Origin of the sequence: Rubrobacter aplysinae (assembly GCF_001029505.1) — a bacterium.
Classification (GTDB): domain Bacteria; phylum Actinomycetota; class Rubrobacteria; order Rubrobacterales; family Rubrobacteraceae; genus Rubrobacter_A; species Rubrobacter_A aplysinae.
Map to the genome: position 1 here is coordinate 1 of NZ_LEKH01000001.1, position 55914 is coordinate 55914.

At 64.8% G+C, this 55914-nt stretch carries 59 protein-coding genes, 1 tRNA gene and 1 pseudogene (1 of these 61 only partly in view); 39 read left to right on the forward strand and 22 right to left on the reverse strand.

The window, feature by feature from the left end; genetic code table 11:
* The 5 genes and pseudogenes from ABD53_RS17560 to ABD53_RS16290 form a co-directional block, all read left to right on the forward strand.
* A pseudogene (locus tag ABD53_RS17560) lies at positions 1–103 on the forward strand (IS5-like element ISNeu3 family transposase); the annotation flags it as partial.
* A 107-nt stretch (positions 104–210) separates the two neighbouring features.
* A complete protein-coding gene (locus ABD53_RS00010; protein ID WP_047863723.1) occupies positions 211–456 on the forward strand; it encodes a ribbon-helix-helix domain-containing protein in 246 nt (81 codons plus the stop codon).
* Between the two features lie 3 nt (positions 457–459).
* Positions 460–855, forward strand: coding sequence for a type II toxin-antitoxin system VapC family toxin (locus ABD53_RS00015; RefSeq protein WP_047863724.1), 396 nt, complete (start codon positions 460–462; stop codon positions 853–855).
* 82 nt (positions 856–937) lie between these two features.
* Complete coding sequence (locus tag ABD53_RS00020; protein WP_047863725.1) at positions 938–1252, forward strand: DUF2442 domain-containing protein; 315 nt, start codon at positions 938–940, stop codon at positions 1250–1252.
* Between the two features lie 17 nt (positions 1253–1269).
* Positions 1270–2076: an HTH domain-containing protein gene (locus ABD53_RS16290; protein WP_084709103.1), complete on the forward strand. Its 807-nt coding sequence runs from the start codon at positions 1270–1272 to the stop codon at positions 2074–2076.
* Positions 2077–2272: 196 nt separating this feature from the next.
* On the opposite strand, the gene ABD53_RS00025 is transcribed toward ABD53_RS16290, so the two are convergent.
* Positions 2273–3526: an MFS transporter gene (locus ABD53_RS00025; protein ID WP_047863726.1), complete on the reverse strand. Its 1254-nt coding sequence runs from the start codon at positions 3524–3526 to the stop codon at positions 2273–2275.
* Positions 3527–3912: 386 nt separating this feature from the next.
* Here ABD53_RS00025 and ABD53_RS00030 point away from each other — a divergent pair, with 386 nt between their 5' ends.
* Complete coding sequence (locus ABD53_RS00030; RefSeq protein ID WP_047864060.1) at positions 3913–4290, forward strand: PH domain-containing protein; 378 nt, start codon at positions 3913–3915, stop codon at positions 4288–4290.
* Positions 4291–4306: 16 nt separating this feature from the next.
* Here the strand turns inward: ABD53_RS00030 and ABD53_RS15460 are convergent, their stop codons facing one another.
* Positions 4307–5005, reverse strand: a complete 699-nt coding sequence (locus ABD53_RS15460) for a TetR/AcrR family transcriptional regulator (protein WP_053057480.1) — start codon at positions 5003–5005, stop codon at positions 4307–4309.
* A 215-nt stretch (positions 5006–5220) separates the two neighbouring features.
* Here ABD53_RS15460 and ABD53_RS00040 point away from each other — a divergent pair, with 215 nt between their 5' ends.
* Entirely contained in the window at positions 5221–6201 is a 981-nt protein-coding gene (locus tag ABD53_RS00040; protein WP_047863727.1) for a quinone oxidoreductase family protein, read from the forward strand.
* 204 nt (positions 6202–6405) lie between these two features.
* Entirely contained in the window at positions 6406–7329 is a 924-nt protein-coding gene (locus ABD53_RS00045; protein WP_047863728.1) for an NADP-dependent oxidoreductase, read from the forward strand.
* A gap of 156 nt (positions 7330–7485) precedes the next feature.
* Here the strand turns inward: ABD53_RS00045 and ABD53_RS00050 are convergent, their stop codons facing one another.
* The gene (locus ABD53_RS00050) at positions 7486–7866 is read right to left on the reverse strand and encodes a hypothetical protein (protein ID WP_047863729.1); all 381 of its coding nucleotides are present in this window, start codon (positions 7864–7866) and stop codon (positions 7486–7488) included.
* 3 nt (positions 7867–7869) lie between these two features.
* Positions 7870–8190, reverse strand: a complete 321-nt coding sequence (locus ABD53_RS00055) for a cupin domain-containing protein (protein ID WP_047863730.1) — start codon at positions 8188–8190, stop codon at positions 7870–7872.
* 166 nt (positions 8191–8356) lie between these two features.
* Between ABD53_RS00055 and ABD53_RS00060 the strand changes: the two genes are divergently transcribed.
* Complete coding sequence (locus tag ABD53_RS00060; protein WP_047863731.1) at positions 8357–8941, forward strand: nucleoside deaminase; 585 nt, start codon at positions 8357–8359, stop codon at positions 8939–8941.
* A 277-nt stretch (positions 8942–9218) separates the two neighbouring features.
* Here the strand turns inward: ABD53_RS00060 and ABD53_RS00065 are convergent, their stop codons facing one another.
* Both ABD53_RS00065 and ABD53_RS00070 read right to left on the reverse strand, forming a co-directional pair.
* Complete coding sequence (locus ABD53_RS00065) at positions 9219–9734, reverse strand: hypothetical protein (protein WP_047863732.1); 516 nt, start codon at positions 9732–9734, stop codon at positions 9219–9221.
* 77 nt (positions 9735–9811) lie between these two features.
* Positions 9812–10972 carry a M24 family metallopeptidase gene (locus ABD53_RS00070; RefSeq protein WP_047863733.1) on the reverse strand — a complete coding sequence of 387 codons (1161 nt, stop codon included), beginning with the start codon at positions 10970–10972 and terminating at the stop codon, positions 9812–9814.
* A 152-nt stretch (positions 10973–11124) separates the two neighbouring features.
* Between ABD53_RS00070 and ABD53_RS00075 the strand changes: the two genes are divergently transcribed.
* Entirely contained in the window at positions 11125–11379 is a 255-nt protein-coding gene (locus ABD53_RS00075; RefSeq protein ID WP_047863734.1) for a NifU family protein, read from the forward strand.
* Between the two features lie 26 nt (positions 11380–11405).
* Here the strand turns inward: ABD53_RS00075 and ABD53_RS00080 are convergent, their stop codons facing one another.
* The gene (locus tag ABD53_RS00080; protein ID WP_047863735.1) at positions 11406–11939 is read right to left on the reverse strand and encodes a hypothetical protein; all 534 of its coding nucleotides are present in this window, start codon (positions 11937–11939) and stop codon (positions 11406–11408) included.
* Positions 11940–12139: 200 nt separating this feature from the next.
* Here ABD53_RS00080 and ABD53_RS00085 point away from each other — a divergent pair, with 200 nt between their 5' ends.
* Complete coding sequence (locus ABD53_RS00085) at positions 12140–12730, forward strand: YIP1 family protein (RefSeq protein ID WP_160309585.1); 591 nt, start codon at positions 12140–12142, stop codon at positions 12728–12730.
* Here the strand turns inward: ABD53_RS00085 and ABD53_RS00090 are convergent.
* The 7 genes from ABD53_RS00090 to ABD53_RS00120 form a co-directional block, all read right to left on the reverse strand.
* Entirely contained in the window at positions 12696–13592 is an 897-nt protein-coding gene (locus tag ABD53_RS00090) for a hypothetical protein (RefSeq protein WP_047863737.1), read from the reverse strand. The two genes, ABD53_RS00085 and ABD53_RS00090, sit on opposite strands and share 35 nt — an antisense overlap.
* 105 nt (positions 13593–13697) lie before the next feature.
* Positions 13698–13770 (reverse strand) — tRNA-Glu (locus tag ABD53_RS00095).
* 76 nt (positions 13771–13846) lie between these two features.
* Complete coding sequence (gltX, locus tag ABD53_RS00100) at positions 13847–15364, reverse strand: glutamate--tRNA ligase (RefSeq protein WP_047863738.1); 1518 nt, start codon at positions 15362–15364, stop codon at positions 13847–13849.
* A gap of 91 nt (positions 15365–15455) precedes the next feature.
* Complete coding sequence (locus ABD53_RS00105; RefSeq protein WP_047863739.1) at positions 15456–16109, reverse strand: LutC/YkgG family protein; 654 nt, start codon at positions 16107–16109, stop codon at positions 15456–15458.
* The gene (locus ABD53_RS00110; protein WP_084709108.1) at positions 16106–17617 is read right to left on the reverse strand and encodes a LutB/LldF family L-lactate oxidation iron-sulfur protein; all 1512 of its coding nucleotides are present in this window, start codon (positions 17615–17617) and stop codon (positions 16106–16108) included. Before ABD53_RS00110 ends, ABD53_RS00105 begins: the two co-directional genes overlap by 4 nt.
* Positions 17618–17642: 25 nt before the next feature.
* On the reverse strand, positions 17643–18389 hold the full coding sequence (locus ABD53_RS00115; RefSeq protein WP_047863740.1) for a (Fe-S)-binding protein: 747 nt from the start codon (positions 18387–18389) through the stop codon (positions 17643–17645).
* Between the two features lie 178 nt (positions 18390–18567).
* The gene (locus ABD53_RS00120; RefSeq protein WP_047863741.1) at positions 18568–20379 is read right to left on the reverse strand and encodes an L-lactate permease; all 1812 of its coding nucleotides are present in this window, start codon (positions 20377–20379) and stop codon (positions 18568–18570) included.
* Between the two features lie 402 nt (positions 20380–20781).
* Between ABD53_RS00120 and ABD53_RS00125 the strand changes: the two genes are divergently transcribed.
* The 18 genes from ABD53_RS00125 (at position 20782) to ABD53_RS00210 (ending at position 40825) form a co-directional block, all read left to right on the forward strand.
* Positions 20782–22233 (forward strand): FAD-linked oxidase C-terminal domain-containing protein, encoded by a 1452-nt coding sequence (locus tag ABD53_RS00125; protein WP_047863742.1) that lies wholly within the window; start codon positions 20782–20784, stop codon positions 22231–22233.
* Positions 22233–23522 (forward strand): FAD-binding oxidoreductase, encoded by a 1290-nt coding sequence (locus ABD53_RS00130; RefSeq protein ID WP_047863743.1) that lies wholly within the window; start codon positions 22233–22235, stop codon positions 23520–23522. Before ABD53_RS00125 ends, ABD53_RS00130 begins: the two co-directional genes overlap by 1 nt.
* Before the next feature lie 95 nt (positions 23523–23617).
* On the forward strand, positions 23618–25036 hold the full coding sequence (locus ABD53_RS00135) for a (Fe-S)-binding protein (protein ID WP_084709194.1): 1419 nt from the start codon (positions 23618–23620) through the stop codon (positions 25034–25036).
* 116 nt (positions 25037–25152) lie between these two features.
* On the forward strand, positions 25153–25980 hold the full coding sequence (locus ABD53_RS00140; protein WP_047863744.1) for an alpha/beta fold hydrolase: 828 nt from the start codon (positions 25153–25155) through the stop codon (positions 25978–25980).
* Positions 25981–26155: 175 nt separating this feature from the next.
* Complete coding sequence (locus tag ABD53_RS00145) at positions 26156–28639, forward strand: heavy metal translocating P-type ATPase (protein ID WP_235401191.1); 2484 nt, start codon at positions 26156–26158, stop codon at positions 28637–28639.
* Positions 28640–28706: 67 nt separating this feature from the next.
* Positions 28707–29000, forward strand: a complete 294-nt coding sequence (locus tag ABD53_RS00150; protein ID WP_152670497.1) for a metal-sensitive transcriptional regulator — start codon at positions 28707–28709, stop codon at positions 28998–29000.
* Between the two features lie 31 nt (positions 29001–29031).
* The gene (locus ABD53_RS00155; protein ID WP_200900232.1) at positions 29032–29334 is read left to right on the forward strand and encodes a heavy-metal-associated domain-containing protein; all 303 of its coding nucleotides are present in this window, start codon (positions 29032–29034) and stop codon (positions 29332–29334) included.
* A 98-nt stretch (positions 29335–29432) separates the two neighbouring features.
* The gene (locus ABD53_RS00160) at positions 29433–29834 is read left to right on the forward strand and encodes a four-helix bundle copper-binding protein (RefSeq protein ID WP_047863746.1); all 402 of its coding nucleotides are present in this window, start codon (positions 29433–29435) and stop codon (positions 29832–29834) included.
* A gap of 386 nt (positions 29835–30220) precedes the next feature.
* Positions 30221–30583 (forward strand): NADH-quinone oxidoreductase subunit A, encoded by a 363-nt coding sequence (locus ABD53_RS00165; protein ID WP_047863747.1) that lies wholly within the window; start codon positions 30221–30223, stop codon positions 30581–30583.
* The gene (locus ABD53_RS17110; protein WP_053057481.1) at positions 30580–32283 is read left to right on the forward strand and encodes an NADH-quinone oxidoreductase subunit D-related protein; all 1704 of its coding nucleotides are present in this window, start codon (positions 30580–30582) and stop codon (positions 32281–32283) included. The genes ABD53_RS00165 and ABD53_RS17110 overlap by 4 nt, the downstream gene beginning before the upstream one ends.
* A complete protein-coding gene (locus tag ABD53_RS00175; protein ID WP_047863748.1) occupies positions 32280–33173 on the forward strand; it encodes a complex I subunit 1/NuoH family protein in 894 nt (297 codons plus the stop codon). The genes ABD53_RS17110 and ABD53_RS00175 overlap by 4 nt, the downstream gene beginning before the upstream one ends.
* A 21-nt stretch (positions 33174–33194) precedes the next feature.
* Positions 33195–33737, forward strand: coding sequence for an NADH-quinone oxidoreductase subunit J family protein (locus ABD53_RS00180; RefSeq protein ID WP_047863749.1), 543 nt, complete (start codon positions 33195–33197; stop codon positions 33735–33737).
* Positions 33737–34042: an NADH-quinone oxidoreductase subunit NuoK gene (nuoK, locus tag ABD53_RS00185; protein ID WP_152670530.1), complete on the forward strand. Its 306-nt coding sequence runs from the start codon at positions 33737–33739 to the stop codon at positions 34040–34042. Before ABD53_RS00180 ends, nuoK begins: the two co-directional genes overlap by 1 nt.
* On the forward strand, positions 34039–35877 hold the full coding sequence (locus ABD53_RS00190) for an NADH-quinone oxidoreductase subunit 5 family protein (RefSeq protein ID WP_047863751.1): 1839 nt from the start codon (positions 34039–34041) through the stop codon (positions 35875–35877). The genes nuoK and ABD53_RS00190 overlap by 4 nt, the downstream gene beginning before the upstream one ends.
* Positions 35878–35887: 10 nt before the next feature.
* Positions 35888–37372, forward strand: a complete 1485-nt coding sequence (locus ABD53_RS00195) for a complex I subunit 4 family protein (protein WP_047863752.1) — start codon at positions 35888–35890, stop codon at positions 37370–37372.
* Between the two features lie 2 nt (positions 37373–37374).
* Positions 37375–38742: an NADH-quinone oxidoreductase subunit N gene (locus ABD53_RS00200; protein ID WP_200900252.1), complete on the forward strand. Its 1368-nt coding sequence runs from the start codon at positions 37375–37377 to the stop codon at positions 38740–38742.
* A gap of 161 nt (positions 38743–38903) precedes the next feature.
* Positions 38904–39653: a ThuA domain-containing protein gene (locus ABD53_RS00205; protein ID WP_047863753.1), complete on the forward strand. Its 750-nt coding sequence runs from the start codon at positions 38904–38906 to the stop codon at positions 39651–39653.
* 47 nt (positions 39654–39700) lie between these two features.
* Positions 39701–40825 carry a 5-methyltetrahydropteroyltriglutamate--homocysteine S-methyltransferase gene (locus ABD53_RS00210; protein WP_047864068.1) on the forward strand — a complete coding sequence of 375 codons (1125 nt, stop codon included), beginning with the start codon at positions 39701–39703 and terminating at the stop codon, positions 40823–40825.
* A 15-nt stretch (positions 40826–40840) separates the two neighbouring features.
* On the opposite strand, the gene ABD53_RS15470 is transcribed toward ABD53_RS00210, so the two are convergent.
* A complete protein-coding gene (locus ABD53_RS15470) occupies positions 40841–42109 on the reverse strand; it encodes an ABC transporter permease (RefSeq protein ID WP_053057482.1) in 1269 nt (422 codons plus the stop codon).
* On the reverse strand, positions 42102–43013 hold the full coding sequence (locus tag ABD53_RS00220) for an ABC transporter ATP-binding protein (protein ID WP_152670498.1): 912 nt from the start codon (positions 43011–43013) through the stop codon (positions 42102–42104). The genes ABD53_RS15470 and ABD53_RS00220 overlap by 8 nt, the downstream gene beginning before the upstream one ends.
* A gap of 156 nt (positions 43014–43169) precedes the next feature.
* On the opposite strand from ABD53_RS00220, the gene ABD53_RS00225 reads away from it, so the two are divergent.
* Positions 43170–44111 carry an HpcH/HpaI aldolase/citrate lyase family protein gene (locus ABD53_RS00225; RefSeq protein WP_235401193.1) on the forward strand — a complete coding sequence of 314 codons (942 nt, stop codon included), beginning with the start codon at positions 43170–43172 and terminating at the stop codon, positions 44109–44111.
* Between the two features lie 47 nt (positions 44112–44158).
* Here the strand turns inward: ABD53_RS00225 and ABD53_RS00230 are convergent, their stop codons facing one another.
* Entirely contained in the window at positions 44159–44572 is a 414-nt protein-coding gene (locus ABD53_RS00230; protein WP_047863755.1) for a hypothetical protein, read from the reverse strand.
* 207 nt (positions 44573–44779) lie between these two features.
* On the opposite strand from ABD53_RS00230, the gene ABD53_RS00235 reads away from it, so the two are divergent.
* Complete coding sequence (locus tag ABD53_RS00235; protein ID WP_160309586.1) at positions 44780–45214, forward strand: ATP-binding protein; 435 nt, start codon at positions 44780–44782, stop codon at positions 45212–45214.
* 93 nt (positions 45215–45307) lie between these two features.
* Positions 45308–45808 carry a beta-class carbonic anhydrase gene (locus tag ABD53_RS00240; protein WP_047863756.1) on the forward strand — a complete coding sequence of 167 codons (501 nt, stop codon included), beginning with the start codon at positions 45308–45310 and terminating at the stop codon, positions 45806–45808.
* Between the two features lie 22 nt (positions 45809–45830).
* Here the strand turns inward: ABD53_RS00240 and lspA are convergent, their stop codons facing one another.
* Together lspA and ABD53_RS00250 are read right to left on the reverse strand one after the other, a co-directional pair.
* Entirely contained in the window at positions 45831–46298 is a 468-nt protein-coding gene (gene lspA / locus ABD53_RS00245; protein ID WP_047863757.1) for a signal peptidase II, read from the reverse strand.
* Positions 46299–46380: 82 nt separating this feature from the next.
* The gene (locus ABD53_RS00250; RefSeq protein WP_327286577.1) at positions 46381–46959 is read right to left on the reverse strand and encodes a class I SAM-dependent methyltransferase; all 579 of its coding nucleotides are present in this window, start codon (positions 46957–46959) and stop codon (positions 46381–46383) included.
* 292 nt (positions 46960–47251) lie between these two features.
* Between ABD53_RS00250 and ABD53_RS00255 the strand changes: the two genes are divergently transcribed.
* The 6 genes from ABD53_RS00255 to sppA all read left to right on the forward strand — a co-directional run bounded on the left by ABD53_RS00255 (position 47252) and on the right by sppA (position 52648).
* A complete protein-coding gene (locus tag ABD53_RS00255; protein WP_047863758.1) occupies positions 47252–48028 on the forward strand; it encodes an aldo/keto reductase in 777 nt (258 codons plus the stop codon).
* 274 nt (positions 48029–48302) lie between these two features.
* Positions 48303–48617, forward strand: coding sequence for a hypothetical protein (locus ABD53_RS00260; RefSeq protein ID WP_152670499.1), 315 nt, complete (start codon positions 48303–48305; stop codon positions 48615–48617).
* Between the two features lie 191 nt (positions 48618–48808).
* On the forward strand, positions 48809–49756 hold the full coding sequence (locus ABD53_RS00265) for an LCP family protein (RefSeq protein WP_053057485.1): 948 nt from the start codon (positions 48809–48811) through the stop codon (positions 49754–49756).
* Between the two features lie 226 nt (positions 49757–49982).
* A complete protein-coding gene (locus tag ABD53_RS00270) occupies positions 49983–50771 on the forward strand; it encodes a TIGR00282 family metallophosphoesterase (RefSeq protein WP_047864074.1) in 789 nt (262 codons plus the stop codon).
* Positions 50772–50816: 45 nt separating this feature from the next.
* Positions 50817–51503: a YIP1 family protein gene (locus ABD53_RS00275; protein WP_047863760.1), complete on the forward strand. Its 687-nt coding sequence runs from the start codon at positions 50817–50819 to the stop codon at positions 51501–51503.
* Between the two features lie 56 nt (positions 51504–51559).
* Positions 51560–52648: a signal peptide peptidase SppA gene (gene sppA, locus ABD53_RS00280; RefSeq protein ID WP_152670500.1), complete on the forward strand. Its 1089-nt coding sequence runs from the start codon at positions 51560–51562 to the stop codon at positions 52646–52648.
* Between the two features lie 55 nt (positions 52649–52703).
* Here the strand turns inward: sppA and ABD53_RS00285 are convergent, their stop codons facing one another.
* The 3 genes from ABD53_RS00285 to ABD53_RS00295 form a co-directional block, all read right to left on the reverse strand.
* A complete protein-coding gene (locus ABD53_RS00285; protein WP_047863762.1) occupies positions 52704–53237 on the reverse strand; it encodes a hypothetical protein in 534 nt (177 codons plus the stop codon).
* Positions 53238–53262: 25 nt separating this feature from the next.
* On the reverse strand, positions 53263–54033 hold the full coding sequence (locus tag ABD53_RS00290; protein ID WP_047863763.1) for a hypothetical protein: 771 nt from the start codon (positions 54031–54033) through the stop codon (positions 53263–53265).
* Positions 54034–54214: 181 nt separating this feature from the next.
* The gene (locus ABD53_RS00295; protein WP_047863764.1) at positions 54215–55150 is read right to left on the reverse strand and encodes an IS1595 family transposase; all 936 of its coding nucleotides are present in this window, start codon (positions 55148–55150) and stop codon (positions 54215–54217) included.
* Positions 55151–55651: 501 nt separating this feature from the next.
* On the opposite strand from ABD53_RS00295, the gene ABD53_RS17370 reads away from it, so the two are divergent.
* Positions 55652–55914: the start of an excalibur calcium-binding domain-containing protein gene (locus tag ABD53_RS17370; protein WP_053057488.1), read on the forward strand. It continues 574 nt past the right edge of the window; the window shows 263 of its 837 coding nt (coding positions 1–263); its start codon is at positions 55652–55654; the stop codon falls past the right edge of the window.

Below are 55914 nucleotides of genomic sequence, written 5' to 3' on the forward strand. Positions count from 1 at the left end.
TGGTAAGCTCAAGTGCTTCCGGCGTATCGCCACTCGTTACGATAGGAAGGCCCTGTACTATAAGTCTTTCGTGTATCTGGCAGCTTCTCTAATGTGGCTATGATCCGCAAATGTCGATTCTGCCTAGCTCGATAACTGTCTGTGTTGTGCCATGAGTAGTGCGTGTATAATTTTGTACATCGCAGATATACATCGTCGAGGAAGTGACGCATGGTCCGCACTCAGATCTACTTGACGGAGGCAGAGCAAGAGGCGTTACGCTCTCTAGCACGAGTCACGGGGCGCTCCCAGAGCGAGCTTATCCGCGAGGCGATAGACGAGATGCTCGAACGGCAAGATCCGGTGGACCGTAAAGCTCTGATGCGTCAGGCACGCGGCATGTGGAGCGACCGCGACGACCTTCCCGACTTGAGAGAGCTAAGAGACGAGTTCGACCGCTTTTCGGAGGGCGCTTAGCCGTTGCCCGAGTCGCGCCTGCTGTTCGACACAGACGTCTTGATCGACTACCTGCGCGGCGAGCCACAAGCGATAGCGTATCTCGAAGAGCGTACAGAGATTCTGATGGTCTCCGCAGTCACCATAGCCGAGCTTTTCGCCGGAGTCCGGGAAGGAGAAGAGCGTCGGAGGCTCAACAGCTTCCTCCGAATCTTTGAGGTCGTAGATGTGAGCCAGCAGATTGCCGAGAGAGGTGGTCTGATCCGGCGTGGGTACAAGAGGAGTCACAATACCAGCCTGCCAGACGCCATCATCGCTGCCACCGCCGAGCTTGCGCCAGCAAGCCTGGTAACGCTCAACGACAAGCATTTCCCGATGTTGGAGGGCGTGATCGTTCCGTATCGGAAAAGCTCTGGCTAGTAGCGGTGGCTTCCGATGCCCGGAGCTTGGTAACATTCAGAGATTGGTTGAGGAAACCAGCAAGAGCTAATGGGGATCTGGGGTGAGTTCTTCAACGACTGAATCGTCCTCCGCCCGCGCGCAGGAAGTAACCGTTACGGAAGATACGCTTACCGTCGAACTGGCGGATGGGCGCTCGATCTCCGTCCCGCTTGCGTGGTACCCGCGCCTCGCACACGGCACACTTGAGGAGCGCGACAACTGGCGCTTGATGGGCGAGGGCATCGGTATCCGTTGGACGATACTCGATGAGGATATAAGCCTGGAGAATCCGCTTATGGGCCGAGCTTCGGGAGAGAGTCAGCGGTCGCTAAAGCGGTGGTTGGAGCAGCGTACCTACTATCCCGAGAGTGGTTGATATGAAAGGTTGTGGGTATGAGTGAGAGTACCTGGAAAGACGCCATAGTCGATGTACTGAAGGAAGAAGAATCCGCTATGCACTTTACGGAAATAGCGGAGAAAATCGTCGAGAGTGGTCTACGCAAAAACATGGGCGCTACCCCTGCAAACACCGTAAATGCTGTAATAACCACGGATATAACAAGTAACGGAGAGGACTCAAAATTTGCGAGAGTAAGACGTGGTGAGTATATGCTCAGGGAGCAACAAAAAGAAGACGTAAGCAAGATCGAAGCAGAGATTTCTAGTATTGAAGTGGATCAAGATTCCGACGTTCAAGCTGAAACAGGCATCATTCAGGCTTTTGGACTGTATTGGAGGCGAGATTTTGTACAGTGGAGCAACACACCCAGTCTCTTAGGACAACAAAACAGACGCTCTCAAACGGTAGACTTTGCTGAGCAAAAAGGGGTATATCTACTCCACGATGGCCGCAGCACAATTTACGTAGGACGCAGCGTAGATAGAACTATAGGTAGGCGTCTATACGAACATAATTATGATCGTTTAGGAGGACGCTGGGATAGATTCTCTTGGTTTGGTCTGCTAGAGGTCACAGAAGATGCACAACTCCGCGAACTGAGTCTGGCTGTAGATCAAGATGTTGTGATAGTAACTTTGGAAGCTCTTCTAATAGAAACATTAGAGCCTCCACAAAACCGCAAACGCGGAGATGAATTCCGAGCTATCGAATACCTACAGGCAAAAGATCCTTCTCTTGAGAAGCAGCAAGTTCTATCTTTATTGGACGATGTTAGGGACAAGCTAACAGAAAGATATTGAACGGCAGTCTTCGTCTTTTAGGAGGTAAGGAGCGAGATAGGACTACTCGACTGGTCGATGGGGAACGCCTCCAAGATAGAGTCGGAGAGGATCGAGGGGAGTTCGAGCGGATGATGTTTCCGGGAGAGAGGATCGAGAAGCCTTATCTACTGATCTGAGGCCTCTTCGTGTTCACGAGCTAATTGAGCGCGTACGTTCACACGGAACCATCTGCCTTCTCGGCAGCCCTGCGTCTGATCAGCAGCTTCAGCATGGCCGCGATGCCGAGGGCGGGGCCGATGGCGAGGATGCCGAAGCCGACCTTCCAGCTGAAGGCTTCCACGAGCACGGGGACCAGCCAGATGGTAGCCATGGTGAGGGTGAAGCCGAGGGCAAGCTGGAGCGTGACGGCGGTGCCGACGTATGCTTGATCCGCGACCTCGGTGATCACCGTGGAGAACTGCGCGGAGTCGGCTATCACCCAGAATCCCCACAGTAGCCCGACCGCCAGTGCGACCACCGGGGCCGAGATGGTGAACCCTATAGCCAGGGCGCAAACCCCCGAGATGAGCATGGACACTGAGGTCGCCTGGGACCGGCCCCACTTGTCTCCCAAGAGGCCACCAGCAAGACATCCCAGCGCGCCGACCCCGATCACGGCGAAGGCCGCAAGCGCAGCCTTGCCCGCCGGGTCCGCGACCCCGGCCCGTTCGAGCACGTCGGCGTAGAAGACGGCGAACCAGGCCCACATGGCGTATAGCTCCCACATGTGTCCGAAGTAGCCCGCCGAGGAGAGGAGGACGCCGCGATTCGTGACCGCGCTCCAGGCCTGGCGCGGATCGAAGTGGCTGGCCGGGAAGGGGAACGGCCCGTCGCTCCCCGCAACCTCCGCGATAAGGCCGCCCGCGAGCGTGAGGACGGAGGTGGTCACTATGACGAGTTGCCAGTCGAGCCCGCCGAGACCGTTGACCAGATGCGGCGTCGCAGATCCCAGCGTCAGCGCCCCGACCATGATGCCGAGCGCGGTGCCGCGCCGGAAGCGGAACCAGGTTGACATGGCCTTCATCGCGGGCGGATACACACCCGCCAGGCACGCCCCCGTGGCCGCCCGGAGCAGGATCGCCACCACCGGCGAAGGTTCGAGTACGAGCAGCACGTTGAGCCCGGCTGCCCCGAGCCCGCCGTACAGCATGAAGCGGCGCGGCGGGATGCGATCCGCGAGCCCCAGCACCACGGAAGAGACCGCACCCGCCACGAAACCGAGCTGGACCGCAATAGTCATCCAGGAGCTCTGGGCGGGGGAGAGGCTCCACTCCGATTCTAGCTGGGGCACGACGGCGGTCGCCGAGAACCACGTCGTCATGGCTAGCAGCATAGCCGCGGCCAGCGTGACCAGCCCGAGCCAGCGTCCGGGCGGGTCGCGATCCGTCGGAACGTCCTGTCGGGTGTCTCCGGGCCGCCTGGCGGTCATCGCGGCGACGCCGGAATGTATGCTACCGTCGCTTCCGTCGAGCGCATCCGGTGTATTTCGAGGGCGTGGAGGATCTCGCCGCCGATGCGGATAGGCTTCCGGAACCCCCCGTTAACGGACACGAAGAAAGCCTCCAGACCAGGAATATACCCGGCCGACCGATGTTCGCCAGAGCATAGCGTTGGACAATGCATTCTAGAAAGCCCCTAACCCACCCGTGTCGGCGACCATCCAATACTGATTAGCAGATAAGCTAGCACTTTCAATTACTTGCGTAAAGGAGTCAGGGGGCCAGGGCACTCGCAAATCGCGCGTATCGGCTTTCGCTAACGGACGGGGTAACTCTATACTCTGCAGTATCCCGTAAACCGAGGCTGGAGGAGATGATGGGATTACTCGACGGGTTGATGGGAAATGCTTCCGAGATAGAGCCCGAGAGGATCGAGGGGGAGTTCGAGCGGGTTATGGCTCCGGGAGAGAGGATCGAGAAGGCTTATCTCCTGATCCGGGACCTGTTCGTGTTCACGAACAAGCGGCTCATCCTGGTGGATAAGCAGGGGATGACGGGGAACAAGGTCGAGTATCATTCTCTGCCGTACAGGAACATCACGCACTTCAGCGTGGAGACTGCGGGGCACTTCGACCTGGATGCGGAGCTCAAGATCTGGATCTCGGGCAGCTCCATGCCGATCCAGAAGCAGTTCAACAAGAAGCTGAATATCTACGACGTGCAGAGCGTGCTCGCGGGCTACGTGCTCGGCTAGCCTCTCTCCAGACTCTCTAGCCGCCTTCTCCGCGCAGGCCGTCCAGAAGTAGTGTCTGCAGCGAGCGTAGGATGTGGTCCGGCTCCAGGCCGAGGTCGTGGCGCTGGAAGAGGTAGAGGTCTATGTTCAGCGGGGCCAGGATCGCGTCGGGGAGGGATTCCGTGTCTACGGGCGGGATCTCACCGCTCTCGACGGCCCGCGATAGCAGCGTGGCGACGGTCGCGCGCAGCCAGCGATAGAAGGGGCCTCGGTACTGGGCGGCGGGATCACGCTCGCCGCCGGAGGACCGGATCGCACCCAGGAGCGCCGCGTTCTCCTCGTTGAAGCGCACGATGCCCACCAGTAGCCCCGATAGCCCCTCCAGTGCCGTGCCCCCCGATAGCCCACCCTCCTCGACGCGCTTCCGGAACCCCTCGGAGAAGCGCCGGATGCTCTCGTACAAGAGCTCCGAGCACAGCGCGCCCTTGTGCTCGAAGCGCCGGTACAGCGTGCCCTGCCCGACGCCCGCCGTGCGCGCTATCTCGTGCATGCTCACCCTCTCGACCCCGCTCTGATCGAAGAGAGACCGCGCCACCGACAGGATGTGATGCCGCCGCTCGGCCGCGTCCCGCCGCTCCTCGCCCCGCTCCGGCCAGTATTCCGCGAGCGCCGGGAGGCCGGATCGAGACGCTCCCACCCCAACCGGGTTTTCCGGCTTCTCCTTGAAAGCGGACAATTGTCCGGTAAAACCTCCGGTAGACACGAAAGTGGACAGTTGTCCGAAAGTGTAGCAATCACGGGTCATGGATGCCGGAAAGGGGGTACGAGGTTGGTGGTATCCCGGGCGGACGTGGCGGACTTCATACTGGCCCGAGCCGAGAACGGAAGCCACGCCGGCCGATACCGATGGTCAGCTACTAGCGTGTTCAAAGCGTTCGAGAGAGGAGAGCCATGAGAGCGATAAGGGTCGAGGAGCCGGGCGGGCCGGATGCGCTCGTGTTGCGGGACGTTGCGGAGCCCGAGCCCGGAGCGAGGGAGGTCTTGATCCGGGTCGAGGTGGCCGGCGTGAACTACGCGGATACCGGCGTGAGGGCCGGGATGATGTTCGGCCCCCACGCCCACGAGCTGCCCGTGACGCCGGGATTCGAGGTTGCGGGCACCGTCGCGGCGCTCGGTGAGGGCGTCGCCGGACCGGAGGAGGGGACGCGGGTAGTCGCCGTGCTCGACTCCGGCGGGTACGCCGAGTACGCGGTCGCCGGGGCGGGGTCACTCGTCGAGGTGCCGGATGGGGTAAGCCTGGAGGCCGCCACGGCGGCGCTCCTCGTGCAGGGCATTACCGCATACGGGACGCTGCACGACGCCGGGCGTCTCGCCGCCGGAGAAAGCGTGCTGGTACAGGCCGCCGCCGGCGGGGTCGGGTCTCTGGCTGTGCAGTTGGCTCGGATAGCGGGCGCGGAGACGGTTATCGGCACGGCGGGCAGCGAGGAGAAACGGGAGTTCGTGCGGAGCCTGGGGGCGGATCTCGCCGTGGACTACGGCGAGGACGACTGGCCCGAGCGGGTTCTGGAGGCTACGGACGGGCGCGGCGCCGACGTGGTGCTGGAGTCCGTGGGCGGCGACGCCGGGGCGCGGGCCTTCGAGTGTCTCGCGCCGCTCGGGCGGCTCGTGATGTTCGGGGCGGCGAGCGGGAGCCCGATGCCGCCGCCGGATCTGATGCGGATGAACGTCCAGGGACAGACCGTCACCGGGTTCGGGGGACCCTGGATCCGGCCCGGCAGAGCCGGGGCCGCGAGGGAGGAGATCTCCCGCAACATCGCCAGTGGTGAGCTCGAGCCGGTAATAGGGTTGTCCCTGCCGCTCGAACGGGCTGCCGAGGCTCACCGTGCCCTGGAGAACCGCGAGACGACCGGCAAGATCCTGCTCACGGTCTAACCAGAGATGTTCAAGACCCGGGGCCATGAACCCGGATAGATAGTTGAAGAGGGCGTGGATCTTGTGCCTCTATTAGAGGCCTGGATATAACGATTCACGTCCGGAAGGTACTCTAAGAACTGCAAGAACTGCTCGCCCTCATGCCGGGCCCCCACCAGACGGATGAGTCAATCGAGGAGAAAACCGAGGTGGAGGTTCAAAGTAATGAAGGCTATCGGCATATCTCGGCCAGAACGAATGCAAGTCCTGACGTTGATGGACATTCCGGTGCCGGAGTTGGACCGTGGCGAGGCGCTGGTCCGTATCCAGACGGTCGGGGTTGGTATTCAAGACCGCTGGTGGATTCCCTCCAATGCGCGTTTTCCTTACGCTATCGGGCTTGAAGGCGCGGGCATTATCGAGAGTGTGGGCAGCGGGGTAACAGGGTTTGAGCCGGGCGATAGGGTGATGTTCTCCTCTGCCCAACAACCGAAAGGCGGCACCTGGGCCGAGTTCGTAGCCGTCCCCGGCGCGTGCTTAATTTCCATGCCGGATGCTCTCGAGTTCACGGATGCCGTCGCCCTCCCAATTGCTGGCACAACAGCCCTGGAAGGGCTCAGGGCGCTCGAGTTGGGCCGAGACGGTACAGTATTCATGGCTGGTGCATCAGGCGCAATCGGCACGTTGGCGATACAGTTGGCAACGATGCGCGGGTATCGCGTTGCGGCCTCCGCCTCGGCGAAGAACCATGAGCATATGCTGTGGCTGGGGGCTGGGCTAGCAGTGGATTACCGTGACCCCGATTGGGCGAAGCAGGTCTTGCAGTGGATGCCAGAAGGCGTCGGTGCGGCCCTGGCTATTCAGCCTGCGACGGGAGTGACGAGTATGCAGGTGGTTAGGGACGGTGGGAAAGTGGTCACGATTTCGGGAGATCAAGTGTCGCCCGAACGAGGTATTACGGTTGAGCAGATGAGGCACCACCCGGAAACACTTAAAGAGTTGTCCCGACTAGCCGAGGATGTGGCAGCCGGCCGTGTACGGGTTGTAATAGAGCGAGCCTATCCATTCGAGCAGGGGATTGAGGCGCTGCAGAAAACAGAGACGCGACATGCACAAGGGAAGGTCGTCCTCACCATGCCGGACCGCTGAAATGTCTCCGGAGACCTTGTTCGCACTTTGAGCAGCAACAATGGAGCACGTATTCATGTGCAAGGGGCGATTGGCCTCAAAGTGCGTGCAAGCAGGTGCAAGATATGAGAGATCTAACCCGCGGCAGAACCGGCCGCAGCCGACTCCGGTTGCGCTTCAGTTGCTGCTCGGCCCACCGATGTCGAAGAGACCGGCCGCGTTGCGGGCGCGCTCCTTTAGCGAGTCCGAGAGGTCGGAGAGCTTGCCCATGCGGACCTTCGCGCCGCCCTCTTCCGCCGGCGGCGGGTCGTGCGCCACGTACTCCACGAGCCCGCGATGCGCTTCCAGCGTCTGTACCAGCCGCTCCACGGAGACCTCCACGGGCGTGAGATCCGCCTCGAAGTCCGTGGAGGCTAGAAAGTCCCGGGCGCTAAGGGCGGAGGAGAAGAGCGGGATCGCGCCCCGCCCCGCCGCAGATATTGTGAGCGGGTGAGCCCCGCTCCCAGACTCCTCTAGTACGAGAAAGTACGGAGGCTTTGGCGGCTCGTTCTCCGTCACGGACTACGCGGGTCTCGGGGCCATCGTGACCAGGAGGACGGCGTTTTCGTCCGTGTCGTTGCGGACGCCGTGCGGGTCTCCGGCGCGGGCTATTACTGCTGTGCCGGGGCCGAGGTCCTGCTCTTCGTTGGCGATGGTGAAGCGGGGCGCGCCCTGGAGGACGTAGTAGATCTTGTCCGACTCGTCGTGGGTGTGGACCTTTTGCTCTTGGCCGGGCATCAGACAGTAAGCGTCGTAGAAGAGCTTGTCCGAGTCGAAGATGGGGCTCTTTCTCATCTTCTCGCCGGAGAAGGAGATGGCGTCGTTTATGTCTCTCGTCTCCACGGGCCTCCCGTCGTAACTCTATCGCGTCTGTATCGTGCCGGGCTCGTCGCCGCTTGTCACCGCTCGTCGCCTTGTAAGTGTGGCCAGGCTACTCTAGCATCTGTACGTTAAACGGTTACGGGAGCTTACGAAAGCCGCCGGGGAGCGGCCGGATGGAGGAGTCTACATGCGGTTTGCAGAGGTCAGCCTGCGTTTGCCGGAGTGGGTCGGGGAGTACGTCCCCGACGAGGAGACGCTGTACCCGACGGCGGAGGACCGCATGCGGCTCGCCATCGGGCTCGCGCGGGAGAACCTGCGGCGCGGTACTGGCGGGCCTTTCGGGGCGGCTATCTTCGAGAAGGAGTCCTGGCGGGTGGTGTCGGTCGGCGTGAACGTCGTGGTGCCGCAGAGTAACTCGGCGGCCCACGCCGAGATGGTCGCGATCATGGTCGCCCAGGCCGGACTCGGGGACTTCGACCTCGGCGGCGAGGGCCGCCCGGCCTACGAGCTCGTGACCAGCACCGAGCCCTGCGCCATGTGCTTCGGCGCGGTGCCGTGGGCCGGCGTGCGAACCCTCGTCTGCGGCGCGCGCGACGAGGACGCCCGGGGCTGCGGCTTCGACGAGGGAGCCAAGATACCGGACTGGGCGGCCGAGCTCGAGCGCCGGGGCATCTCCGTCGAGCGCGACGTACTGCGCGAGGAGTCCGCCGAGGTGCTGCGTGAGTACGCCGAGAGCGGCGGCGTCATCTACAACGGGCGCCGGGGAGAGTAGCTGAGATCGGCGATCAACTTGTTATCCAGGTAGGCCGTGAAAACTCTCTGGAGGCTCGGAGACTCTAAAAACTTTAAAGGCTGGAATTCGAGGTTTTGGCGCTAGCTCTTTCGCTTGGTGTCTTTGCTATCGGTGCGCTTTACGTGAGATCCGGTCCGCGCATCTCTGAGCTTCGATACCTTATCTCTCTGCTTTCTTCCGGCCTCTTTGTTGAGTGGGGCCAGGCTTTTACCTCTAGGCATTAGCGTCTCCTCGCCGAACCTTTATGGAGACAGTTTCACCCATCGGCGGAAAGATTTCCACCTTCTAGCAACGGGAGGATCTCCATGGTTTTCCACGTATAACCTTCCGGCTTGGTAATGGTGTGCACCGTTACCGTCAATTCCAATACTACCGCCACTTCGTCTTCATGTGGCAGCTCAATCCAGACCTGATCCTCTAGCGTGGCACCCGGCTGCGCCCTTTCTTGCCCCGGAAAAACGCTATACTTGAGCTCTGGTTCTCTCCATCCGTGGCCCTGCCGCCGAGTTAGAAGTACAAGAGCGGAAGACTCTAGATCGAGTTCGACGTCTACCTGTCCAGTGTTTACAACGCTTACGGTAGACACGATGTAAGCCACGCTTTCCGTTATCGTTACCGAGCCGGTAACTGTCGGTTGTAAGCGCGGGTCGTGTTCGCCTCGCCGGAAGAACTTGTACCAGGCAAAAATACCGCCGATAGCTATGAGTATGGGCGTAACGAATGCCTGAAATATCCGCGCCCACGCTTCTAACTCTTGCAACCAAATCGGCATGGAGACGCATTATACAGGGCGTCTCACGCTTCTCTTCCTCTAGACTTTCTGTAGGTCCGCGCCTGCTCACTATGGCTTTACAATACGAACTCCTTCGGGAAATCCGTCAGGTTGCGGCAGCCCTCCTCGGTGACGACGACGAGATCCTCTATCCGCACGCCGCCGACCGCCGGGTCGTAGACGCCGGGCTCGATGGTTATGACGTCGCCGGGGAGTAGATCATCGTCGGCCAGGGAGACCCGGGGGGACTCGTGGATCTCCAGCCCGACCCCGTGGCCCGTCCCGTGCATGAAGCCCTCCTGTAGCGGGACGCCGGGCTCCTGATCGTGCTGGGCGGTCTTGTATCCGGCGTCGTGCAGGATCTCTGATACCTTCAAGTGTACGTCGCGGCCGTTTACCCCGGCTCGGATCATACCCAGCGCCGCCTCCTGGGCCGCGAGCACCGCATCGTACATGCGCCGCAGCTCGTCCGCCGGCTCGCCCTTTATGACGGTGCGGGTCATGTCGGCGAAGTAGCGGTTCTCCCGGCCCACGGGGAAGATGTCCAGGATGATGGACTCCCCGGCGCGCAACGGTCCGTGGCCGCTCTCGTGCGGGTCGGCGGCCTGCGCGCCGCCGGCGGCGATGGTGTTCTCGGCGGCGCAGCCCCGGCGCAAGAGGTCCGTGTCGATCTCGGCGCGCAGCGTCTCGCTGGTGAGCGTCTCGCCGTTCCACGTTAGCGTGCCGTCGGCGGCCACCTCTGAGTCGCGCAGTATCCCGACCGCGTGGTTGCAGGCGGCCTCGACCGCGCGCTGGGTCTGTTCGATCGCGGAGGTCTCGGCCTCCGTTTTTTGGCGGCGCAGGCCGGAGAAAAGTCGGGCGTCGGGGATGACTTCCACGCCGCGGGCGCGCAGCTCGTCGGCGTACACGACGCCGGTGTGGGGCGGGACGTGTACGGGTCCGCCCGTGCCGAGGCTCTTTAGCAGCTCGGCCGCCGCCGCCGCCTGGCCCCGGTCGCCGCTCTGTAGCTCGCGAGAGAGGCGGGAGACGCCGAGCTCGTCGTAGCTCAGGATCTCGTCCACCCGGGCGTCGCGTCTGGCGCGGCCGTACTCCATCGCGGAGACGGCGAGGTAGCTCTTACCGGCGGCCCGGAGGCAGATCACGGGGTCGGGCGCGAGGAATCCCGAGAGGTGGTAGATCGCCGCGTCGTGCTCGGGCGCGCCTATCGCGAGCAGCGTCTCTCTGTCTGTCTCCGTCATGCCGGGCTCCTTACTCTGAGCTGGAGGTACACTGAAAGTCCGCGGAATATCTGCCAAAGATCCGCCAAAGAAAGCCAATTCTACTACCGTGAGACTACTGTCGAGCGTGTCCGCCGGACGTGTAGCCCGCCCCGGTCCTATATAATCCGGGTATGCAGGAGAGGAGCCACGAGGGCGGCGACCTGAGGAGCCGGATAGAGGCCGCGCTGGATAAGGTGCGTCCCGCGCTACAGGCCGACGGGGGAGACGCCCGCATAGCGGAGTTCGACGAGAAGCGCGGGTCCGTGAGCATCGAGATGCTCGGAGCCTGCCGGGGATGTCCGCTCTCCAGGCTCGACTTCGTGTACGCCATAGAGAGCCTGATCCGGCGCGAGGTCCCCGAGGTCGAGGAGATACTGGCGGTCTAGCCGCCCCGCGCCTCTACCTGTTGGCTCTACTGCAGTTCCTGGCGGGTGGCGCGCAACGCGCCGGGGGGGAGGGAGCGCCGGGCCTTGGCCAGGGAGTCCGTCGCCCGGCGGCGGTCGGCCCGCAGCCGCATCCGGCCGACGAGGCCCGCCTCCGGCAGGGCGGCGTTTATCTTGTGGGTGAGCGTGATCATGTCGTTCACGCACGAGCGGTAGCCGATTGCGCACATCTCGGTCTGGATCTCCGAGGGGGACTCGGACATGGTGCGTTGTATCTCCTCGGAGCGTTCGACTATCGAGCGGGATATCTCTCGGGGCAGACGCTCTCCAGAGCCGGCCGACTCCTCGGGGGAACGGTAGCCGGCGATGCTCTCCGGCGAGAGGCTCCGGGTTCTCCGGGCCGGGTCGTCCATGAAAGAGCGCAGCATAAATGCGCCGATGACCGTGGCCGGAGCCAGGACCGCGAGCAGCACGAAGGCTCTCGGATCATTCGTTATGGAGGCGAGCAGGGCTACCAAGGAAAGCTCCGTGATTAGCGCTATGATCGTATAAAATCTGAACATCTCACAGATACCTCTTGTCAAAAGTATACGGTTACCAGAGTCTAAGCACCGCCCGGCACTTGCGCAACTAATTTCTGTCTGCTAACCGTACAATCTTTATCCGGGCTTTGTCCGGGCTCTGCTCCCCGCTCGTCTCTCCCGGCCTGCCAAGGGATCTTTCTTCACAGGGCTCGGCTCTCCGGCTCTGTATAATCCCTCTCGTGGATAAAGAGACCTCACCGAAGTCACCGGAGTTCAAGCTGGAGGACCCCCTGGGTAGCGCCTTGCGCGTGCTCAGAGGAATATTCCTTGCCCCCAGGAAGTTCTACCTAAACTTCCCGGCGGCCGGGCCCGTGAAAGAGCCCGCCATCTTCGCCCTGCTCGTCGGGCTGGTTTCCGGTCTGCTGAGCACGCTCTTGCTGGCCTTCACGAATATACCGGGGGCGGAGATCGGGCTCGCCGGCGGGCTGCTGCGCAACGCGGCCTTCGCGCTGCTCTCGCCCGTCGCGGTCGCCGTAGGGGCGGTACTGTACCTGGCGGTGCTCAAGACTTTCGTCGGCGACGTGGCGGATTTCCGGCAGCTCTACCGGATGCTCGCCTACGCCTCCGGGGCGATGGTGTTCTCCTGGGTGCCGTTTCTGGGGGCGTTCTTCTTTGCGTACGCCACGTTCGTGCTGATGGCGATAGGAATTCGCAGCGTTTACCGGACTACTTTTCTGACGGCCATGATCACGGCCCTCGTGGGCTTCGTGCCGTTGGCGCTGGCGTACACCTGGATCACGGCCGCCTCCGCCGGGGTGGTCGCCGGGTAGCTCTGGCAAATCCGGTGAATCTGGTGGAGTCGGCGATGCGCTCGTACTCCGTGAGATCGCGCTCGGCCCGCCGGTAGACCTCTCCCCGGCCTCCGTTTTTCTCCAGCCTCCTCAGGGGCTCGGCCCCGTGACGCCGGAACATCAGGTCGCGCGAGATCTCCAGGTACGCCGCTCGCGTCGCGAGTTCCGCCGCCGTGGTCATCTCCCGGGGAAAGATCCGGTACGCCAGATCGTCGCCGAGCCCGAGGGCGGGCGGCCCCTCTCCATCCTCCAGCTGCAGCCGGAGCCTGCTTTCCCACAGCCCGCGCAGCGCCAGCGCCCGGGATGAGCCCGGGAGCACGTTTAGCGGCCCGCACTCGAAAGGGTCCTCAGGCGCGAAGCCGAATGCGAGCTCCATCATCAGGCCCTTTCGCCGGGCGCGGTCTCCCGGAGTATGACGCAGCGCCTCGTACTCGGAGCGCAGCAGTATTAGCTGCTCGTCGTAGTAGAGGCCCAGCCCGTCCAGCGTCGGACGTCTCGGGTCCTCGCCCTCCGCCTCCAGCGCCCGGCGCAGGCTCCGCTGCCGAACCAGGGTCCGCACCCGGTTGTAGAGTAGCGGCAATCCCCCCGCGAGAAGTCCCGCCGTCACCGGCAAGAGGACCGGCAGAGCCACGAGCGGACCCGGCGCCGAGCCCACCCAGCCGGTGCCGAAGACCGGCGCGGAGAGCAGCACCAGCGCCCCCGTAACGCACACCGCCGTAACCCCGACCCTGGTTGCGGGCCAGCCCCGGCCGCCGGCCCTGGCGTATAGCCGGCCCAGCCCGTACCACAGGTCCGCGGCTTCCTCGTCCGGGCGGCTTGCGGTGTGCTCATGCTCGTTCACGCGATGATTTTATTCGGAAAGATTCGGAAAGGCCCGCTGGGGAGGCGTCCGGCGGAGAATTCGGAGAAGTCGAGCCCGCCTCGGAAGAGACGGGCTCGCGGTGAGTGACCCCACGGGGATTCGAACCCCGGTTTTCGCCGTGAGAGGGCGATGTCCTTGGCCTCTAGACGATGGGGCCGTGATGGGACAAGGAAAGAGTTTAGACGATGCGGGGCACTTCGTCAAAGGAGATTTTTGCTCGGCTACAGCGGGAGCTAGCCGAACCTCCGGCGCATCTCCTCCGTTGCGTGCCGCGCCCGGATCAGGGTCCTATCGCGGCCCAGGAGCGCGAGCGTCTCGAACAGCCCGGCGCTCACCGTACGGCCGGTGGCGGCGAATCGTAAGGGGTGTATCAGGTGCTTCGCGCCCTTCTCCTTCTCGGCGGCGAGGCCCCGGATAGCCTCCTCCAGCTCGTTTTCCTCCCACTCCGGCAGTCCCTCCAGCCGCTCTACCAGCTCGGGGAATGCTTCCTGCACGAACTCCTTGCCGAACTGCTTGTCGAACTGCTCCCCTTCGTATTCCAGCTCGCCGCCGTAGAAGTAGCCGATAGCATCCGGGAGGTCGGTGGTGCGGGTGAGGCGCTCCTGCATGAGGCGTACGATCTCGACCAGGCGCGGCATGTCCTCCCGCAGCTCCTCTTCGGTGGCGACGCCGCTATCGGCGAGCATCGGGACGGCCCACTCGGCGATCTCCTCCGGCGGGCGGCGGCGGAGATAGGTCTGGTTTACGGAGTCCAGCTTTGTCTCGTCGAAGACCGCCGGGTTTCCGCTGACGCGTTCGAGGCGGAAACGCTCTGCCATCTCGTCGGGGGTGAAGATCTCCTCGTCCGCCGAGTAGCCCGCGCCCAGTAGCGCGAGGTAGTTGAAGAGCGCCTCGGGCAGCACGCCCGCCTCGGCGAAGTCCTCCACACTCGCCGCGCCGTGGCGTTTGGAGAGCTTCTTCTTGTCCGGGCCCAGCACCTGTGGGACGTGGGCGAAGGCCGGTAGCTCGTAGCCGAGGGCGTGGTAGATCAGGATCTGACGCGGCGTGTTCGAGAGGTGGTCGTCGCCGCGGATGACGTGGCTGATCTCCATCTCCGCGTCGTCCACGGCGGCGGCGAAATTGTAGGTCGGTGTGCCGCCGGACTTCATCAGCACGAAGTCTTCGAGGTTACGGTTCTCGAACGTCACCGCGCCCCGGATCACGTCCTCCACCACCGTCTCGCCCTCGCGCGGGGTCTTGAAGCGCACGGTGTAGGGCTCGCCGGCGTCTATCTTCTCCCGGGCCTCCTCGCGGGGCATCTCCCTGTAGGGGCCGCCGGTGTAGATCGGTTGCCGCCCGGCGGCGCGCTCGGTCTCCCGGAACTCCTGTAGCTCTTCCTGTGTCGCAAAGTCGTAGTACGCTGCGCCGGCGTCGAGCAGTCTCTCGGCGGCGTCGCGGTACAGGTCGAGGCGTTCGGTCTGGCGGTAGGGGGAATGGGGGCCGCCGGAGTCCGGGCCCTCGTCCCAGTCCAGGCCGATCCAACGCATCGAGCGTTCCACCTGCTCGACGGCTTCCTCGTCGTGGCGCTCGGCGTCGGTGTCCTCTATGCGCAATACGAATGTACCGCCGTGCTTGCGGGCGAAGAGGTAGTTGAAGAGCGCGGTTCTAACGCCCCCGACGTGAAGCATCCCCGTCGGGCTCGGGGCGTAGCGCACCCTGATGTTTTCGGTGTTTGAGCTGTCGTTGGCCTGGGCGTTATTAGAAGAGTCCATAGTCCAAAGCTAGCACACGGCCGGGCCTCCTGGAAGCCGGATGGCGCACGCGCCGGGATGCACCAGGTGTATCTGGATGTATCAGGACGCGCTATCCGGCGATGAGCACCTCCAGGGTGCGGGGGCCGTGTACGCCCTCGACGCGTTCGAGCTCTATGTCCGAGGTGGCCGAGGGGCCGCTTATGAAGGTGACGGCCCGTCCGGTGTCACGGACCACCTCTCCAAGGGCGGTTATCGCCTCCGGCACCAGACCGTGGACCTGATCCCCGCGCACCACACACAGGTGGTAGTCGGGCAGTAGGGTGAGCACCCGGCGGCCCTGTAACGCGCCCGCGTCCAGCACGATGGTCCCGGTCTGGGCTATCCCCAGGGCGCAGCCGGTCAGCACGCCGTCGCTACCGTCCAGGCTCTCCTTGGACAGCGGGGAGTCTGCTGCATCCCGCAGGGCCTCGATTCCATCGGGCAGCCAATCGGAGGGGAGGTCGGCGGGGACGGCGAGCCTCTGGACGCCGCGCCGGGCCAGAGCTTCGGCGATGGCTTCTGGCAGCTCGTCACCGTCTACGCGGTGGACCGTCGCCCGGTACTCGGCCACCGTCTCGGCGAAGCGGGAGATGATCTCCTCCCTGGAGGAGCCATCAGCGTGACGGTAGCCGCGCTCCACCGCCACGTCCCCGGGACGCTCGCCTTGCGGCACGTCGTCGGTGGCGCGCCGGATTCGGCTCAGGATCTCCTCGCGGGCGTTCAACGCTCCGCGCCGCCGCGCTCTTCGCGCCACCAGCGGCGGAAGGACTGCTCCGGGACGGGCGCGAGGTCGCGGGCCGAGGTCCAGCCGGCCAGTCTGCCCGGCAGGCTGTGTATGGCCCCGCTGCGGGCGAGCGGCCACTGCCCGACGAGCGCGGCCCGCTGGGAAGCCTCGTACAGCCTCGGGTCCGAGAAGGTCTTTGCGAGAGTCTGCATCGCGACGTTCTCCGGGTCGAGCTTCGCTTTTGCGCCTCCGTTGTCCTGCTTGTTTCGGACCACCTTGCCCCGGAGATGAATCAACACTTCCGGGATGTTGATCTTGACCGGGCAGACCTCGTAGCACGCGCCGCACAACGACGAGGCGTAGGGCAACGAGTCCGCGCCGGGACTTGAGCCTATCCCGGCGAGCTGGGGGGTGAGGATCGCGCCGATCGGGCCGGGGTAGACGGAGTTGTAGGCGTGGCCGCCGACCCTATCGTAAACCGGGCAGGAGTTCAGGCACGCCGAGCACCGGATGCAGTTCAGCGACTGGCGTCCGATCTCGTCGGCCAGCACCTCCGTGCGCCCGTTGTCCAGCAGGACCAGATGAAACTCCCGTGGCCCGTCATCCTCCGAAACGCCGGTCCAGAACGAGGTGTAGGGGTTCATCCGCTCGGCGGTCGAGGAGCGGGGGAGAGTCTGCATGAAGACCTCGAAGTCCCGCCACTCGGGGATGATCTTCTCAATACCCATCACCGTCACCAGCGTGTCGGGCAGGGTGGTACACATCCGGCCGTTTCCCTCAGACTCCACCACACAGACGGTGCCGGTCTCGGCGACGGCGAAGTTCGCGCCGCTGACGCCGACCTTTGCCGAGAGAAACTTCCGGCGCAAATATATACGCGCCGCCTCGGCCAGGACTTCGGGCTCATCCGAGAGGTCACCCAGACCCAGCTCCCGCATGAAGAGCTCCCGGATCTCGGCCCGGTTCTTGTGGATGGCGGGCACAAGAATGTGTGACGAGCCCTCCCCAGCGAGCTGGATTATGAGCTCGGCGAGATCGGTCTCGGCGGCGTGGATACCCTCCTTTTCGAGATGCTCGTTCAGCTTGATCTCATCAGTGGCGATGGACTTGACCTTTACGACCTCGCGGGTCCCTTCTTCTCCTATATTCTCCCGGGCTATCCCGGCGACTATGCCGTTCGCCTCTTCGGCGTCGCGCGCCCAGTGGACCGTGCCCCCGGCGCGCCTTACGGAGTCCTCCAGCTGCACCAGATACTCGTCCAGATGGCGCATCACCCGGGTCTTTATTGCGCTGCCGGCCTCGCGCAGCTCCTCCCAGTCCGGCATCTCCCCGGCGGCGGCCTCGCGCTTGTCGCGGATCGCCTGCGTCGCCTTGCCCAGGTTGCGCCTCAGCTGGTTGTCGGCAAGGGCGACCTTCGCCGTGACCTCGAAGGGTGGCGTGTCTCTTTTGTTACCTCCCGAGAAGGCGTCCGGGGCCGCCGTCGCGGCGTCTCGCTCGTTACGCGCCATCACAAACCTCCCTTCCAGCACTCATCTAGCTCGACCCTCTCTCGCCGGAGCCGGCCGCCAGTATCTCGGCCAGGTGGACGGCCTCGACCCCCGACCGCCCCCGTGCCAGACCGCCGCCGATGTGCATCAGGCACGAGTTGTCTCCGGCGGTGACCACCTCGGCCTTCGTGCTCTTTATGTGCTGCATCTTGTCCGAGAGCATCGCCGTCGAGGTGTCGGCGTTCTTGACCGCGAAAGTGCCGCCAAAGCCGCAACACTCCTCCGCCTGTGGCAGATCCACCAGCTCGATGCCGCGCACGTTATCCAGGAGCCGCTTCGGCTTGCCGCCGACGCCGAGCATCCGAAGCGAGTGGCAGGTCGGATGGTAGGTGACCCGGTGCGGATAGTACGCCCCGACATCCGTGACGCCCAGCCTGTCCACCAGAAACTCCGAGAGCTCGTATACCTTCGGCTGTAGCTCGGCAACGCGGAGGGCGAGGCCCCGGTCCCCCGCGAGCTCCGCCGCCCGCCCGTATAGCTCGCGCACCATCCCGACGCACGAGCCCGAAGGCGCGACAACCGCCTCGTAGCCGGAGAATACGTCCACGAAGCGTTTTACGAGTGGTATGGCCTCGCGCTGATAGCCGGTGTTGAAGTGCATCTGGCCGCAGCAGGTCTGCTCGAACGGGAAGTCCACCTCCACGCCGAGCCTCTCCAGCACCTCGACGGTTGCCCGCCCGGTCCCCGGGAACAGCGTGTCGTTGAAGCAGGTTATGAATAGCCCTACGCGCAATCCCACCTCTCCTAACCGCATCCGGTCCAGGTACACAGCTTACACCGCGTGCCGGGGATCGCGCTGAAAGGTTTCACTGGTCTTACGGGAGCTTCTGGAAAAGCTCCTTGAACGAGAAGGCGGGACCCCGTGAGGCCCCGCCGGCTGGTGGCAACGTGTTGGGAGGCTGTGAGCCGTGTTACACGGGAGTGCGCTGGTGCTGGGGCCTGCGGCGTTTGGCCGAGCGTCTGCCGACGACCGCCAGCGCCACCAGGATGCCGATAAGGACCAGCAGGCCTATCGTGCCCAGGTTGAAGCCGAGGCCGTAGATCCAGATAAACGTCAGCGAGCCTGCCAGGAGCAGGTAGTAGGTCATCGGCAGGATGGTCTTGCGGATCAGGGCTCCCTCGCGCCCCAGCAGGCCGACCGTGGCGGAGGCCGCGACGACGTTGTGGACCGTGATCATGTTCCCCGCCGCGCCCCCGACGGCCTGGGCCGCCACGACCACCGACTCTGTCACGCCGATGTTGCTCGCGGTGCCGAACTGGAACAGCGAGAAGGTGAGGTTGCTGACCGTGTTCGAGCCGGCCACGAAAGCGCCGAGCGCCCCGATAATCGGGGCGAAGAACGGCCAGGTCGAGCCGGCGAGGCTCGCCACACCCTCCGCCAGGGTAAGCGGCATGCTGGCGAGCCCGGAGGCGTTGAACTCCTCGCTGGAGTTGATGAACACCCGGACCATCGGGAGCGCCAAGAGCAGCGCGAAAGCCGCGCCGAAGACCTGACGCCCGGCGGTGCGCCAGGAGCGGGCGATCTGGGCCGGGCCCATGCCGTGTATCACGTAGGTTATGAGCACGGCGACCAGGAACATGAAGCCCGGCAGGTAGAAGATCGCGAGCGAGTCGTCCGAGATCTCGGTCCCGAATATGTTGTTCCACACCGGGGCTATGCCGGAGAGGTAGTTGCCGAGCGGGTTGCCCTCGGCGGTTACGGGTATGCGGGTTATGACCAGTAGGAGGGCCACGATCAGGTACGGCGACCACGCCCGCACCGTGCTCATGGTCGCATTGCCGCTGGTGAGGCTGTCCGGATCCACGTTGCCCATCCAGTCGTCTTCCCACTCGGAGCGCGGGCCGAAGTCCCAGGGCTCATCCGGCATGAGAAAGCCGCGCCGGGCGGCGAAGACCACGATAAACAGCCCGACGAGGCCGCCCAAGAGCGCCGGGAACTCCGGGCCGAGGGTGGCCGCGAAGAACAGGTACGGCACGGTCATCGAGAACGCCGCGAAAAGCGCGAACTTCCACACCCCGAGCCCCTCGCCGAAGCTTCTGTTCTGGCCGAAGAAGCCGGTCAGCATACAGGCCAGAATCAGCGGGATCAGGGACCCGGCCACCGCATGTAGCGTGGCTACCCGCACGGCTATGCCGTCCGCGTATTGCGCCAGCTCCAGACCCCTCTCTGAGAGCAGCGTGTTGACCGGACCGGCGCCGCGTAGACCTTCGGTCACGCCTACTAATATCGGCGTGCCCGCCGCGCCGAAGCTGACGGGCGTACTCTGGATGATGAGGCCGCTCATCACCGCCGCCATCGCCGGGAAACCGAGCGCGAGCAGGAGTGGCGCCGCGACGGCCGCCGGGGTACCGAACCCGGCCGCGCCTTCGATGAACGCGCCGAACAGCCACGCGATGATGATCACCTGCACGCGCCGGTCGGCGCTGATGCTCGTAAATCCGGTGCGGATGGTATCCACCGCACCGCTCTCACTCAGAGTCGCCAAGAGCAAGAGCGCCCCGAACACGATGTACAGGATGGATAACGCAATCAATATCCCCTGCACGGTAGAGGCCGCCACGCTCGCGAAGCTCATCCGCCACACCGCAAAGCCGATGATTACCACGACCACGTACCCGACCGGCATGGCCTTGATGGCGGGCCATCGGAACCCCACCAGCAATACGCCAATCGTCAAAATGGGCGCCAGCGCCAGCAGGCTTAGTAACGCCAGATTCTCCATCCACTCCTCCTGTTCCCCTCGTCGCAGCCCAAAGACCGCACGTTTCTCCTGATCCCCGCCACCCCGGACGCTATCCACCTATCAGGATTGCACCCGAGAAACTGTAGCACCATACTCGGAGTCTCGAAAGAATATATTCCGTTCTGCGGAAAACAGCCGTTGTTGTAAGGTTGCGGGACCGATGGAGCCCCGCGCCCGGGGCGGAGTCCATGACTCTTTATGACCCTGTATGGCGCTGTATAGCCCTGCATGTCCCCGCGTGGTTCCGGTAAGCGCGGCGGCCACGGGCCTATGCGAGATATACGGGAAACATGATATAGAATTTGTGGAGTTTCGGGGCCGCCCGGGGTGGCGGACCGGGGATGGCGGAGTCCGGGAAAGGCTGGCGACCAGGAGGAGCGCATGCACACGGAGCGTATCGCGGCGGACATGGAGCGGATACTCGGGGCCCAGGGTGTGATCTCCGAGCACGAGCAGCTCCGCACCTACGAGTGTGACGGTCTGATGAACTACCGGGTCATCCCGAGCCTCGTGGTGATGCCCGAGAGCGGCGGGCAGGTACAGGAGATACTCAAGCTGCTCTACGACGAGGGCATCCCCTGGGTGGCCCGGGGCTCCGGCACCGGGCTCTCCGGCGGCGCGCTGCCCGTGGCCGAGGGCGTCCTGATAGTGCTCTCCCGCATGCGGCACATCCTCGAGGTGGACCTGGAGAATCAGCGCGTGGTCGTCGAGCCGGGCGTCATAAACCTCTGGGTAAGCCAAGAGGTCGCCGGAGACGGCTACTACTACGCCCCCGACCCGGCCAGCCAGATCGTCTCCTCCATCGGCGGCAACCTCGCGGAGAACTCCGGCGGCGTCCACTGCCTGAAGTACGGGTTTACCACCAACCACGTCATGGGGGCCGAGGTCGTGCTCGCCGACGGGTCGGTGGTGAATCTCGGCGGCGGCAAGGCCCCGGACGCGCCGGGGCCGGACCTGCTCGGGGCGTTCGTCGGCTCCGAGGGGACGCTCGGAATAGCGACCAGAATTACTCTCCGGGTGCTCACCAAGCCCGAGAGCGTGCGTACCCTGCTCGCCGCCTTCGACGGTACCGAGGACGCCGGTGGCGCGGTCTCGGGGATCATCGGCGACGGGATAGTCCCGGCCGCCATAGAGATGATGGACGCCCTGTGCATCGAGGCCGTCGAGAAGGCGGTCCATCCGGGATTCCCCGACGCCGGGGCGGTGCTCATAGTGGAGCTGGATGGGCCTGAGGCGGAGGTGGAGAGCCAGTTCGAGCGCACGATGAAGATCTGCGAGGAGAACTCCGGCACCGTGCGGGTCGCCGAGGACGACGAGGAGCGGGCGCTTTTCTGGAAGGGCCGCAAGGCCGCGTTCGCCGCGATGGGCCGCATCTCGAACGACTACTACGTGCAGGATGGCGTCGTGCCCCGTACCGAGCTTCCGGCGACGCTGCACGAGATCTCCGAGCTCGGCAAGCAGTACGGGATGCGGGTGGCGAACGTCTTCCACGCCGGCGACGGGAATCTGCACCCGCTCGTCCTGTACGACAACGAGGTCGAGGGCGAGGCGGAGCGTGCCGAGGACCTCGCGGGTGAGATCGTGTTCGCCTGTCTGCGGCACGGCGGCTCCCTTACCGGCGAGCACGGAATCGGCCAGGACAAGAAGAAGTACATGCCAAAGATGTTCACCACCGAGGACATGGACACCATGCAGCTACTTCGCTGCGCCTTCGACCCGCACGGCCTGTGTAACCCCGGAAAGGTCTTCCCGACCCCGCGGCTGTGCGGCGAACGGCCGGGACCTTTCCAGATGCACGAGGTCCAGAAGGCCGGGATGGCGGAGAACTTCTAATGGCCGCCACCGAGACGAAGGTACCGGTAGACGAGCTTCAAGAGATAGTCGGGGCGGCGAACGTTCGTGAGGCGTCCGGCGGCGACGCAATAGACGGCGTCGCACCCTCGCACGTCGTGGAGCCCGGCACCACCGAGGAGGTTTCCGGCGTGCTCGCGCTCGCCAACGAGCGGGGTTTGGGGGTAGCTCCCCGGGGAGCCGGGACGAAGCTCTCGCTGGGCAATGTGCCTTCCAGGCTCGATCTCATCGTTAGCCTCTCGCGGATGGACGAGGTGGTAGAGCACGTGCCCGGGGACCAGATCATCCGCGTCCAGGCCGGGCTGCCGCTTTCCGAGCTCCTGGACCGGATAAAGGGCTCCGACCAGATACTGGCCCTCGACCCGCCCGAGCGCAAGCTAGGGGCGACGATGGGCGGCCTCGTGGCGGCGAACTCCAGCGGCCCGCGCCGGCTGCGCTACGGTACCGTGCGGGACCTCATCATCGGGATAACCATCGTGCTCGCCGACGGCACCATCGCAAAGGCCGGTGGCAAGGTCGTGAAGAACGTCGCCGGCTACGATCTCTCCAAGCTCTTTACAGGCTCATCCGGGGCGCTGGGCGTCATTACAGAGACCAACTTCCGCCTCCATCCGCTGCCCGAGGCGGCGCGTACCATCGCCGTGGACCTCGACGATGCGTCCAGGGCGGGTGAGGCATCCCAGGAGATAATGAAGTCCAGCGTCGAGCCCAGCTCTTGCGAGCTGCACTGGCGTAGCGGGCGCGGGACACTCTCGGTTCTTATCGAGGGCATAGACCCCGGCGTGGAGGCGCAGTCGGAGACGATCACGCAGATACTCCAGGGCTTCGGTGAGACCCGCTCACTCTCCGATGAGGAGGCCGACTCTCTCGGGCCGGAGGAGCCGCCGCGTACCGGCGACGACGAGGTGGCCCTGAAGATAAGCGCGTTCCCGGCCGGCCTGACCCACGTCTTACAAACCGTCGAGCGGGCCGCAGACGGCTCCGGTCTGGAGTGCCGCATAGTCGCCAGTGCGGCCAGCGGCGTGGCCCAGGTCGGGCTCTCCGGCGGCGGCGAAGAGGCTCAGGCTAGCGCCATACAGGAGGTCCGGGACCACGTAGTCGGCGAGTATGCGGGCGGTAGCGTGACCGTGTGGCGGGCCCCGGCCGGCGTCAAGCGCCGCGTGGAGACCTGGGGGCCTGCGGGAGACAAGGAAGTCTTGATAAGGCGCGTAAAAGAGCGTTTCGACCCCCGGGCCACGATGAGCCCGGGCAGGTTTATAGGGGGTATGTAGTGACGGACAGGCCACAGAACTCTGGACGCGAAGGTAACAACGGCGAGAACAGCAGCAACGGTAACAACCGCCAGGACATGCCGAAGGATACCGCGATGGTGAGCTCCATCGGCGCCGAGAGGACCCAGGACCTCGGCCAGGACGTCGGCGAGGCGAGCAAGCTCGCCGAGGAGGCCACCGTCGGGGCGGGGCGCCGCGAGACGGGCAAGGTCAGCTTCCCGGCCTTCGACGCCCATCACCCGCCGGACAAGGGCATCATAGACGACTGCGTCCACTGCGGATTCTGCCTGCCGACCTGCCCGACTTACGTCCTTTTCGGGGAGGAGATGGACTCTCCCCGAGGCCGCATCTACCTGATGAACAAGGGCCGCGACGAGGAGCCGATGAACGACCAGATGGTCCGGCACTTCGACCTGTGCCTCGGCTGCATGGCGTGTGTGACGGCGTGCCCGTCGGGCGTGCAGTACGACAAGCTCATAGAGGCGACCCGCTCGCAGGTCGAGCGCCGTTACGAGCGCAGCGTGCCGGACAAGGCTTTCCGGGAGATGATCTTCCAGCTCTTCCCGTATCCGAAGCGCCTCCGCGCAGCCGCTGCGCCGCTCAAGCTGTACCAGCGCCTCGGCGTCGGCACGAAGCTCAAAAAAGCCGGCGTGATGGACAAGCTCCCGGCCCGCCTCCGGGCGATGGAGGCCCTGATGCCCGAGCTCGGCAAGGAGGAGAGGACGCCAGAGCTTACGAGCCCCGTCGGGGAGCGCCGCCGGAGGGTCGGCATCCTGACCGGCTGCGTGCAGCGCACCTTCTTCTCCCAGGTCAACACCGCCACCGCGCGGGTGCTCGCCGCCGAGGGCTGCGAGGTAGTAGCCCCGAAGGAGCAGGGCTGCTGCGGCGCGCTCTCCACCCACGCCGGGCGCGAGGAGGAGTCCATCGCGTTCGCCAAGAAGACTATAGACACCTTCGAGCCCTACGAGCTGGACAACTACGTCATAAACGCCGCCGGCTGCGGCTCCACGATGAAGGAGTACGGTCACATCCTGCGCGACGACCCCGAGTACGCCGAGCGGGCCGCCGCGTTCAGCGCCAAGGTGCGCGACGTGTCGGAGTTCCTGCAGGAGATCGGCACCGTCGCCGAGCGCCACGAGCTGGACGTCGCCGCCGCCTACCACGACGCTTGCCACCTCTCGCACGCGCAGGGCATCAAGAAGCAGCCCCGCAACACGCTCAAGGGCATCCCCGGGGTCGAGCTGCGCGAGATCCGGGAGGCCGAGATCTGCTGCGGCTCCGCCGGAATCTACAACATGGTCGAGCCCGAGCCCGCCGCCGAGCTCGGCAAGCGCAAGGCCGAGAACGTCCTCAAGACCGGCGCGGAGATGCTCATAACCTCCAACCCCGGCTGCATGCTCCAGATCCAATCTACCCTGAAGAAGATGGGCCACGACATGCCCATGGCCCACCCGATGGAGGTCCTCGACGCCTCCATCCGCGGCGAGCCGATAGAGAGCGTGGTCGGGCGCTAAACTAATCTTTGGAAACCGGGTCGCCAGAAAAAGGCGTAAGTGAGCGCCCTTATTCGTGAGGGACGGCGTTGTCTAAGGGATCAATATATCGTAGTCCGGGGGGCGAGGCAGAGCTCATGGCGACCTACGATGAAGCGCTGTCTCGTCTAGGCTTTCAGTATGAGAGTCGAGTCGTAGACACCCACTTCGGCGAGACTCACGTCTTGGCCATTGGACTCGAAGACGCCCCTCCGCTAGTGGTGCTACACGGCGGCAATTTTCTGAACCCGCTGTGCCTTTCATGGTTCGCGCCTCTGGCGGAGTCGTATCGTCTCTACTCGCCGGACCTCATCGGACAGCCGGGTAAGAGTGCCCAGGTTCGCCCCCCCGCGCATAGCGACGGCCATGCTCAGTGGTCGTTGGATCTCCTGGATGCTCTGGACCTGAAGAGAGTCCCGTTCGTCGGCATCTCCTACGGAGGGGGGATTGCTCTGCGGGTGGCAGGCTACGCTCCCGAAAGAGTGTCGCACGCAGCTTTGGTCTCACCGGCGGGGCTAGCCTCCGGTTCGACATGGGGAATGGTACGTGAGGTCGTGGGGCCGATGTTGCTTTATATGAGCTCTCCGAATTGCGAACGATTGCTCCGCGCCGCCAAGCCTATCCTAACCGAGTTGGAAGAGCCTTACGTACGCCAACTCGGAGCGATCTACCGCAATGTCAAGCTGGATACGCAGCTCCCCAGAATGGCTACCCAAGAGGAACTGACGGACTTCGGTGCGCCGACGTTAATCTTCGTATCCGAAGAAGATGTCTTCTTTCCGGGAGAGGTGGTTGCGGAGCGGGCAAAAGAGATAGTGCCTAATCTGGTTGCCATCGAAGCCTTGGAAGGAGAGCGGCATGTCCCTTCAAGACAGTCTTTCGCTTACATAAACTCAAAAATAGTGGACTTCCTGCGAAATAACTAGCAAACTATTCTTTCGTAGCTGCCTACCATAGGCACTCTCCGTAGCCGGAATTGGCACCATTCCAATCTCTCGCAAACTATTTACGCACAGGTTAAGCAGGTGAAGAAAAGACTATCTTTGATACGGTAGGGGGGTATAGTAGAATAAGCTCTCATTAGCTAGAAGGAGCGGCGAGTTGGCCGAGAAGGTCGGGTACGAGCAGATCACGATACCGGTAACTGGCATGAGTTGCGCCTCCTGTTCGGGGCGGGTGGAGAAGGCCCTGGCGCGGGCGGAAGGTGTTGCGGAGGCTAGCGTCAACCTGGCTACGGAGCGGGCCTCTGTATCCTACGACCCGGAGCTTACGCGGCCGGAAGGTCTCGTCGAGGCCGTGCGGGGCGCCGGGTACGGTGCCGAGGTGCGGCAGACTAGCCTTGGCGTTACCGGGATGTCGTGCGCGAGCTGTGTCGGGCGGGTCGAGAAGGCGCTGGGCCGGGCGCCGGGTGTGTTGAACGCCAGCGTGAACCTGGCTACGGAGCGGGCGACCGTGGATCACCTCCCCGGCGAGGTAGAGGCCTCTGACTTGGAGAAGGCCGTCGAGGACGCTGGATACGGGGTCGTATCCGGGGACGAAGAGGCCGCGGACTCCAGTGCGGACGCGCATGAGGACGAGTACCAGAAGCTCAAGAAGAGCGTTACCGTTGCGGCGGTGCTGACGGCCCTGATCTTGCTTGGCAGCCTGCCGCACATGCTCGGGTTCGAGTCGCCGGTGCCGGTGGCGTGGTTGAACGTCGGTCTGCTGGCGCTGGCGACGCCGGTGCAGTTCTGGGCCGGGTGGCGCTTCTACCGTGGGGCCTGGGGCGCGGCCAAGCACGGCGCGGCGGACATGAATACCCTGGTCGTGCTCGGGACGAGTGCGGCTTACCTGTACAGTCTGGTAGCCACCGCGGCCCCCGGCGTTCTCGCGGGCCGGGCCGACGTGTACTTCGACACGGCGGCGCTCATCATTACCCTAATCCTGCTCGGCAGGTTGCTCGAAGCTCGCGCCAAGGGCCGGACCAGCGAGGCCATAAAGAAGCTCGCGGGGCTGCGGGCGAACACCGCCCGCGTCGTGTGCGACGGTGAAGAGGCGGACGTACCCGTCGAGGAGGTTGTAGTCGGGGATGTGATCGTGGTGCGGCCCGGGGAGAAGGTTCCGGTTGATGGGCGCGTGATCGGCGGCGAGTCGGCGGTGGACGAGGCCATGATCACGGGCGAGCCCATGCCGGTCACCAAGCGCGCCGGGGACGAGGTGATAGGGGCGACCATCAACACCTCCGGGGCTTTCCGCTTCGAGGCGACGAAGGTCGGGCGGGACACGGCTCTGGCCCAGATCATCCGCATGGTCGAGGAGGCTCAGGGGTCGAAGGCCCCGATACAGCGTCTGGCGGACAGGATCAGCGGCATCTTCGTACCCGCCGTGATGGTGGTCGCGGCGATCACGTTCGCGATCTGGCTTTTTATCGGACCGGAGCCCGCGTTTACCTTCGCCCTGCTGAATACGGTGGCTGTCCTAATCATCGCCTGCCCCTGTGCCATGGGTCTTGCCACCCCGACCTCCATCATGGTCGGCACCGGCAAGGGAGCGGAGTCGGGCATCCTCATAAAGGGCGGCGAGGTGCTGGAGAACGCCCACAAGCTGGATACCGTCATCCTGGACAAGACGGGCACCCTCACCCGCGGCCAGCCAGAACTCACCGAGGTCATACCGGCAAACGGCATCCCCGAGGACGAGCTGCTGAGTCTCGTGGCCGCCGCCGAGCGCGGCAGCGAGCACCCCCTGGGAGAGGCATTGGTCGAGGGCGCGCGGGGCCGCGGGGTCGAGCTTTCCGAAGCCGAGAGCTTCGAGGCGGTGGCCGGCGGTGGAGTACGGGCCACCGTCGATGGCCGGGAGGTGCTGGTCGGCAGCCGGCGCTTCATCACCGAATCCGGCGCTGAAGAGGATGGCCTGGCGCCCCGGAGCGAGGAGCTTGCGGGCGCGGGCAAGACCCCGATGTTCGTGGCGGTGGACGGCAAGCCCGCCGGACTCGTCGCCGTCGCCGATGTGGTGCGCGACGAGTCGCGAGAGGCGGTGGAAAAGCTGCACGAGATGGGCCTCGAGGTCGCCATGATGACCGGAGATAACCGCCGCACGGCACAGGCGATAGCCGGCGAGCTTGGCATAGACCGCGTGCTCGCCGAGGTGCGTCCCGAGGACAAGGCCGACGAGGTCTCGCGGCTGCAGGGAGAAGGCAGGCGGGTCGCTATGGTCGGCGACGGCATAAACGACGCCCCCGCGCTGGCCCAGGCGGACGTCGGGGTGGCTATCGGCACCGGCACGGACGTGGCGATGGAGGCGGCGGATCTCACCCTGATCTCCGGCGACGTACGCGGCGTCGGGCGGGCCGTCGGGCTCTCGAAAGCGACGGTGCGCAACATAAAGCAGAATCTGTTCTGGGCCTTCGCCTATAACACGGCCTTGATCCCGGTGGCGGCCGGCATCCTGTACCCGTTCTTCTCGGGCGGTACGGTGCCCGAGGTTCTGGGACCGATCCTCGGCGAGTACGGCTTTTTGAACCCGGTGCTTGCGGCGGCGGCGATGGCGCTCTCCAGCGTGACCGTTCTATCCAACGCCCTTAGACTGCGGCGCGTTAGCATCTAGCCGTAAGCCGGAACAGAGAGGAGAAGAGGTAGAGGTGGAAGGTACCGAGGAGGGATCAGCCCCAGCAGTGGGACAGCAACACGGCTACATAAAGGCCGATGACAAGGACAAGCTGCAGAACCGCCTCAAGCGCATAGAGGGCCAGATCCGCGGGCTGCAGCGGATGGTGGACGAGCAGGCCTACTGCATAGACATCCTCACCCAGATCTCGAGCAGCGTCTCGGCGCTGGAGAAGGTCGGGACCATCGTGCTGCAGGATCACGTCGAGCATTGCGTCCGGCACTCTATCGAGAACCGGGAGGACACCGAGCAGAAGCTGCAGGAGCTAACGGCGGCGATAGAGCGATTCCTGAAGGTATAGTGCCGCCCAGAGCCATAGAGAGGAGGACACGATGTCTGGACTGAAGGATCTCGCGCATAGACTCTTTTCCGGTAAAGGGGAAGGGCTCGGTAACGGAGAACAGACGAACGAAGAGGGGAGCGCGATGACCGAGCGGATGCTCACCGTCGAGGGCATGAGTTGCGGCCACTGCAAGGCCGCCGTCGAGGAGGAGCTTGGTGGGCTGGAAGGTGTCCAGCACTCGAATGCCGACTTTGAGACGGGCACCGTCGAAGTACGCTACGACGACTCGAAGATCTCGGACGAGGATCTGAAAGGCGCGGTAGAGGAGGCAGGGTACACGCTGGCCGCCTAACGCCCCCGTTCCGGTTTCTTTGCGAGGCGCGGATGTTTGCAATATAGGGGTGCGGGGCAGGTGTATTCGTGTAGTGTAAGAGAGTAGAGGAGGAGATCATGTCCCGAGCAGGGCAGATGATCGAGACTCACCCGGCCCAGGCCCCAGTGGACGCCGAAAAGCTGGCGGAGGCTATAGACGCGTGCTTCGAGTGCGCCCAGACGTGTACGGCCTGCGCCGACGCCTGCCTCGGAGAGGGTAATCCGGAGGATCTAGCGTACTGTATCCGCACCGACCTGGACTGCGCCGACCTCTGCAACACGGCAGGCAGGGTAATGTCGCGGCAGACGGCTGTAGAGCCCCAGATGGTCCGGGCCGCGGTCGAGGCCTGCGCCCGCGCCGCGAAGCTCTGCGGCGACGAGTGCGAGCGTCATGCGAACCACCACGAGCATTGCCGCGTGTGCGCCGAGGCTTGCCGCCGCTGCGAGCAGGCTTGCAACGACGTTCTCTCGGCACTGTAATCTTCTCTTAGAGTCGGAGGATGTGGAGTCCGGGGCGGGCCTGTCTTTTATCAGGCTCGTTCCGGAATTTTATGGTTTGGTTGCTTTAGGTTAAAGCCGCAGAGCCGTAGAAGATCTCGCCGTCACTCTAGCCTCTCGATTCCTTAACCTCTCGCCCTCTACCCCGACGGACACGGTCCCCAAAGCCCACGCCCTAGACCATCTCCAACAGCCTGGCGACGTAGTCAGTCTAGGACGAGACGAGTAGAAAATGGGTAGAATTATACACCTGGGGGGTATATTATGGGTCCGGCTGCAAACTGCCCGGAGATGATAGTGATTGGCATGCGCTACACATTACCGCCTCGTTCTCGGCAGACGGAGTTCGCGGGCAGAGAGGAGCGGGCGTGAGTGCCCTGCAGCAGTACGCGCTGCTCTTCGGACTTACCGTGGGCGTGATCGGCTTCGCGCTCTGCGTGTACGCCATCGCGCGTTCCACCGGGCGGCCGATGGACGAGGAGGGCAAGGACGTGCCGGCTAGCGCCGGAGAGCACTCCAGGGATCCCGTCTGGGCGCGCTACCACGCACGCTACTATGGTTACGCGCTGCTGTTTCTGGCCTTCGACATGGAGATGGCCTACATGTATCCGTGGGCGGTGGTGTACCAGGAGCTCGGGCTGAAGGCGCTGCTGGATATGGGCGTGTTTCTGGCGATCCTGTTCCTGGGTCTGCTGTACGGCTGGAGCCAGGGGGCTTTGAGACGGCAATGAGTGCCGCGGAGAACATTACGCAGAGCTCCGCGCTCTCCGGGTCCCGGGGGGTGGAGCAGTCGTTCTTCCGGCGGCTGGTCTCCCGGGCGATGGCCCGCGAGCTCTCCGCCTTCGTCGTCCCGGGCGCGGAGGTGGCCCGCGCCCGCGGCCTGGATCTCCGCGCCGCGGGTCTCACCGAAGCCGTCACCCCCCGCCACGCGAGCGTGCTGGTCGTCGTCGGCGAACTACCGGAGGGGCTGGCGGACGCGGCCACCGTCGCCTACGCCCAGATGCCCCGCCCCCGGGCCGTGTTGGCGCTTGGGACCACCGAGGATAGCCTACCGGTGGGGGCGGACCTCTCTGTTGGGCTGTCTCAGGAGGGACTCGAATCCGGCGTCGATGAGCTACGCCGCCGCTTTACGGAAGGGGCCTTCGACCCTCGCGCCGAGGATTTCGAGGCCGCCGTGCTGGAGAGCGTCATACAGTATGTCTGCCCGATGCACCCCGAGGTAGTCCAAGACGAGCCCGGCACCTGCCCCAAGTGCGGCATGGACCTCGTCGCCCAGGAGGCCGGTGGAGGCGGAAGCAACCACGGCGAGCACGACCACGGCGAGCACGACCACGGCGAGTCCGAAGAGGAGAGCGACGGGGAAGAGGAGCACGAGGATATCCCTTCTCCGGTCTCGGGTGAGGACTTCATGAGCATGCTGGAGATGACCGAGGGTGCTCCGCAGGGCTCGGACGGCCTGCAGATGGAGTGGGTGAGGACGCCGTTTGGCCCGCTATTCCCCGGTTTGACCGGCGGCCTCAAGCTGGCTTTCACCATGGGCGGCGACACCGTGGAGCAGGTCGAGTATGGCTCCGTAGCCGGTGGCCCTGTGGACCTCACGGGATCTGCCGAGTCTCTTGCCGAACGTCTGTCTCACGTAGACCTGCTTTCGCCGGTCTCTTACCGGCTGCTGGCGCACCGGGCTCTGGAGGCGATCGCCGACAGGGAGGTAGACGAGGGGACGACGCTAGCCCGGGTGGCCGTGCTGGAGCGCGAGCGCGTGGCGAGTCACCTGAGCTGGCTCGCGGGCTTCGCCCACGTTATCGGGTACGAGTGGCTGGTGCGGCGGGCCGGCGAGCTGCAGTTTGCCGTGCAGAGGGTTGAGCCTGGGGAGATCTCCGAGCTTCGGCGGGATGTGGAGAGGCTATCTCGCCGTGTCGAGCGTACCCCGCTGCTGCGTCGGAGGCTGGCCGGGATCGGGGCGCTGTCCGGTCCGCGCGGCGCGGCCGGTCCCGTGGCGCGGGCCTCCGGTATCTCAGAGGACGCCCGCGCCAGTGAGGCGGAGTATGCCGCGCTGGGCTTCGAGCCGGTCGTGAGGCAGGGCAGCGACGCGCTGGACAGGCTACGGCTACGGCTGGCCGAGATCGATCAGGGCCTGACCCTGATCGAGGGCGCGGGCCAACGCGAGACCGGGGACGCTTTCCCTGAAAACGGCCCGGGAGACGTCTCCGGTTCCGGCGCGGCGAGCGTCGAGACCCCGCGCGGCATGGCCTCGTTGAGCCTCACGCTGCAAGAGGGCGAGATACGCGAGACCGAGCTTCAGATCCCCTCGGAGGCGCACCTGCGGCTCGTAGAGGAGGTGACCCTGCAACGTGAGGTCGGGGACGCGCTCGTGGGGGTGGGCTCGCTGGATCTCTCGCCCTGGGGCCTGGCCGATGGGGAGGCCGGATGAGCACGTTCGTGGTTCTGATGGCGCTCCTGGCCGGCGTGTACCTGGTGGCCGTGCTGGAGGGCTGGGTCTCGACCGGAAGCCTGAGGCTCGCCGGGCCGCTCAGGAGCGGGGTTGCTCTGCTCGGGCGGGAGTCGTTTCTGCCGCGCCAGTCGGACCGCATCTTCTACGAGACCGCGCCGGTCCTGTTGCTCGTAAGCGCCGTGCTCGCCACGGCCGTGTTGCCGCTGGCCCCCGGACTCATCGTCGCGGACTTGGCCACGGGCGCGCTGTTTATCAACGCCGCCCTGGCCTACGTGATGGTCGCGCTCGTAATGGCCGGGTGGGGACCGGACGGGGCGTACGCGATGGTCGGCGGCTTCCGCTTCCTTGGCCAGCTCGTCGGCTACTCGATGCTCGTAGTCATGCCCATCACGGCGGTCGCCATGCGCGCCGAGTCGCTCTTCACCACCGAGGTCGTGACCTCGCAGGCCGCTCTGCCGAATGCGATCTACCAGCCCCTGGGTTTTGTGCCCTTCGTCGTGGCGGCGATGGCGGTCTGCTTCCTGCCGCCGTTCGACCTGCCCACCGCCCCTGGAGAGCTCGCCGGCGGCGTCATGGCCGAGTACACGGGGCCGCGGCTGGCCGTGATGCGCCTGGCCCGCGCCGCGCTCGTCGTAACGCTGGCCGCGGCGATCACGGTCTTCTACCTCGGCGGCTGGCTCGGGCCTGTGCTGCCCGGCTGGGCCTGGACCGCGACAAAGACTCTCGCGGTGGCGGCGGCGATGCTCGTCGTGGGCCGCTACGCGCCCCGGGTGCGGGAGGCGCACTTCCTGTCGTGGTGCTGGAAGCTCGGCATACCGATAGCGCTCCTCAACATCTTCGTGGTCGGCGTCATGTTGCTGGTGGTGTGAGGCTAAGGTGAAGGTTTAACGATGATGCTCCAGACGATATTCCTGGCTTTTTTCGGGGTCGCGGCGGTGTGGTTCGCGCTGGTGGTCTTTCTGACCTACTCGATGGTGCGCTCGGCGCTCGCGCTCCTTTTCTCGCAGGCGGCGATAGGCGGGATGTTCCTGGCGATGCAGACGGAGTTTCTCGGGGTGCTCCAGATCATGATGATGGCGACGGAGATGGCGATCATGGCCGTGTTCATGGTGATGTACATGATGGACCCGGGCGGGCTGGGCGCGATGGACATGACCCACCAGAAGCGGGCCTCCATAGCCGCCGGTGCGCTGGGTGGCGTCGTGGCGCTCGGGGCGGCGGTGCTCGTGGGCTGGGGTGAGGTCGCCGCCGCGCCCCCTCCCTCGCAGCAGACACACGACCTCGGGATAGAGCTCATGGGCCGCTCCATGCTCATCTTCGAGACCGCAGGGGTGACCATCATGACGGCCATGATCGCCGCCACCGCCACCGCGATAGCCACGAGTGCGGAGCGGCGGATGGCGTTATCGGAGAGGTCAGGTGAGGAGGCGTGATCCCGTTCTACGTGGCGCTGTTTATCGGGGCGCTGCTCTTCGGGGTCGGCATCTACGGGGCGCTCTCGCAGACGAACCTGGTCATGATCATGATGGGCGTGGAGGTCATGCTCGGCGGGGCGATGGTCAACCTGGTCGCCTTCTGGCGCTTTCTGCACCCGGAGGCGTACTCGGGTCAGATGTTCGTCCTCATCGTGATGACCGTGATGGCGCTGGAGATGGCCGTCGGCTTCGGCGTGGGCACCCTCCGCTTCCGCTCCAGCGGCACCGTGGAGATGGAAGAGGCCCAGGAACTCAAAGGATGATCGGGGTGGCGCTGGCGATACTCGGCCCTCTGCTGGCCGCTGCCGCGATCCTGGCTCTGCGCCGGGGCGGGGCTGCGCTGGCCCTGTTCGGCTCCGCCGCCGGGCTCGCGGGATCACTCTACGCGCTCGCCGGTGTGGCGGGCGGGGGGCGCTACTCCGCGACGCTTCCGGGACTCCCGGGGCTGCCGCTGCGGCTCGTCGCGGAGCCTGTTACCGCCGTCGCCTCTGCGGTGGTCGGGGTGGTCGGGCTGCTGGTGGTGGTGTACGCGGTTGGCTACATGAAGGAGGAGGCCGGGCAGGCGCGCTTCTTCGGGCAGATGTCGCTCTTCGTAGGCGCGATGCAGACACTCGTGCTCGCCGGAGACTGGGTGCTGCTGCTGGCGGCGTGGGAGATCATCGGTCTCTGTTCGTACCTGCTGATCGGGTTCCACTACGAGCGGCGGGATGCGGCGAGGTCGGCGGTGCGGGCGTTCTTGTACACCCGGACTGCGGACCTCGGGCTGTACGTGGCCGTGTTCGTCCTGATCTCACAGACGGGTACGAGCGAGATCTCCCGCACCCTGGAGCTCGGCGGACCGGTCGCCACCTTCGCGGGCCTCGCCCTGCTGGTGGCCGTGGCGGGCAAGTCGGCCCAGGTTCCTCTGCAGGGCTGGCTGCAGGACGCCATGACCGGCCCGACTCCGGTCTCGGCGCTGCTTCACTCGGCGACGCTGGTCGCGGCGGGCGCGCTGCTGCTGGTGCGGGTCTCGCCGATGCTGACCCCGGCGGCCCAGCTCGCTACCGGGATTCTAGGCGGGGTCACGGCGGTGGTGGCCGGCGTGATCGCCGTCTCCGGGCGCGACCTCAAGCGTCTTTTGGCGGCCTCTACCTCCAGCCAGTACGGCTTCATGCTGCTCGCGGTCGGCGCGGGCGCTCCGGCGGCGGCTCTCTTTCACCTCGTGGCCCACGCCGCGATGAAGAGCTCGCTGTTTCTCGGCGCCGGCGTCTTCCAGCGCGCCCGGAGCTCCACGGCGTTCGCCGACCTCGGCGGCGTGGGCCGCGAGCGCCTCCCGGTGTACCTGGGCTTCGTCGTGGCGGGGCTCGCGCTCGCCGGGGTACCGCCGCTCTCGGGGTTCTTCTCCAAGGAGGCCGTCGTGGCCGCCACGCTGCACTCGCCGTCTGCCCCTGTGCTGGCTCCGCTCGCGCTCGTCGGAGCTCTACTTACCGCCGTGTACGTGGCCCGCGCCCTGCGCCTGCTCTGGCGCGGAGAAGGAGAAGACAAGAGTGTGCCGGGGGCGCGCTGGATGTGGGCGGGGCTCGCCGCGCTCGTCGTACTCGCCGCCGCGCTCGGCGTGGCGAAGGCTCCACTGACGGGGCTGCTAGGGCGGGAGATCCCGTTCGGGTTCCTCGCCGCGCTGCTTGGGCTGGCGCTCGCGCTCGCCGGTCTAGTGCTCGGATGGCTCGTGCCCGCCGGGACGCTGCTCGGTCCGCTACGCGGAGCGGCGGAGCGGGGCTTCCGCGTTCTGGGCGGCTTCGATGGGCTGGTCGCCCGGCCCGCGCTCGCGCTGGCGCTGACGGCGGACGCCGTGGATCGCGGTCTGCACGCCGGGGTGCTTGGCGCAGGGAGGCTGTCCCTGAGCGTGGCCAATGTTGCCCGCGCTACGGACGAGCACGGGATAGACCGCCTTATCGCCGGGCTCGTACGGGGGATGCGGCGCCTGGGGCGGAGGGCCCGCCGTATGCAGACCGGGCTCGTGCACCGGGAGCTCATGCTGGCGGCTTTTGGGGTGGCGGTGATCCTGATCTCCTTGAGCCTCTTCGCCCTGCTGCAGCCCGGATCCAACCCGTTACCCTAGAGAGGAGAGAATGTTCCCGCTAGTCTCACTGACACTTTTCTTACCGCTGCTCGGCGCGGCGCTGCTGGTCTCGCTGCCCGCGGTAGCGGCTACGCCGCGCGTGGCACATACGGTGGGTATCGCGGTCTCCGGGCTGACGCTGCTCGGGGCGGTCGGGATGTGGGTGAGGGGCGTCTCCGGGGCGGGGTTCTCGCAGGTGGAGGAGCTGGCCTGGATCCCGTCCGCCGGCGTGGCGTACCGCGTCGGCGTGGACGGCGTGAGCCTGCCGCTGGTCCTGATGACGGCGGTGCTGTTCCTGGTCTCGCTCGTGTTCTCGGTGAAGATCACCGAGCGGGCACGCTCCTACGTGGCGCTGTTTCTGTTGCTGGAGACGGCGTGTCTCGGGGTGTTCGTGTCGCTGGATGCGATACTTTTCTACGTCTTCTTCGAGGTGACGCTGGTCGGGATGTACTTCATCATCGCCGGCTGGGGCGAGGATGACCGCCAGCGGGCGGCGCTGACCTTCTTCATCTACACGCTGCTCGGCAGCCTGCCGCTTCTACTCGCCATCCTGGCGCTGTACCTGGGCAGCGACCCGCGCACCTTCGACATGCGGGAGCTCATAGCCTCGCCGCCGCTGGCCGGGCTCACGGCGACGCTGGCTCTCGTCGCCATGCTCGTCACCTTCTTCGTGAAGATCCCCGTCTTCCCGGTCCACACCTGGCTGCCGGCGGCACACGTGGAGGCGCCGACCGCGGGGAGCGTGATCCTGGCCGGCGTGATGCTGAAGCTCGGGACCTACGGCCTAGTCCGCTTCGCCCTGCAGATGACGCCCGACGCCTTCCGCGCCGCCGCTCCGTTCGTCGCGGCCTTCGGCGTCTTCGCCGCCCTGTACGGGGCGTTCGTCGCGCTGGCCCAGGCCGACCTCAAGCGGCTGGTCGCCTACACCAGCATCAACCACATGGGCTACGTGGTGCTCGGGGTGGCGGTGGCCGCCGCGGGGGCCGGGGCGGGGCCGCGCACGCTGGCGCTGGATGGAGCGGTGTTGCAGATGGTCAGCCACGGGCTAGTAACCGGCGCGCTGTTCCTGCTGGTCGGGATGGTGCAGGCCCGCACCCACACCCGAGATATTGGCCGCCTTGGCGGGCTGCTCGGACCGGTGCCTGTTCTCGGCTGGCTATTCGTGCTGGCGGCCTTCGCCTCGCTCGGGCTGCCGGGGCTGGCTCACTTCCCGGCGGAGTTCCAGATCTTTCTCGGCACGCTGAGCGTCTACCCGATAGCCGTGATCGCGGTGGCCGGCATAGCCATCACCGCCGGGCTGTACCTGCGCGCGCTCCGGCTTGCCTTTCTCGGCGAGACCCCTAATGACTCCGACGAGTGGCGGGGGATGAAGGATCTGGCCTCCTACGAGCTGCTGGCCGTGGTGCCGCTGCTGGCGCTCGTCGTGCTCGTCGGGGTGGCACCCTTCCTCGTGCTCGACGTGATACACGCCGCCACGGGGGCGATTCTGCCGTGAGCATGTCCGCGATGGGTGGCGACCTGGCGCTCCTGGCGCCAGAGATAGCGGTCCTGCTGACCGCGGTCGGGGCGCTCATTCTGGAGATGCTCGGCCTCGGGCGGGCCTCCCTGCCGTTCACCGTAGTAGGGCTGCTCGTCGCCGCCGCCCTGACGGTGCCCCTGGTCGGCACGGAGACCTCGGTGTTCATGGGCACCTTCCGGGTGGACTCCCTGACCGCCGGGGCCAAGCTCGCGCTGCTGCCAGCTACCGCTCTATGCGCCGTGCTCGCTTACCCCGAGACTAAGGGCGACGAGCGGGAGGGGACGCTTCACGCCCTCTTTTCGTTCACGGCGTTTGGGGCGCTGGTGCTGGCCGCCGCGGGCGACGTGATGTTCCTAGTGCTCGGGGTGCTGCTCGCCTCGCTGGGATCGTTCGCGCTCACCGCCCATCCCCGCGACGGGCGGGCGACGGAGGCGGCGATGAAGTTCTTCGTGTTCGGCTCGGTGACCGGGGCGGTCATGATCTTCGGCCTCACCTACTGGTACGGCGCGGCGGGCTCGACCCTGCTCTCGGAGCTGGACGCCCTCTCCGGCGCTCCCGTCGCCGGTGCCCTGGGGCTCCTTGCCGTGCTCGTCGGGCTCGGCTACAAGGCGGCGGTGGCGCCGTTCCACTTCTGGGCGCCGGACGCCTACGACGGCGCGCCCGTCGCGGTGGCGGTGTTTATGTCCGTGGTGCCGAAGGTCGGCGCGATCTTCGCCCTGGCGCAGGTGGCGCGCTCCCTGCCGCTGGAGACCGGTTGGGCTCCGGTGGTTGCCGGACTCGCCGTGCTCTCGATGACCTACGGCAACCTGGCCGCTCTCGTGCAGAACAACGTCGTGCGGCTGCTGGCCTACTCCTCCATAGCGCAGTCGGGATACTTCCTGCTCGCCGTGGTGGCGGTCGGACGCAGCGACCTGGCGTTGCCCGCACTCGTCGTCTTCGCCGCCGCCTACGCCGCCATGAACGTCGGGGCCTTCGCCATCGTCGGCGGGTACGGGCGTTACCTGACGGACCTCACCGGCCTCGGGCGGTACGCGCCCTGGGCGGGCGGGGCGATGGTGGTGTTCCTGATCTCACTCGTGGGGATACCGCCCACCGCGGGCTTTGTCGGCAAGCTCCTCCTGTTCGGAGCTGCGATACAGCCCGGCTACGTGTGGCTCGCCGTCGTCGCCATCCTGAACAGCGTGATCTCGCTCGCCGTGTACCTGCGCGTGATCGTGCCGATGTACTCTCAGTCCAAGGAGCCGAAGACCGCGCCGCTCCCCGTTACGGCTGTGTGGCTCCTCGCGCTGGTAATCACCGTGGCCGGGGGTGTGGCGGCGCTGGCCCTGCTCGGAGGGCTGGTCTAAAGCGCCCTGTAGAAGACCGGGCCTTGCTCGGAGGGCGAGCCGTCAGCCGTCAGCGGGCACAAAGGCCGGGTGGTGAACGGGCGGTTTGCGCGATGACGTTGCTGCGCTCAGACTATCCTGATCTGAACACGGGTGACTAGCGTTCCGGGAAGGAGGTCAGGTTGGCTGAAACCAACAACACGCCGCGCGGCCTCCGGGTCACGGTGTGGAACGAGTACCGGCACGAGCGGGACGAGGCGAGGCCCGCCGAGCTGTATCCTGGGGGTATACACGCCACCCTGTCGGAGGCGCTCCGGGAAGGCGGCCTGCAGAACGTCCGCACCGCCACGCTTGACGAGCCGGAGCACGGTCTTACGGAGGAGGCTCTGGCGGAGACGGACGTGCTCCTGTGGTGGGGTCACAGGGCGCACGCAGAGGTCTCTGAGGAGGTCGTGGATCGGGTCCACCGGAGGGTGCTCGGCGGTATGGGTCTGATCGTGCTGCACTCGGGGCACTTCGCGAAGATCTTCCAGCGCCTCTTGGGCACTACCTGCTCCCTCAAGTGGCGCCACGACGACCGGGAGCGGCTGTGGGTGGTAGATCCCGCCCACCCGATAGTCGAGGGCCTCGGGGAGTACGTAGACCTCCCCGAGGAGGAGATGTACGGTGAGCCCTTCGACGTGCCACCGCCCGAGGAGCTGGTGTTCGTGAGCTGGTTCGGCGGCGGCGAGGTGTTCCGCAGCGGCCTCTGTTACCGGCGGGGACGCGGCAGGATCTTCTACTTCCGCCCCGGCCACGAGGAGAACCCTTCCTATCACCATCCCGAAGTGCGCCGCATCGTAAACAACGCCGTCCGCTGGGCCGCGCCCAGGCCTGGTGCCGCTCCCACGCACGGTAACACGGAGCCCCCGGAGAGCCCCGGAAACTCGTAGGTCGCTCCCCTAGACTAATGAGCCTGGAGTCAGACGAGGAGAAGAGCATGTCCAGCACGAGCCGCAATGAGCCGCCGTTCAGGGCCGACCACGTCGGGAGCCTGCTGCGCCCGCAGGGGCTGATGCGGGCCCGCCGGGAGCACGAGGACGGCCGCATCTCCGCCGAGGAGCTCCGGCACAGAGAAGACGAGGCCATCCGGGATGTGGTGCGGCTGCAGGAGGAGGTCGGCCTGCAGAGCGCCACCGACGGAGAGTTTCGCCGGGCCTCCTGGCACATGGACTTCATCTACCAGCTCGGCGGCGTGAGCAAGGCCCCCGGCGACATGAAGGTCGAGTTCCAGAACGCGGAGGGCAAGGTGGAGTTTACCCCGGCGGCCTTGCGCATAGACGAGCGGGTAACGCTGGACCACACCATCTTCGGTGAGGACTTCGAGTACCTGAGGTCCGTGACCACCCGCAACACCCCGAAGCTCACCATCCCGTCGCCGAACATGGTGCATTACCGGGGCGGGCGGGCCGCCATTAGCGAGGAGGCGTACCCGGAGATGGACGAGTTCTGGACGGACCTCACCGACGCGTACGCAGAGGAGATCCGGCGCCTCGGCGAGCTCGGTTGCACTTACCTCCAGCTCGACGACACGAGCCTCGCCTACCTCAACGACCCGCGCCAGCGCGAGCAGATCGCCCAGATGGGCGGCGATGCCGAGCATCAACACGAGACCTACATACAGAACATAAACCGCGCGCTCTCCGGCAAGCCCGACTCGATGAACGTCACCACCCACATGTGCCGGGGTAACTTCCGCTCCTCGTGGGTGGCCGAGGGTGGGTACGACTACGTGGCGGAAGCGCTATTCGGCGGACTGGAGGTGGATGGCTTCTTCCTGGAGTACGACGACGAGAGGTCGGGCACCTTCGAGCCCCTGCGGTTCGTGCCCGGGAGCAAGATGGTCGTGCTCGGGCTGGTGACCACCAAGAGCGGAAGGCTGGAGGACAAGAACCTCCTCAAGCGCCGTATAGAGGAGGCGAGCCGGTACGTGGACCCTGAGCAGCTCTGCCTCTCGCCGCAGTGCGGCTTCTCCTCGACGCTCGAGGGCAACGACCTCACCCACGACGAGCAGCGGGCCAAGCTGGAGCTGGTCGTACAGACCGCCGAGGAGGTGTGGGGATAGCTCGGCGGTAAGAGCCTAGCCGCGCAGCACCATGCGCGCGGCCTCCGCCAGGGATGGTTTCTTGCCGTACATGAGCGTCCCGGTGCGGTACAGGCGGGCGGCGGCCCAGACCGCGGCCGCCACGGTGGCGGCGAGCAGCGTGTAGGAGAGCGCGATCTCCCACCCGGCGGTCGAGCCGAGCTCGGCGCGGGCGAACATCACCATCGGGGAGAAGAACGGCACGTAGGAGCCGACCGTGGCGAGCGCCCCGTCCGGGCTCGACATGGAGAAGATCGTGATCAGGAGCCCCGCGAGTAGGAGCATGATCACCGGCCCGATTATCTGCTGGGCGTCTTCCATGCGGCTAAACAGCGAGCCCAGACCGCCCAGGATGCTCGCGTACAGCAGGTAGCCGAGCACGAACGATAGTAGGAACAGCACTATCGTGGCCGGCGAGACGGCGTCGAGCCCGAAGCCTAGACCGTCACCCCGGGCGCGGCCTATCACGAGTGACCCGATCCCGGCCGCCAGCCACAGGCCGTACTGGGTCAGCGCCAGGAGGCCGACGCCCAGGATCTTGCCCGCCATCTGATCCACCGGGCGCACGGAGGCGCTCATCATCTCGGTGATGCGGGAGCTCTTCTCCGTGATAACGCTCATCGTGACCATGTTGCCGTACTGGATGACCGTCATGTACAGGAGAAAGACGAGCACGTACACCAGCCAGTACGTGGCCTGGAACTCCTCACCCGACGGCCCGCCGCCCGTAGCCTCGACCTCCAGCTGGGCCGGGGCGAAGACTCCGGCCGCCTCCTCACCGGATACACCGGCCTCCTGTAGACGCTGCTCCGCCGCGACCCCGGAGAGGGCCTCCTGGATGCGATCCGCCTCCGCACCGGGCTGCGGCGCACGGTACACGTAGGAGGTCTCGCCGGACTGTGCGGACCGTGTTGACCCTGAGCCCTGCGAGATGAGCAAGCCGTCGTAGTCGCCGTTCTCGACGCCACTCTCGGCGGCGTTCCGGGAGTCTACAGCCTGTATCTCCGTCCGGGGCTCGCCGTTCGGGAGTTCTTCCGGCAGGGCGGTGCGCAGGGTCTCGACCAGGCCGGGCTCTGGTTGGACCACGGCGACGGTCGAGCCGCCGGTCGCGGACTGGACGCGGTCCAGGACCGCCGGGGCGAAGGCGGAGGCCAGGATCAGGACGAACCCGAGCGCCGTGATCACCTGGAAGCTCCTGGTCCTGATGCGCTGACGGTACTCGCGGGCCAGGATCAGCCACACGTTCCCGTTTTTCACATCACCCATTCCCCACCTCCTCAATGAAGATGCGCCGCAGCGAAGGCTCTACCTCCTCGAAGCGTCTTACGCTCCCGGTCTGGACGGCGGCCCGTAGTATCTCCTCCGGCTCCTCTCCGTTCGGCGAAAGCTCCAGGCTCTCCTCGTCGCGGTCCACGACCGAGAGCCCGGGGAACCGGTCGAGCAGCGGGTCCGTGTCGCCCTCGTAGGCCAGACGGAGCGTGCGCATGTCGGCGTGCCGGTCGCGCAGCTCCGGGAGAGGGCCGGAGAAGGCCAGCTCCGAGTGGTGGATCAGGGCCACCCCGTCGCACATCTCCTCCGCCTGCTCCATGTTGTGGGTCGAGAGCAGGAGCGTCTTGCCGCTCTCCTTTAGCTCCAGGATTACCGCCCGGAGCTGCTCGTGGCTTACCGGGTCGAGGCCGGAGAACGGCTCGTCCAGGATCACGAGCTCCGGGTCGTGCAGGACGCTGGCCAGGAACTGCACCTTCTGCTGATTGCCCTTGGAGAGCTCCTGCAGCGGACGGCCGAGGTACTCCGTGATCCCGAAGCGCTCCAACCAGCTCTCGGCCCGTCTGTCCGCCTCCTTGGTTCCCAGGCCCCGGATGCGCCCGAAGAAGCGGAGCTGATCCCCGACCTTCATGTCCGGGTAAAGGCCGCGCTCCTCGGGCAGGTAGCCGAAGCTGGTGCGGGCGACCTCACGCGCCGGCGCGCCGCTCCACGTGATCTCCCCGGAGTCGGGCCGGATGATGTCCAGGATCATGCGCACCGTCGTGGTCTTGCCCGCGCCGTTCGCCCCGAGCAGCCCGACTATCGAGCCCTCCCGAGCTTCGAAGCTGATGCCGTCCACGGCGGTGGTCTCCCCGAAACACTTGGTTACGTTCTCCACCCGCAGCGTCATCGGGGCTCTACCCACCCTGCCCGCTCCGTCCGGTCTCCGCCGGGATGCCTGGTAAATGCTTCGTCCACAGTCGGGAATATGCCTGCCAGCCGCATCGAGGTCAAGGCGGGCGTGAGAGAATGGTCGCGCGATTCGTGGGTTACATGCGGAGGTGAAAAAAGGTGAAGTACGTTGGCCGATAACAAACTGGCCGGTAACGAGCCGCGCGGGAGCGGGCCCTACCGCTCCTTGCTCGCGGTTCCGGCGACGAGCCGGAGGATGGTGGACAAGGCGCTCGCCTCGGAGGCGGACGGGGTGTTCCTGGATCTCGAAGACGCCGTCGCGCCGCCGGAGAAGACCGGGGCGCGGGGGGAGATGATCCAGGCCATAACGGAGGCTGACTGGCGGGGGAGACGGCCCACGTTCCGGGCCAACGGGCTGGACACGCCTTATTTCTACCGGGATCTCATCGAGATCGTGGAGGGTGCGGGGGCTGTACTCGGCTCCATAATGGTCCCGAAGGTGGAGCGGGCGGGGGACCTGCACGTCGTGGACACGTTATTGGGGCAGCTAGAGGCTGCGTGTGACCTGGAGCCGGGAGGGATAACGGTAGAGGCCCAGATCGAGAGCGCCGGAGGGCTGCAGGAGGTGGACTCCATCTCCCGCGCCGGGGGCGGGAGGCTGCGGGCGCTGCACTTCGGTCCCGGAGACTACGCGGCGAGCCTCGGGATGCCGGGCGGCAGCATCGGCACCGAGGACGAGTGGGATCTGGAGTACCCGGGTCATCGCTTCCACTACGCCCTGCACCGCATCGCTGTCGCCGCGCGGTCGGCGGGTATATACGCGCTGGACGGGCCGGTCGCCGACTACCGGGATGAGATCGGTCTCCGGGATAGCGCCCGCAACGCCCGCTCGCTCGGGCTCCACGGTAAGTGGTGCATCCATCCGGCCCAGATACCGGCGGTCAACGAGGCCTTCTCGCCGACGCAGCCGGAGCTGGACTGGGCCCGCAGGGTGGTGGAGGCCTATGAGGAGGCTGGGGAGAGCGGGCTGGGCTCGATCAGCGTAGAGGGCAAGATGGTCGACGCCGCCTCTATCCGCATGGCCCGCAATATCCTGGACGCTTCGGGGTAGAAAAGCCCCGTACCCGTCGTCCCGGGCGCTCCTCCCGGCCCGGGGAGCTACTCTCCGGGCTTCTCGTCTTTCTTGCTCTTCTTCTCCCCGGCGGCCTCGTCGAACTCGTCCCGGAGCTTGTCCTTGAGCCCACCCGAGCCCTTGCCGCCCTCGGATCCTTCGTCCTCTTCTCCGGCGGCCTCGTCGAACTCATCTTGGAGATTGTCTTTCATGCCGCCCGAGCTCTTTTCTTCCTCGGGACCGCCATCCGTTTCTCCCGCGGCCTCGCCGAACTCGTCCCGGATTTTGTCCTTGAGCCCACCCGAGCCCTTGCTGCCCTCTGATCCTTCGTCCTCTTCTCCGGCGGCCTCGTCGAACTCATCCTGGAGACTGTCTTTCATGCCGCCTGACTCGCTGGCTCCGCCGGAGCCCTTGTTGGAGGTCTCGTCCTTCTTGTTCCTATTTTCCTTATCGTCCGGCATGGTTCCTCCTCTCGCGTGAACCGTTATTATAGTTCCAAGGTCTACCGGATGTGAAACGCCGTTATTAAAGACCAACATATAAAGACCATGAAGTGCGACGTGGAGTGCTCTCGTTAACCTGCGCGGAGTTCAGGGAGGCGACGGCATCTTCATATAACGCTGGTCGCATAAGTTTCTTGTCCCGTCCCACCGGGTATGCCTTGCGGCATGGTGAGAACGGAGATAGACGTCGCACTGTTCCCGGATAGCCGGGCGCCCGCATTGGCCCGCGGCTCGCTGGACGCTCTGGAGGAGAAGCTCACCGGGGAGACCCTGGAACAGGCCAGGCTGCTCGTGTCCGAGCTCGTAACGAACTCCGTGGTCCACGCCGCGCTCGGCCCGGACGACCGGGTTGGCCTGCGGGTGACGCTGCCGGAAGGAGTGGTACGCGTCGAGGTGACGGACCCCGGTATCGGATTCGAGACGCCCTCCTTCGAGTGCGGCGCCCCGCCCGCTGGCGTCTCCGGCTGGGGGCTCCACCTCGTGGATAAGCTCTCCTATCGCTGGGGCATATACACGGAGGGCCGGATGTGCGTGTGGTTCGAGCTCCCCCGCGAGGCCGGCGGAGCCAGTCGGGCCAGCATATCCAGGGGGACTGCCTAGAACCCGGACCGGACCCCGGCTGTTATCATGCCGCCCCGGAGAATCTCTCCGGGAGTTACTGGTTGTACTGATTGCCAAAGCGAAGGGAGCGCCGTGTCTGCGTTCGACGAGTTCTTGCGGTCTAATAGAGGATACGTCCAGGTGTTTGACGCGGGGGATCTCCCGGCGCCGCCTTCACGGCAGGTGGCCGTGGTGACCTGCATGGACGCCCGGCTAGACCCGGAGGAGTTCCTCGGGCTTGGGCTCGGGGAGGCGCACGTAATACGCAACGCCGGGGGCCGCGTCTCGGAGGACACGCTGCGGTCGCTCGTGATCTCCCAGCGGCTGCTCGGCACGGACGAGGTAGTGGTCATCCACCACACCGACTGCGGCATGATGAGCTTTACCAACGACGACCTGCGGCAGAAGATTCGGTCCGACCTCGGCGCCGACGCCTCCGGCACGGACTTCATGCCTTTCTCGGATCTCGAAGATAGCGTACGCGAGGACGTGGAGAGGGTCCGAAGCTCAGAGCTAGTGCCGGATGACGTAACCGTTCGCGGGGCGGTGTACGAGGTGGAGACCGGCGGGATACGCGAGGTCCCGGGCCGGTAGAAGGTCGGCCATTTACCCCTTTTTACCTCTTCTCCCGGGGCTCCTGGGAGAAGAGGGCGTTGATCACGAGCAGGGCCACCCCGCAGACTATCGCCACGTCGGCGAGGTTGAAGATCGGCCACACCCTGAGGTCCAGGTAGTCCGTGACGCCGCCGGAGGAGATCCGGTCCAGCAGGTTACCGGCGGCGCCGCCGAGCACCAGTCCCCCGCCCGTCGCCATCGCGCGCGACGGTGGCTGCACGAGCAGCATCCAGGCCACCACGCCCAGCGCGACGGCGCTGCCGAGCATCAGGAGTAGCTGGCTCCCGGAGAGCAGGCCGAAGGCTCCGCCGGAGTTCTCGATGTAGGTCAGGTGCAGCACGCCGTCCACGACGGGCCTGCTCTCGTTCAGTACCATCGTGCCCTCTACGAGGCGCTTGATGAGCTGGTCCACGGCGAAGACGATCAAACCCAGCACGACCGCGAGCGAGAGGCCCGCGCTACGGCTCATGCAATTCCCCCGGAGGCTTCCTGCCCCAGGCCGAGAAGATAGCTATGTCGGCGACCTCGTCCGAGGTCGTGGAGTGGATGCATCACTGCATCCCGAGCGACTCGTAGCCGTATCCGACGAGGCCGGCCTCACCGAAGAGGCGCTCTATGTAATTCCGCGTGAAGCCGAGCCACACGTCGGCGTGCTCGTGGCGCATCCACTCGTAAGGGTGCTCGACCTCGTCCGCTATCACGACCGAGCCTCCCGGCCTCACCACCCGCGCCATCTCGGCGAGCATCGTGGCCGGCTCTTCGGCGTGGTGCAGAACCATGTTCGCAAAGGCGGCGTCCACCGAGCCGTCGGCCAGCGGCAGCTCAGAGAGATCCCCCTCCACTAGCTCCACGTTCTCCACCCCGAGGGCGTCCAGGTTCTCCCGGGCCGTTTCGAGCATCGCGGAGGAGTTGTCCACCCCGATCACCCGCTCCACCGAAGGGGCGAGCCCGGCTGCCACGAAACCCGTGCCGGTGCCGACGTCCACGACCCGCCCGGAGCCTGCGGCTATCCCGGAGCGCAGCGACATTCTCCGTATTACGCTCTCGTCGTAGTAGGAGAGACGCATGGTGTCCCAGTCTCCCGCCACACGCTCGAAAAAAGCCTGTATCTCCGCCGCTGTAGGTGCCAGAGTGCCCCCGCTCGGTCCAGGAAGTTAGTGAAGTTAGCCGCCCGCTCTTTGCCTCTCGGTGTTTCTAACCGCATATGGGCCAACCAAGAATAACATCCGGGCTCGGGCTATCGGACCTATCCGTGCCCGTACCCCAGACGTGTAGCGGACGCGGTGCTGCGGTAGGCTCTGGAGGTGGCAGGCTATGGCCCGCGGCGTGTACGAGCCGTTGTGCGCGATAAGTTACGAGCCAGGCGACGCCCGGAACATCTGTAAGGAACATCTGTAACCCTAGGAGGATACGGAGGCTACTTTGGATTTTGTAGAGTCTAACGAGGCTTTGATCCCGGCTCTGGGGTTCGGCACTTACCGGCTCGGGGACGGCGAGGCCGAGAGCATGGTCGGGGAGGCTCTCTCCGTGGGGTACCGTCACGTAGACACGGCCCAGATGTACCGCAACGAGGCCGGGGTGGGCCGGAGCATAAAGGCCTCCAGCGTGGACCGGGACGAGGTTTTTTTGACCACCAAGGTCTGGCCGGAGAACTTCCGGCGCGACGACCTGCTCTCCTCCATGCGGCAGAGCCTCTCGAAGCTCGACGTGGACCACGTGGACCTCGTGCTCCTGCACTGGCCGAGCCGCGGCGTGCCGCTCGAAGAGACCATCTCGGCCCTGAACGAGTCCCGTGAGCGCGGCGACACGCGTCACATAGGGGTGAGCAACTTCGGCCCCGACCTTCTGTCCGAGGCGGCCGAGCTCAGCGACGCGCCCCTGATCAACGATCAGGTCGAGTACCATCCTTTCAAGGACCAGTCGCCGGTGCTCGAAACCGCGCGCCGGATGGGAATCTCGGTGACCGCCTACAGCCCGCTCGACAAGGGCCGGGTCTCCGGCGACAGGACCCTGCGGGAGATAGGCCGGGCCCACGGCAAGGACGAGGGCCAGGTCGCGCTGCGCTGGCTGATCCAGCAGGAGAGCGTGATCGCGATCCCCAAGACGGCGAGCCCGGAGCGGTGCCGTTCGAACTTCGAGGTCTTCGACTTCGAGCTCTCCGGCGAGGAGATGTCCTCGATAAACGCGCTGGCGCGCTAGGATCTGTCGACCAGATGCCGACCTCGACCCGGGAGCGCCGGTGATCAGGAACTGGCTCGTCAGCGTGCACGCCTTTCTGTTGTGGCTGGCGCTCTGGGTGTACTCCCAGCTCTAGTCTCTCGGAAGAACTCGCGGAGCCGGGCGGGTGCTGGGGCCCGGCATGGCATAGAATCCCTACCGGACGCGTTTGTCTCTCAGACAAGAAGAGACAAGAAGAGACAAGAAGAGACGGGAAGTTGAGGATCTTGCCCTGGGAGGTGGCGAGCTGAGCGAGTTGGCTAAGGGGGCGCGTGGCAGGCGTCAGATAGAGGACGAGATGAGGCTGCTCGGGTGGAGCGTGTCTCTCGCCCCGAACCCGGCGACCATCCGGGCCACGGGGGCCAGTTGCGGCGTGTTCGTCTTTTTCCCTGGAGAGGAGCCTACGGAGATCCAGATCCGGGAGCTCGGCGCGCCGGACAACGGCAAGCGGGAGCGCCGCATCCGCTCCGACTGGCCCGGCCTCGAAGGGCTGCCGTCGCCGCAGAGCGCGGCCCGGCTCCTCCAGAGCATGGCGCCCGGAGAGCAGAGGCAAACCCTGGACGGAGCGTAAACCCCGCGGGCGCACGATAGGCGCGCGGGAGCACGCAAGGTTACGAGAATTACGAGAATCTGCAGGGGCCAGGGACGATGCCGTATGATTCCGGGGTTACATGCCGGGTTCGACGTAACGGCGAGCCGTCGTAGAATTACCGGGACTCCATGTAGAGCGGAGTAGAGCGAGGCGTCCGTCAGAAGACCAGCATGAGAGATTTCGGAGAGTTCACCAGCAGTGGAAACAGCGGGGGATCATCCCCTCCCCGGAGGCACGACCGGGCGCTGCTGCTGATAGTGGTCGTGTTCGTCGTCTTTGCCGGAACCACGCTCACGGCTTTTGGTACCTTTGGCACTTTCTCCGGCCGGGAGACCTCCGGCGGGCAGGACCCGGAAGGGGAGGCCTCGGCCCAGACGCCGGGGGACACCGACGCGACTAACATACTCCTGATGGGGCTGGACGGCGGCAAGGACCCCGAGGATAGCGGCACGCAGAGGGCCGACACCCTGATGCTCGCCCGGTTGCAGGACACGGGGCGGGTCAGCCTGCTCTCCATACCCCGGGACCTGTACGTGGAGGACATGGGACCTGGTGGCGAGCCGGGCAGGATCAACAGCGCCTACGCCTACGGCGGGGCGGAGAGGACCGTCGGGGCGGTGGAGGACTTTACCGGAGTGCCCGTGGATCATTACGTGTCCGCGGACTTCAAGGGCTTCAGGGAGACCGTGGACGCCTTGGGCGGGGTGCGGGTTCGGGTACAGAAAGACTATCTCGCAAAACGCGGCATACCGCGCGGCGAGCAGGTGCTGGACGGCAAGGAGGCGCTGCTCTACGCCCGGTACCGCAAGACCCCCGAAGGCGATCTCGGCCGCATAAGACGCCAGCAGCAGATCCTGGCGGCGCTCAAGTCCCAGGTGTTGAGCTGGGAGGCCATAGGCAGCAGCCCGGGCATCGTCCGGAGCCTGAGCGAGCACGTCGAGACCGACATGGGGGCGCCGCGGATGATCTCCCTCGGCCGCGCCCTCGCCCGGCACGAGGAGGGCGGGATGGACTCCGATCAGCTCGAAGGCAGGCCGGTCACCCTCTCGGACGGCCGTCAGGTGCTGGTGCCCGAGGACCAACGCAACGCGGAGATACTCTACGACTTTCTCCGCTAGTCCCCACGCCCGAAAGTCTCTATCTTGCGGCCCCCGGGAGACGGCGTGTAGAGTTGGCGCGGTCCGATAGCCTTTACAAGATCTACAGGGCCTGCAGGATCTATCAATCCTGTGTTGCCTGTCGTTGTCTGTAGCTGTATGTCGTTGGCGGAGTAGTGCGGGAGGGATCAGATTGGAGAGAGTCGTGCCATGCTCCACAGAGAGATGGAGACCGTAGTTGTCCGACGTGTCCGACACTTTCCGGTTGCTGTTCATAGGCGACGTGGTCGGCGAGGGCGGGGTCGAGGCGGTCCGCGCCCTCTCGCCGCGGCTCCGGGAGGAGCTCTCGCTGGATGCGGTGGTCGCAAACGGCGAGAACTCCGCCGGCGGCCGGGGCATCACCCGTGAGATGGCCCGGCCGCTGCTCGAGGAGGTGGATCTCGTGACCCTCGGGGATCACGCCTACGATGAGGAGGAGGCCCGGGAGCTGCTCGAAGAGGAACCGCGCATCCTGCGTCCGGCGAACTTCGCCCCCGAGAGCCCGGGCGCGGGCTGGGGCACCTTCGACGCCGGCGGACGCCGGGTGGGCGTGGCCGTGTTGCAGGGCCGGGTGTTCATGCAGGAGGTGCCGGAGTCGCCGTTCGAGGCCGCGGACCGGGTGACCGAGGCGCTCGGGCGAGAGGGAGCCGGGATAGTGATCATTGACTTCCACGCCGAGGCGACCGCCGAGAAAGAGGGTCTCGGATATTATCTCGGAGACAGGGCGGGGGCCGTGATCGGGACCCACACCCACGTACCGACCGCCGACGAGAAACTTTTGCCCGGTGGCACTGCGTATATATCCGACGTGGGCATGGTCGGCGGCTCTGAAGGGATCATCGGAATCGACCGCGAGTCCTTCATGGGGCTGCTACTGTACGGAGACCCGCCGGTGGGAGGCCCGCACGCAGGGCCCGTGGAGCTAAACGCGGTGCTGGTGGAGTTCGACGGGAGTGGACGGGCGGTCGGCATTCAGCGTGTGCGGCGCGAGCTTTAGAGCGAGCTTTCGAGACAGTAGTTGAGATAGGAAGCAGGTAGGAGCTTGGGCATACTGGACGTTATAAGGTCCCCGGCGGGGGGGATGCGCGAGGTGGCATCGCGCGGCGCGAAGCCGGGGCTGGCGGTGATCGCGCTGTGGGTCGTGGCCTCGCTGCTGGCCTCGGGGCTCGGGCTCCTGCTCGGGGGCTTCGCCTCTGCGGAGCAGGTGCTGGACAACCTGCCCCCCGGGGCCTTGCCGCCCGACGTGGACGAGCGGTCGCTGGAGGGAGCCGTCGCGGTCTTCCAGGCCGTCGGTATCGGGCTGCGTGCGCTGCTCCCGTTTATCTACTGGCCGGTGCTCACGCTGGTGATGTACCTCGTTACCCGCTTCTTCGGCGGCGAGGGCGGGTTATCCGGGATGTTCGGCGCGATGGGGGCCGCGTGCCTGCCGTTCGTGATCTCGGGGCTCGTGCAGCTCCCGATCATGGGCGCGCAGGCGGCTCTGGCCTCCGGAGGAGAGCCCGGCGCCGCGGCGGCCGCACTGGGTGCTGTGGGGAGCCTGCTCAATCTCCTGTTCCTGATCTGGCACGTGGCGCTCGTGGTGGTCGGCGCGGCGGCGGCCCGGGGGATAAGCTACGGCAGATCCGGCGGGTCCTGCGCCATAGGCTGCGCGGCGGTGGTCGGCATCCCGATCCTGCTGTTGATCGTGTTCTCCATAGTCCTGGCGGTCTTTGGCTCCGCCGGAGGCTAGGGCTGTTCATAGGGCGGTCTAGAGGCGGAGCAAGCGTACCCGAAAGGAGCCCCAGATTGGCGTCCGAACCATCCGAGTCATCAGAGTCCCCCGCAGCCCCGGAGTCGAGGCCCCAGAGCCGGGGAGACAATGGCGGTAGCGGTGGCGCCGGGGGCCGTCGTGTGTGGCCCTGGGTTCTCGCCGGGGCGATCCTGTTGGTGTTCCTCGTGGTCGGGGTCGCCGTGCTCGCGGCGGTGGTCGGCGTCTCGGGCGGCTCTTCCGGGAGCGCCTCGGGAAGCGAGTCTTGGGAGGAGAGCTACGTTACTGGCGAGGGAGAGTCGAAGATAGCCGCGATCCCGATCTCCGGCACCATCACCGGCGGCACGGACGACGGCGCGTTCTCCACGGGCGGGGCCACCCCGGACGCCCTGCGCAGCCAGCTCCAGCAGGCCGAGGGCGACCCGGAGGTGGAGGCCGTGATCCTGGAGGTGGACTCTCCGGGCGGCGGCGTGGTCCCCTCCGACGAGATGTACCGCCTCGTCCGGGACTTCAAGCGCGAGGCCGAGAAGCCCGTCGTCGCCGACATGGGCAGCGTCGCGGCCTCCGGCGGGTACTACGTCTCGGCCGCCGCGGACACCATCGTCGCCAACCCCTCGACGCTTACCGGCTCTATAGGCGTGATCTTCAACTACACCAACTTCGGCGAGGCATTGGACAAGGTCGGCGTGGACCCAGAGCCGATAACCTCTGGCGAGTTCAAGGACCTCGCCTCTCCCGCAAACGAGCTTACCGAGGAGGAGCGCGAGATCATCGAGAGCCAGGTCCAGGACAACTACGACCGCTTCGTCTCCGCGATAGTCCAGGGTCGGCCCCTCTCGGAGGAGCGGGTGCGGGAGCTCGGCGACGGCCGCACGTACTCCGGCGAGCAGGCCGCCTCGAACGGTCTCGTGGACGAGCTTGGCGGCATAGATCAGGCTGCCGCCGAGGCGCGAGAGCTCGCCGGGATACAGCAGGCAGAGGTGGTCCGCTACGAGGAGAGCCCGGGTCTTCTGGACTCCCTACAGGCCCGGATAACGCCCGAGGAGCCGGAGGCGGTAAAGGTCATCGAGGCAGCCGGCATAGACCCCGCGCCGGAGTTCCAGTACCTGTACCGCCCCGGCTGGTAGAGACTGGCATAGTAGCGTTACGCTAAAAGATACTACGGTAGACTAGCGGTGGTGGCTAACCTTCGGCGTCTTTTTCCGGCAAGCGCTGATTGATGCGTTCTAGGAAAATTTTAAAGTTCTTAAACACGGCAGACATGCGCGCGTGTATCTCAGAAGCACGGGCCTCTTGATCTTCAATCTGCTGTAGTCTCCGTGCTGGAGTAGCGGGGTTGCGTATGGCCTCCGCTAGAGTTCGTGTAACCGACGCAGTGTCCTCCGCAGCCCTTACCACCTCTGGGCTAAAGGTGACAAAGATGTTTGCTCCTTGGACGTATATATGCCGTAAGACTGTAACACTTGCAGTATCCACTAAATCCTCGTGCTCGTCCATGAACCCTAGAGCCTCGTGCTCAATATCGGTCATGTTACCCGAGGTCTGTATATTGGCCTCTGCTTCTTCAGAGAAATAGTCAGAAGGATAGACGTAGTCTTCTTCGCTCTCATCAACTACTCGTATCTCGCCAGCTTCCAACTCGTCATCGGGCAGCACCCTGTAGGATTTGCCAATTTCAAGAGACGCAGGGTAGCCTTCATTATTAACGCAAGGCAATTATACCTCTACTGTATAAGCACTACTAATCCATTCGATCCATTGGAAAAAATTTCATGAACTGAGGGAGGATAATTTGCTCGATATACCTGAGCATGCCGTGAAGCATGTCAACGGCGGGTCTACCCATGATTTCACCGGCTTTGCCAAACGATATATAGAGGGGAGAATTGTACTCCATCTCCATGTCTGGGTCAGGTTCTCTGAGGGTGACGCGGTACAGTTCTGCGCCATGTACGAAAACATCGCTCATCAGCATGTCGTTGAGGACATTGCCGTAGTCGGGGATGAATTCCCCGGAATCATTCCGCTTTCCGGGTCGAGCTTCAATGGAGTCGGAGGCGGCAAGCACGAGATTGAGTGTATTGTGCCTGTCTATGTTGGAGTAATCGTTGAGAAGCCACAAAAGCTCATGTTCGGGGTCGTCTCCAAGATGAGGCTGCAACCCTTTGAGGATTGCGACTGCTTCTTCGGGCATGCCGCTAACCTTGTCAGCGAAACTCCGGGTCAGGCTGGGGTTAGCGTCGGGGGTAAAAGGGTCGTCCTTAAAGATGGGGAATCCCGTTTTTCTCCCAGGGTTGCCATCTCCAACTTCGACCAGCTCCCAAGCCAAGTGTTCAAGCGCGGCTCTCATGTTCTGGAGACAGTCTCCGAGCATGACTGGAATCATTTCGGGAAGCCCTCCTATGATCTCAGCGCGGAGAATGTGAATCGTGTTTTGCGCCCACGGTTCGTGGACGGTGCGATACGGCTTGATCATATGGAACGCTTCGATCTCTCTATTGAGCATCACCAAATGCTGGTACGCCCTGTGAAGCTTGAGTCTGACCCCATGAGGAGGGTAGGAGTTTGGTAAGCTTTCAGACATGAGCGGTAAGAAGAACGAATCTAAGCAAAAGACGCCGAAGGGTCAAGAGATACCTGTTCCAAAGCGCGGCGATTTCTTCCGCAACCTCAAGAAGATAGCCAAGCCAGACTCAAGCGGAGAGCGTCGACCTAAAGAGTAGCGTTCTGAACTGCTGCTGCATCTTGTTGCGGTGGTTGTAGCGGAAGGCGTACTCGTTCAAGTAACCTTGCAAGTGCTTGGACGATACCGAATGGTACACGCCGCTTATGCCGCGCTTAACCAGCGACCAGAACCCCTCTATGGTATTGGTGTGGACGGTCCCGCTCACGTACACCTTTTCGGCGTGGTGTATGCGCCGATGCTGGTAGCCAGAACGGTTCAAGCCGTTGTAGGACTTGAGTTCGTCGGTATAGACGATTGACTCCGGCAGTATCCGCTCTCGTACATGAGGCATCAGGGTTTGCGCCCTAGCATTCTGTACGGTGACGGCGGTGACTTGGCCGCTCCGCTCCACCATGCCGAGTACCGGAGTCTTGTGCGAGTCCTCTGAAGGACGGCCACGCTTGGTTCCGCGACGGCGGCCGCCAACGTAGGTTTCGTCAACCTCGACTTCGCCGGAGAGCGGATTGTCGTCCTGAACCATGAGTTCTTCACGTATGAGCTTCGCCATTCTCCAAGCAGTCTTGTAAGTAACGCCAAGCTCACGCTCTAGCTGCTTCGCGGAGATGCCGCAACGAGTGCTAGTCATCAGGTACATCGCGTAGAACCACAGATGGAGGGAGGTAGACGACTTGTGGAAGATCGTTCCAGCAGTCGGGTGCAAGTGATGCCCGCAAGAAACGCAAGTCCAAGACTGCCGCTGCTGCGAAGTCTGGTAGCGGCGAAAGACACGCTCTACCTCGCAGTTAGAACAGTAAGCGTGTTCGCCGTCCTCGGAGTACCGATTACGCCACAGCCATTCAAGGCAAGCACCGTCGTCGGGGAACTCCTGCATGAACTCCATAAGGGAGTACTGCGAATCCGAGGACTGTGCTCTAACGGGCTTGGCTCTGTTTCCTGGGGCCATATGAGTATAGTACTACAATGCAGTTCTACAGTCAAGGGATAATTACCTAACGCAAACCATAAAGCCAAGAGACGACTGTTGTTCTTGTGTGGTCATAACTAGTCTAAATATCGCTTGATTTTCTCTTCTTGCTTTCCAAGTCCATGGGCCGCATGCTAGTGTATTTCTGCTAGACGCATTTTACCATTGGCGGTCAGCACGGTGGCTACCCCCTTATACTTACGTCAATTGCCCCGCCCGTATGTGGCTTGCAGACGATCCAACTCACGTATCTTGTTGCCAGTCGCTATTACCTCTCTATGAGAGATTTGGCTGGTGATAGTAAATCGCGCCATTGGTAAACGAGATTATCTCAAGTAGTAATGCCAGGCAAATGCGGCTAAACCAAGGTGGATGCCAACAAAGGTCTCTAATCACACTTCTCTTGACCCACCCTTCTCCTCTGCCTAGCATATAGTTCTCGGCACCAGCCGGGATACACGTCAACGGAAAGGGGGAACCGTGAGACGACTACTCTACCTTACGGTCCTAAGCATGTTAGTGGTGGCTATGTCGGCGAACGTGGCTCTGGGTCAGAGCAGAGGGCCGAGCGGCGCGGACGGTTCGTATAACTGCGACGACTTCGACACGCAACCCCAGGCCCAAGCCTACTACGATGGTCAGGGCGGAATATCCGGCGGGGACCCGGACGGTCTCGACCGGGATCAAGACGGCCAGGCATGCGAGGACTCACTACCAGCTGGTGGTGATGGAGGCGGAACTCC

Coding starts and splice junctions, on each gene's coding strand:
- ABD53_RS00010 (WP_047863723.1), top strand. CDS start 211: ATGGTCCGCACTCAGATCTACTTGACGGAGGCAGAGCAAGAGGCGTTA.
- ABD53_RS16290 (WP_084709103.1), top strand. CDS start 1,270: ATGAGTGAGAGTACCTGGAAAGACGCCATAGTCGATGTACTGAAGGAA.
- ABD53_RS00025 (WP_047863726.1), bottom strand. CDS start 3,526: ATGACCGCCAGGCGGCCCGGAGACACCCGACAGGACGTTCCGACGGAT.
- ABD53_RS00030 (WP_047864060.1), top strand. CDS start 3,913: ATGGGATTACTCGACGGGTTGATGGGAAATGCTTCCGAGATAGAGCCC.
- ABD53_RS00040 (WP_047863727.1), top strand. CDS start 5,221: ATGAGAGCGATAAGGGTCGAGGAGCCGGGCGGGCCGGATGCGCTCGTG.
- ABD53_RS00045 (WP_047863728.1), top strand. CDS start 6,406: ATGAAGGCTATCGGCATATCTCGGCCAGAACGAATGCAAGTCCTGACG.
- ABD53_RS00060 (WP_047863731.1), top strand. CDS start 8,357: ATGCGGTTTGCAGAGGTCAGCCTGCGTTTGCCGGAGTGGGTCGGGGAG.
- ABD53_RS00065 (WP_047863732.1), bottom strand. CDS start 9,734: ATGCCGATTTGGTTGCAAGAGTTAGAAGCGTGGGCGCGGATATTTCAG.
- ABD53_RS00070 (WP_047863733.1), bottom strand. CDS start 10,972: ATGACGGAGACAGACAGAGAGACGCTGCTCGCGATAGGCGCGCCCGAG.
- ABD53_RS00075 (WP_047863734.1), top strand. CDS start 11,125: ATGCAGGAGAGGAGCCACGAGGGCGGCGACCTGAGGAGCCGGATAGAG.
- ABD53_RS00080 (WP_047863735.1), bottom strand. CDS start 11,939: ATGTTCAGATTTTATACGATCATAGCGCTAATCACGGAGCTTTCCTTG.
- gltX (WP_047863738.1), bottom strand. CDS start 15,364: ATGGACTCTTCTAATAACGCCCAGGCCAACGACAGCTCAAACACCGAA.
- ABD53_RS00110 (WP_084709108.1), bottom strand. CDS start 17,617: ATGGCGCGTAACGAGCGAGACGCCGCGACGGCGGCCCCGGACGCCTTC.
- ABD53_RS00120 (WP_047863741.1), bottom strand. CDS start 20,379: ATGGAGAATCTGGCGTTACTAAGCCTGCTGGCGCTGGCGCCCATTTTG.
- ABD53_RS00125 (WP_047863742.1), top strand. CDS start 20,782: ATGCACACGGAGCGTATCGCGGCGGACATGGAGCGGATACTCGGGGCC.
- ABD53_RS00130 (WP_047863743.1), top strand. CDS start 22,233: ATGGCCGCCACCGAGACGAAGGTACCGGTAGACGAGCTTCAAGAGATA.
- ABD53_RS00135 (WP_084709194.1), top strand. CDS start 23,618: ATGGTGAGCTCCATCGGCGCCGAGAGGACCCAGGACCTCGGCCAGGAC.
- ABD53_RS00140 (WP_047863744.1), top strand. CDS start 25,153: ATGGCGACCTACGATGAAGCGCTGTCTCGTCTAGGCTTTCAGTATGAG.
- ABD53_RS00155 (WP_200900232.1), top strand. CDS start 29,032: ATGTCTGGACTGAAGGATCTCGCGCATAGACTCTTTTCCGGTAAAGGG.
- ABD53_RS00160 (WP_047863746.1), top strand. CDS start 29,433: ATGTCCCGAGCAGGGCAGATGATCGAGACTCACCCGGCCCAGGCCCCA.
- ABD53_RS17110 (WP_053057481.1), top strand. CDS start 30,580: ATGAGTGCCGCGGAGAACATTACGCAGAGCTCCGCGCTCTCCGGGTCC.
- ABD53_RS00175 (WP_047863748.1), top strand. CDS start 32,280: ATGAGCACGTTCGTGGTTCTGATGGCGCTCCTGGCCGGCGTGTACCTG.
- ABD53_RS00180 (WP_047863749.1), top strand. CDS start 33,195: ATGATGCTCCAGACGATATTCCTGGCTTTTTTCGGGGTCGCGGCGGTG.
- ABD53_RS00190 (WP_047863751.1), top strand. CDS start 34,039: ATGATCGGGGTGGCGCTGGCGATACTCGGCCCTCTGCTGGCCGCTGCC.
- ABD53_RS00195 (WP_047863752.1), top strand. CDS start 35,888: ATGTTCCCGCTAGTCTCACTGACACTTTTCTTACCGCTGCTCGGCGCG.
- ABD53_RS00200 (WP_200900252.1), top strand. CDS start 37,375: ATGTCCGCGATGGGTGGCGACCTGGCGCTCCTGGCGCCAGAGATAGCG.
- ABD53_RS00210 (WP_047864068.1), top strand. CDS start 39,701: ATGTCCAGCACGAGCCGCAATGAGCCGCCGTTCAGGGCCGACCACGTC.
- ABD53_RS15470 (WP_053057482.1), bottom strand. CDS start 42,109: ATGGGTGATGTGAAAAACGGGAACGTGTGGCTGATCCTGGCCCGCGAG.
- ABD53_RS00230 (WP_047863755.1), bottom strand. CDS start 44,572: ATGCCGGACGATAAGGAAAATAGGAACAAGAAGGACGAGACCTCCAAC.
- ABD53_RS00235 (WP_160309586.1), top strand. CDS start 44,780: ATGGTGAGAACGGAGATAGACGTCGCACTGTTCCCGGATAGCCGGGCG.
- lspA (WP_047863757.1), bottom strand. CDS start 46,298: ATGAGCCGTAGCGCGGGCCTCTCGCTCGCGGTCGTGCTGGGTTTGATC.
- ABD53_RS00265 (WP_053057485.1), top strand. CDS start 48,809: ATGAGAGATTTCGGAGAGTTCACCAGCAGTGGAAACAGCGGGGGATCA.
- ABD53_RS00295 (WP_047863764.1), bottom strand. CDS start 55,150: ATGGCCCCAGGAAACAGAGCCAAGCCCGTTAGAGCACAGTCCTCGGAT.